The organism is Klebsiella oxytoca, assembly GCF_009707385.1.
Classification (GTDB): domain Bacteria; phylum Pseudomonadota; class Gammaproteobacteria; order Enterobacterales; family Enterobacteriaceae; genus Klebsiella; species Klebsiella oxytoca_C.
The window spans coordinates 920591-978261 of sequence record NZ_CP046115.1 but is presented as its reverse complement, the minus strand read 5'-3'; the positions used below and the strand labels follow the sequence as shown (position 1 = coordinate 978261).

Genomic DNA, 57671 nt, shown 5'->3' with positions numbered 1-57671 from the left:
TGTCCGTGCAGAAAAAGATGCGCTGGTAAACATCACGTCTGGCTCAAGCAATGACTCCGCAGGTCCAGCATTTTTGAATTATGCTAAAGAACAACAGACTCAAAAAAGTAATGAGTCAGCAAAACCCATTGAGGATAAGGATAAAAATAATAGTACAAAAACAACGAATAAAAAAAGCATACAAAAAACTAATGAAGCTTCACGTCAGGCTGCAATAATTTCTCAAAAAGATAAAACCATCCGCCAGCTTCGGCAGCAGCTTGAAGCGAAAGAAAGTAAGGCTAATACCGCTCCGGATAATCAAAAACAGTTGACTGATAAAATTCAGCAGCTTGAGAAACAGTTAGCGGAGGTAGTAGCCGAAAAACAAAAATTAATAAATAAAGAGCTATCTTCCACAGCAGAAATAAAAAAGAGCATAAAGCAGCTTAACAGCACGGAAAATAACGTGCTTCAGCAAGAGAAAAAACGGGTTGCGGCAGAATCGGCAAAACAAAAGCTGGAGCTTCAGTTAGCAGAAATTACGACTGAAAAACAATCTCTGATAAAAAAACTCGCCGCTGCGGAAACAGCAAAGCAAGATACGGCTTCTAAGCTCACAATCGCTGTGTCAGAGAAACAAACGCTCATGACGAAGCTCCAGGCTGAAGAGAAACAAAGACAAGCGCTCACAGAAAAATTAGCAATTTCTGCCCCGTATAAAAACAAGCTTGCCGCAGCGGAAAAATCGCAGCAGGAACTGACAACAAAGCTCGCCGCCGCTGACGCCGCACAGCGGGCGCTGAAAACGAAGCTGGATGCATCCGAAACAGCCCAAAAAGCGCTGGTAGCGAAACTCACCGCCTATGAAACTGAAAAACAAGATTTGACCGTTAAACTGACGGCTGCGGCGGAAGAAAAAAAGGCGCTCACGGCAAAACTTGATTCATTTACCGCCAGCAAACAGCAGTCGGCGCTTCAGGAGAGCGCTGTTCGCTTACAGGCAGAAAAAGACAAAGCCCTGCTGCAAGCCAACGCGAATGAGATTAACCAGCTAAAAACCAGGCTTGCTGATGCCGAGTCTAAATCAGGTAAAAAAGCGACGGCTCTCGATCTTGCAAAAGAGCCTCAACAGCAGGCTTATTCTATCGGCGTATCAATGGGTGAAGAGGCGCTAAAAGTCCTGTCCACCCGCAGCTCGCAGGGCGTGACAATCAGTAAAGATACCGTTCTGCAGGGGATCCTCGATGCTTTTGCAGGAAAAATCGCCCTCGATGAGAAAGTGCGCAATAAAGCCTTATTCGATGTCTCTAAAAAAGTCTTTAAGAATCTGAATAAGATAGAACAGCAAACGATTAGCGAAGGGAAGAAGTATCAACAAAATTTCGCGAAACAGAAAGGCGTGGTGTTTAAAGATGGTGTTTACAGTCGTATAGATTATGCCGGTGAAGGCAGGATCCTCGACACCGATACCGTAACCGTCACCATCAAGGAAACGCTTATCGACGGAACCGTCATTAACGACATGGAAGCCGAAGGCAAAGTCTGGACTCAGACCCTAAAATCCTATCCTCCCCTGTTTCTCGGGCCAATAAAACGCCTGGGGAATCATGGTTCTATTACCATAGTGATCCCGCCGGAGCTCGCCTATGGTAGCGAAGGGCGGCCTCCTAAAATTCCCCCCGGAGCGACCATGGTTTATTCAGTCAGAATCGTGGACGCCACTGCGGCAAAACCTCAGGATAAAAAACCCTGATCCTCACGCCTCCTGTAAAGGGGGCGTTTCGTCATTTTTCTTAATGGATTATGCTCCACGCTTCATTTGCTGAAATATCCACCGTGCATCATCTTCTATAGTTGGCTATGATGTTGCGCTCATTTTTAGTGGGTGTAACAGATGTTAACAAAGGAGGATCTGCCCGTGGCTGATAGCAATCTGTGGCATGAAACGCTGCACGACCATTTTGGTCAGTATTTCAGCGTTGATAACGTTCTGTATCACGAGAAAACCGATCATCAGGACCTGATCATTTTCGAAAACGCCGCCTTCGGTCGCGTGATGGCGCTGGACGGCGTGGTGCAAACCACCGAACGCGATGAGTTTATCTACCATGAAATGATGACCCATGTTCCTTTGATGGCCCATGGCCAGGCGAAACATGTGTTAATTATCGGCGGCGGCGACGGCGCCATGCTGCGCGAAGTCTCTCGTCATCGCAACGTGGAAACCATTACCATGGTTGAAATTGACGCCGGCGTGGTTTCATTCTGTCGCCAGTATCTCCCTAATCATAACGCGGGAGCCTACGACGATCCGCGCTTTACGCTGGTTATTGATGACGGTGTTAATTTCGTTAACCAGACAACGCAAACGTTTGATGTCATTATCTCCGATTGCACCGATCCTATCGGGCCTGGCGAGAGCCTGTTCACATCCGCCTTTTATGAAGGCTGCAAACGTTGCCTTAACCCCGGCGGAATCTTCGTCGCTCAGAACGGCGTCTGCTTCCTGCAGCAGGATGAAGCTATTGATAGCCATCGTAAGCTCAGCCATTACTTTCGCGATGTGAGCTTTTATCAGGCCGCGATTCCAACCTATTACGGCGGCATAATGACCTTTGCCTGGGCCACCGATAACGAAGCCCTGCGCCACCTTTCCAGTGAAATTATTCAGGCCCGTTTTCATAAGGCAAACCTGACGTGCCGTTATTACAATCCGGCAATCCACGCGGCGGCATTTGCTTTACCACAATATTTACTGGATGCGCTATCCACCGTTAAGTAAGGGGGTGATCTAAATTGAAAAAATTGAAGCTGCACGGCTTTAACAATCTGACTAAAAGCCTGAGTTTTTGCATTTATGATATTTGCTATGCAAAAACGGCAGAGGAACGCGATGGCTACATCGCCTATATTGACGAACTCTACAATGCCAACCGCCTGACCGAAATTCTGTCAGAAACCTGTTCCATTATTGGCGCCAATATTCTCAACATCGCGCGCCAGGATTATGAACCGCAGGGTGCCAGCGTGACGATCCTGGTCAGCGAAGAGCCTATCGACCCGCAGCTTATCGACCAGACAGAACATCCGGGCCCGCTGCCAGAAACCGTTGTGGCGCATCTCGATAAAAGCCATATATGCGTTCACACCTATCCAGAAAGCCATCCAGAAGGTGGGCTGTGCACCTTCCGCGCCGATATTGAAGTCTCAACTTGTGGCGTAATCTCCCCTCTGAAGGCGCTTAATTACCTGATTCACCAGCTGGAATCCGATATCGTCACTATTGATTATCGCGTGCGCGGTTTTACCCGCGATGTGAACGGTATGAAGCACTTCATCGATCATGAAATCAACTCCATTCAGAATTTCATGTCAGAGGATATGAAATCGCTTTATGACATGGTGGACGTTAATGTCTATCAGGAGAATATTTTCCATACCAAAATGATGCTGAAGGAATTCGACCTTAAGCACTATATGTTTCACACCAGGCCGGAAGATTTAACGGAAGAAGAGCGCAGGGTGATCACCGACCTGCTCTGGAAAGAGATGCGCGAAATCTACTACGGACGTAATATCCCGAGCGTATAACAACGTCGCGGATGGCGGTATCCTTAAAGTTCGGGCTGTACCAGCGTAAGGGCAATGGATTGCGCTTTCAGTTCAGCCTGAACGGGAAGGGGCAAACTCACATCGGTAATAATGTCGGTGAAACGGCTTAACGGAGCGACGTTGAACAACGAGTGGGCACCATATTTGCTGCTGTCCGCCAGTAAGATCTTGCGCTGGGCGTTGGCAATAATCTCCTGTTTCAGCCCCGCCTTTTCTTCCGTCGGCGTCGTCACGCCCTTTTCCACGCTCCAGCTGTTACAGCTCATGAAAGCGATATCAGGATAGACGCTACGTAGCATCTTACGGCCAAACTCGCCGATACATGACTGACTGCTGTCATCAATGCGGCCACCAACTATAGTCACTTCTATCTGGCGGAACTCGGATAAAAACAGAGCGATATGCAGATCGACTGTGATCACCCTGAGCGGAAGATGGGTCAGGCATTTTGCCAATTCCAGCATAGTGGTACCGGCATCCAACACCACCGCGTCGCCCGCCTGCACCATCGAGGCGGCAAAACGTGCAATCGCCCGCTTTTCCGCAGGCGATCGTAACTGCTTTTCATTGGTTGTAGGCTGAGAAGGCTCAAAGCGCCGCAGAGCAACACCGCCGTGGCTGCGGCTGATCACGCCCTGCTCATCCAGCTTGATCAGATCGCGTCGTATCGTCGCCGGTGATGCTTCTACCGCATCCACCAGCTGTTCCACGGTCACCAGCGTATGATTTTTCAAATACGCCACAATCTTATCCAGACGGTGTTGTCCTTTCATAACAGGAAATTACGCCAGTTGCATTGCCAGTTTAATCGATACGGCCATGCTCTCAGATTTTGCTTTTCCCGTCCAGGCTATATCAAACGCGGTCCCGTGATCGGCAGAAGTGCGAATAAACGGCAAACCAGCGGTAATATTCACCCCATCGTAGAAGCCGAGCAGTTTGAGCGGAATATGCCCCTGATCGTGGTACATCGCTACCACTATGTCATATTGCCCCTCATACGCCTGTAAAAACACGGTATCCGGCGGACAGGGCCCGTAAACATCGATTCCCTTCGCTTTCATATTTTCTATAGCTGGCGACACTATGCGTATTTCTTCATCACCAAACAGACCGTTTTCGCCCGCATGGGGATTGACCCCGGCAACGGCAATGCGCGGCTCGGCGAAACCGACGCGTTTCAGGAAGCGATCCGCGATGCCGATAACCGTCTCCACGCGTTGACCATTAAGAGTATCAAGGAACTTGCGCAACGCAATGTGGGTCGAGACATGAATGACCTTCAGCTTGTCGGTGTACAGCACCATGGCGTAATCGCGGCTTTCTGTCAGCGTCGCCAGCAGTTCGGTATGACCTGGGTAATTATGTCCGGCCAGATGAAGCGCTTCTTTATTCAGCGGTGCGGTCGCGATGGCGTGCACGTCGCCTTTCATCGCCAGCTCAGTCGCCCGCTTCACGCAGCGGTAGGCCAGATCGCCCGCCTGGGCCTGCACTTTACCCGGCTCCAGCGCCTCCGGCTGGGCCAACGGCTCGTCAATGACATGAATCACGCCGGGCGCAAATCGCGCCTCTGCGACCTCGGTAATCGCGCGAAAAGTCACGCCTTCCGCCAGCCCTTTATCCTGCAGACGTTTCAGTGTTTGCAGACACCCTATCACCACCAGCGGCGCGCCATTCAGCTCGTCTTCACAAAGCGCCTTAACAATGATTTCCGGACCAATGCCCGCCGGGTCGCCCATCGTAATCGCAATTGTTTTAGTTACCACGGTACATCTCCTCAATAAAATAAAGCGCATCACAAAGGGTGCTGTCTGAACCGAATCCGCCAGCTTTAGTGATAACCGGCAGATCGTCGATTTCACTGTTTACGAACGTTCCACAGGGAATACAGGGCGCCACCTCACTCTGAATGCGATAGCCTTCCGCCCCGAGCGCGGCGGCGACCGCGGTGGCGATATCACCTCCGGTCAGGAACAGCCCGCCAATACGAGCCTGTTCGATAATGCGCAGAGTAATCACGCCAAGACGTTGGCTAAGCATTTCACCGAGCTGTTGACGGCTCACGCCTGCCTGAGCGCACAGGCTGTCGATCATCTGCCGATCGTCCGCGCTCCGACTGGTACGTAAAATGGTGTGCTGCTGCCGACTGAGCAGCGCACAGGCCTGTTCAACTGCCGCGGCCATTTCTTGTTCAGCCTGCGCCGATGCCAGCCGCGATGCATCAATATCCACGACGCTGGCGCGTGCCTGGCAGAGCGCTTTTTCAACCTGCCGCCGCGTGGCTTCGCTCATCGACCCAGCCACCACCAGTACCGGTAGCTCCTGCCTTTCCTGCATAAACGTTCTGACCGGTAGCGCATTCGCCAGCCCGGCTGCGCCAACCAACAGCGGCATCTCCTTTTGTTCACAGATAGCCTGTGCAATCAGCAGCAGATCGCGATCTTCCACTGCATCGGCTACCACCATGCATTCCCCCTCGGCTGAAAAAGCCGTCAACAGCGCGCTTAATTGCCCCCGACGCACGTCTTCGAGCGACACTTCATGTACCGGAACGTCGCTTTGCAGGGCGATCAACGCCGCAATGCGCGAGGAGATAATGGGGGTTTTCGGATCGCTGGCGAATTCGGTTTCCAGCAGCGGCGTACCGTTGACGAGGCATAATCCGTTGCGGGTGGTGCGCCCGGCCGCGGGGATAGCCGCCGCGATCACTGCCAGCCTTCGGTTTGTAGCACGCATTGCCGCCGTCACTTCAGCACCAACGTTACCGCGAAAAGTGGAGTCGATTTTCTTATAAACCAGCGGTAGCGCATCACCATCGCACCATGGCGCTAATGCCTGCGCTACCGCTTTTCCGGCCTTCTCTGCGGGCATAGCGCGGCTTTCTGTGTTGATCACCAGCACATCAGCGCGACGCGAAGGTTTTTGATCCGGCGTGAGCATCACTTCCGTGCGCGCCCCCTTCTTTGCCAGCTGCACGCCGGTATCGTTAGAACCCGTAAAGTCGTCGGCGATAACGATCATTTTCATGCTTTTTTCTCCTCAGCAATCTGACGCGCTTGCTTCTTAGCCACCCACGAGGTCAGAACAGGGGTCAAAATCGCGGTGGTGATCACCGACGCGGCAATCAGCGGCGCGGCCGCTGCGGCAACCTCTGCCAGAGAGGGATCGGCCTGGGCAATCGCCAGCGGCGTCGCCACGGCGTTTCCAGCGGTACTGGAGGCCGCCGCGCCAGCAATCCCGCTTCCGCCTACCAGACGATCGGCACGAATGTTAAAGAAACCGCCGATGAAGGTGGTCAGCACGCCGAGCAGAATACCCGCCAGACCGCCCTGCAGTAGCATTTCAAGGTTGATCCCTGCGCCCAGCGCAAAAGCGAAGAACGGAATCAACAGCGGGCCGCCTTTGGTCAGGAAGTCGCGCATGTTAGGGTCGAGATTACCCAGGATCATTCCCACCACCAGCGGGACCAGTACTGCGACCAGCGCCATGATCGGAATGTTCGCCATCCCCGCAGCGCCCAGCGCGATCATCGTAAAGAATGGACCGTCATTCAGGGACAGGATGGAGATCGCTCCCACATCACGCTCGTTACCAAACTCCCCCACCAGCGCGGCGTAAAGCCCGCCATTCGAGTTACTCATCGCAGCGATGATCGCCAGGCCGCTTAAGCCGAAGATCCCTTCAGTACCGAAGAGTTGTTCTACGCCAAGGCCAATCGCGATGGCGATCAGGAGCTTGGTCAGCGTAATCGTACCGCCCTGCAGCAGCGCCTGGGGTGCTGCCTTAACGCTAATTCCCGCCCCCATGCAGAGCAGGAAGGCGCCAATCAGTGGCGCTGCGCCGTTTTTAAACAGCGCGGTGGTGAACCCGCCAATCTCAAGCGCTTGCGGGGCAAAGGTATTGATAATGGCGCCGATCACCAGTGGCACAACCATCATGCCGCCAGGTACACGTTCTATAGCCTTCTTGATGTTCATGGTCTTCCCGCCTGTTGTTATATTATGATTAAATAAAATCATAAAGATTATATTTAATCAAACAAACTTCACAAACGCGCCAGATCACAGTTTTAAAATGATTAATAAAAATCAAAAGAGGGATCGCAGGCGAAAAAAAAGCCGGACATCAATGCCCGGCCATGGAAATGATTAAAGTTGCTCAAGATTGACCGACAAATTTTCGATAGGCTTTCACTACCTGAAGAAAGTCTTCCACACCGCATAGCGAGAGGCTTTCTTCGTCATAGTAGCTCATCCCCTCTTCTATCTCATCGCCGGAAAAATCCAGCTGATTGGCGCGGATCATCACTTCTTCACCGTCCAGCCATAGCGTGTATTCATGGCCGACACGTTGCCAGGAACGTTCACTGCCTTTGACGGTGCGCGCGGCCTGCTCGACTTCATCCAGCAGGGCAAGGTTATCTTTAACCTCTTCGTTGAACCAGTGGCCGATCGCCTCATGATCCATCGACATTCGCACCTTTACCACTCCGGTAATATCGCGCAGAAATTCGTAATCCATAGTTTATTCCTCTGCAAGGGCAGTGCGTCACCGCTGCACTGTACCCATAACGTCATTATCGCAGCAGTAAAGGAGAAAAAAAGCGTAGCCGGCAGAGGGAATAGAAATAAAAATGCCCGGTGACGCAAAGTTCACCGGGCATTGAAGGGATTATGTACGACGCTAACCTATCGGCTTACACCGCAGTCTGGAAAATAACCCCGTCCGCCTTTTCGGTATACTGACCCAGCTGGTCGAAGTTCAGATAGCGGTAGGTATCCGCCGCTGTCTTATCCACCTGCGCAACATAGGTCTGATACTCTTCCGGCGTTGGCAATTTACCGATAAGCGCCGCAACTGCCGCCAGCTCCGCAGAGGCCAGGTAAACGTTAGCACCGGTGCCTAAACGGTTCGGGAAGTTACGGGTTGAGGTCGAAACCACCGTCGCACCGTCGGCAACGCGCGCCTGGTTACCCATACACAGGGAACAGCCAGGAATTTCGATGCGCGCACCGCTCTTACCGAACACGCTGTAGTAGCCTTCTTCAGTCAGCTGCGCCGCATCCATACGGGTTGGCGGCGCCACCCACAGACGAGTCGGCAGCTGGCCTTTATGATTGTCCAGAAGCTTACCCGCCGCGCGGAAGTGACCGATATTGGTCATGCAGGAACCGATAAACACCTCATCGATCTTCTCACCCTGCACGTCGGACAGCAGGCGAGCATCGTCAGGATCGTTCGGAGCACAGAGAATTGGCTCTTTAATATCGGCCAGATCGATCTCGATCACCGCTGCATACTCTGCATCCGCATCGCCTTCCAGCAGCTGCGGATCCGCCAGCCATTTTTCCATGCCCTGGATACGACGTTCCAGCGTACGGCGATCGCCGTAGCCTTCAGCGATCATCCACTTCAGCAGGACAATGTTGGAGGTCAGGTATTCAACAATCGGCTCTTTGTTCAGCTTGATGGTACAGCCGGCAGCCGAACGCTCGGCAGAAGCATCGGTAAGCTCAAACGCCTGCTCGACCTTCAGATCCGGCAGACCTTCAATCTCCAGAATACGACCGGAGAAGATGTTTTTCTTACCTTTCTTCTCAACGGTCAACAGACCCTGTTTGATGGCATACAGCGGAATCGCATGAACCAGATCGCGCAGAGTAATGCCCGGCTGCATTTTGCCTTTGAAACGCACAAGCACTGATTCCGGCATATCCAGCGGCATAACGCCGGTTGCTGCGGCAAACGCTACCAGACCAGAACCCGCCGGGAAAGAGATACCGATCGGGAAACGCGTGTGCGAGTCACCGCCGGTCCCTACGGTATCCGGCAGCAGCATACGGTTCAACCATGAGTGAATAACGCCGTCACCCGGACGCAGCGATACACCGCCACGGTTCATGATAAAGTCCGGCAGCGTATGGTGGGTGGTAACATCAACCGGCTTCGGATAAGCGGCGGTGTGGCAGAAGGACTGCATCACCAGGTCGGAAGAGAAGCCCAGGCACGCCAGGTCTTTCAACTCATCGCGGGTCATTGGACCGGTCGTGTCCTGAGAGCCCACGGACGTCATCTTCGGTTCGCAGTACGCGCCTGGGCGAATCCCGGCTACGCCGCATGCGCGACCTACCATTTTCTGCGCCAGAGAGAAGCCGCGATTGCTTTCCGCCACATCTTTTGCCTGACGGAACACGTCGCTGTGCGGCAGACCCAGCGCTTCACGCGCTTTGGTCGTCAGGCCGCGGCCGATAATCAGCGGAATACGGCCACCGGCGCGCACTTCGTCGATCAGCACATCGGTTTTCAGTTCGAAGGTCGCCAGCAGTTCGTTGGTTTCGTGGTTACGCACTTCGCCTTTGAACGGATAAACGTCAATCACGTCACCCATATTGAGGTTGTTTACATCAACCTCAATCGGCAGCGCGCCCGCATCTTCCATGGTGTTGAAGAAGATCGGTGCAATTTTGCCGCCGAGAACCAGGCCACCGCCGCGTTTGTTCGGCACGTGCGGAATATCGTCGCCCATAAACCACAGTACCGAGTTGGTGGCGGATTTACGCGAAGAACCGGTACCAACAACGTCGCCAACGTATGCCAGCGGGAAGCCTTTTTGCTGCAGGGCTTCAATTTGCTTAATCGGGCCAACGGCGCCAGGCTGATCCGGATCGATACCTTCACGAGCGTTTTTCAGCATCGCCAGAGCGTGCAGCGGAATATCCGGGCGGGACCAGGCATCAGGTGCCGGAGACAGATCGTCGGTGTTGGTTTCACCGGTCACTTTAAACACGGTGACGGTGATTTTGTCAGCCAGCTGAGGACGGCTCAGGAACCACTCAGCGTCAGCCCAGGACTGCATCACCTGTTTGGCATATTCATTGCCCGCTTTGGCTTTCTCTTCTACATCATAGAAGTTGTCGAACATCAGCAGGGTATGAGACAGCGCTTTCGCGGCGATCGGTGCCAGCTTTGCATTGTCCAGCGCGTCAATCAGAGGATGGATGTTGTATCCGCCCTGCATGGTTCCCAGCAGTTCGATAGCTTTTTCAGGGGTAACCAGTGGGGAGGTCGCTTCGCCTTTGGCGATCGCGGCAAGGAATCCGGCTTTAACATAGGCGGCTTCGTCGACGCCCGGCGGTACGCGGTTAATTAACAGGTCTAACAGGAATTCTTCTTCACCCGCAGGCGGGTTTTTCAGCAGTTCTACCAGCGCGGCCATTTGGGTTGCATCTAAGGGCTTTGCAACAATCCCCTCGGCGGCACGCTCAGCTACGTGCTTACGGTATTCTTCTAGCACGACGGTTCTCCTCGCTCTCATTGTAAAATGCGGTAGGCGATTCTCTTCACGCTCCTGTGAGACAGCAGTTTGTAGGGTAAATGCCCGATACCGCGTCGGCAGCATAGCAGGATTTTGGCGGGGTGTTAATCTGTTTACAAAAAAGCAACATTAAAAATTAGCTGAATCGTTAAGGGCAGAATATTGCAGGTTTTCTGGCCGTTTAGCGGTATATAAAATTAATTCTGTTACATCTTGCTGGCCCAAATCCCAACATTAATCAAAAACCCAAATTCGCTCTCTTTATACTTTGCCAATCCCCCATTTTTCGATAAAACGCTGTCGAAATGGGCCAATCTCTGTGCCGGGAGTTATTATGACGCTGCCTTTGAAACCCCACGTGCTCGCACTGCTTTGCAGCGTCGGGTTATTAGCTGCCTCAGGTACGCTGTATGTTAAAAGCCGGGAACCACAAACCGCTGTCGAGCCCCCTACCGTTGCGCAGGCCGCCCCGGCATCCATCGCCGTTCAGCCAGTCCCGGCGTCCTATTCTCACGCGCAGATTGACCAATGGGTCGCGCCGGTTGCGCTTTACCCGGACAATCTATTGTCGCAGGTGCTGATGGCCTCCACCTACCCGAGCAACGTCATCCAGGCGGTGCAGTGGTCACAGGACCATCCCACCATGAAAGGGGACGCTGCGGTACAGGCGGTAGCAAATCAGCCCTGGGATCCCAGCGTGAAATCGCTGGTCGCCTTCCCTCCGCTGCTCGCCTTAATGGGTGAAAATCCCCCATGGGTGGAAAATCTGGGTGATGCGTTTCTTGCGCAGCCGCAGGACGTGATGGACTCGGTGCAGCGCCTGCGCGCCATCGCCCAGCAAACCGGAACGCTAAAATCCACGCCGCAGCAGAAAGTCATTACGTCCAGGCACTCTGCGGCCTCTGCGCAGCCAACTGCCACCGTTTCCGCTAACAGCAGTACCGATGCCTCCCGCTCTTCCGCCCAGGTGATTCGCATCGAATCCACCGATCCGAACGTTGTCTATGTACCAGCCTACAATCCCACGGTGGTTTACGGCTCCTGGCCCAATACCGCCTATCCACCGGTCTACTTACCACCACCTCCCGGTGAGCAGTTTGCCGATAGCTTTGTAAAAGGTTTTGGTTTTAGCCTCGGTGTCGCCACCACCTACGCCTTATTCAGCAATATCGACTGGGATGACAATGACCATCATGATGATCATCACGGCGACTACGTGCACAATGGCGATAACATCAATATCAACGTCAATAATTTTAACCATCTCACCGGGCAGAACCTGCCGGGAAATTATGCCAGCTGGCACCATAACCCAGCCTGGCGCGGTAATATTGCCTATCCGAATGACAACGTTACCCAGCGTTTCCATCAGACCAGTGTACCCGGCGGGCTTAGCGCAACTCAGCATCAGCCTGCCGATCGCAACGCCCAGCGTCAGGCGGCGATGACCCAGCTCCAGCGACGAACCGGACATTCTCCGGATGCCCAGTCACAACAGCTACACCAGGTGGCTCAGCGCAATAATTCTCGCGGCTACGACACAACACCATCGCTTAAAAACGGCGCCGCACGACCACCGCTCCTGGAAACGGGAAACAATCAGCGTTCAGTACCAGAGCACCCGCAACGCCGCGAGGCTTTTCAGACCACAGCGCCCGAACAACGTCAGCCGAAGCTGGTTGGCCTGCAGGCCAATACCCTGAGCGGAAACGATATTCACTCTACCTCATGGCTGTCTCAACGGGAACGCGGCCTGCAGAGCGCGCGTCTATCCGGTGTAAGCAGCGAGCCCGGAGAACATCTTTCCGAACGTCGTGAACTGCGCCGGGAGAAGCTCCCGACCCGTTAGGGCCTGGCCTTTAGCCCACTATCAGGATGGTGATAGTCAGAGAGTGACCTGAACCATCAGCTTTCTGACCAACCAGACTGATAAGGTTTGAAGGAAAATGTCCGGGGCGCGATTACGCCGCCGGACCGCCGGGATAAATTAGCCCTGGTGGGGCATCAAAGAGGGGTCGCCCGCGAAAGCCGGTTTAGTGCTGCTCAGCGCCGCTTCGTCAGCGCTGATGCTACCGGAGTTCGCCGCCCATACGCCTTCGCGAGTCTTCGTGATCTGCTGATGCTGCATATTCAAATCCTGCCCCATCGCCGCAATATGAGCGCTTTCGGTACCGCCGCTGTTATCAGCCCAGGGGATAACGGCATCCGCCGCGCAGGCCATACCAGAAACCAAAGTGGCCGCCAGCAGCGCCGTCGTTAAAAATCTTTTCATTGCATACCTCACACATAGTTAACTTGCTATAAGTTTATAGGGTTACTATTTTCAAGGTATTAATGAGTTATGCAGTTTTATTAACAGCGACACAGTTCTAAACATCAGACATAAAAAAAGCGGCTCAGTGAGCCGCTTTTTCATTTTGCCTGAAAGAAAAACTTACTTTTTCTTCGCTTTCGCGTTCGGCAGGTCGGTAATGCTACCTTCGAAGACTTCTGCCGCCAGGCCAACGGACTCGTGCAGAGTCGGGTGAGCGTGGATGGTCAGCGCAATATCTTCTGCGTCACAGCCCATTTCGATCGCCAGACCGATTTCACCCAGCAGCTCGCCGCCGTTGGTGCCGACAATCGCTCCGCCGATAACGCGGTGGGATTCTTTGTCGAAAATCAGTTTGGTCATACCGTCAGCGCAGTCGGAAGCGATAGCACGGCCAGAAGCAGCCCACGGGAAGGTGGCGGTTTCATAGCTGATGCCTTTCTCTTTCGCTTCTTTTTCAGTCAGACCAACCCATGCAACTTCTGGTTCGGTATAAGCGATGGACGGAATCACTTTCGGGTCAAAGTAGTGCTTCATGCCGGCAATAACTTCGGCGGCAACGTGACCTTCATGCACGCCTTTATGCGCCAGCATTGGCTGACCGACGATATCGCCGATAGCAAAGATGTGCGGTACGTTAGTACGCAGCTGTTTGTCAACGCGGATGAAGCCACGCTCGTCAACTTCAACGCCTGCTTTACCGGCATCAAGGTTTTTACCGTTCGGCACGCGGCCGATAGCCACCAGAACGGCATCGTAGCGCTGCGCTTCAGCCGGCGCTTTTTTGCCTTCCATGGAAACGTAGATACCGTCTTCTTTCGCTTCAACGGCGGTAACTTTAGTTTCCAGCATCAGGTTGAATTTCTTGCTGATGCGCTTAGTGAAGACTTTTACGACGTCTTTATCAGCCGCCGGGATCACCTGGTCGAACATCTCAACCACGTCAATCTCTGAACCCAGCGCATGGTATACGGTACCCATTTCCAGACCGATGATACCGCCACCCATAACCAGAAGGCGTTTTGGTACGGTTTTCAGCTCCAGCGCATCGGTGGAGTCCCATACGCGCGGATCTTCATGCGGAATGAACGGCAGTTCGATCGGACGGGAACCCGCCGCGATGATAGCGTTGTCGAAGTTGATCACGGTTTTGCCGTTTTCGCCTTCAACTTCAAGGGTGTTAGCGCCGGTAAATTTACCCAGACCATTAACAACCTTCACCTTACGCCCTTTGGCCATGCCAGCCAGACCGCCGGTCAGCTGAGTGATGACTTTTTCTTTCCAGGTGCGAATCTTGTCAATGTCGGTTTTCGGCTCACCGAAAACGATGCCGTGTTCGGCCAGCGCTTTCGCTTCTTCGATAACTTTCGCTACGTGCAGCAGTGCTTTAGAAGGGATACAGCCGACGTTCAGGCAAACACCGCCCAGAGTGCTGTAACGTTCTACGATGACGGTTTCCAGACCTAAATCAGCGCAACGGAAGGCAGCAGAATAACCTGCGGGACCAGCCCCAAGTACCACGACCTGAGTTTTGATTTCAGTACTCATCATGACCTCTGTAATTTGTATCCGGCGGGTCTGACGCTATTGTTTTTACGCCCATGTCCACCGGGACGTTCTATCCGCCTGCATTTTACAAAATTGTTAACAATTTTGAAACAACAAACGGCAAACGATTTTGTCCTTTATTGCTGGTAACGTCAAAACGGATAAGAGATTACCAGAAAAAAGCCGGCCGTCAGGCCGGCTTTTCGCTTACATCACCAGGCGGCGAATATCGCTCAGCATGTTGTTGATGATGGTGATAAAGCGCGCACCATCAGCACCGTCGATCACGCGGTGGTCGAAGGACAGAGAGATCGGCATCATCAGACGCGGAACAAACTCTTTACCATTCCACACCGGCTCCATCGCAGACTTGGACACCCCGAGGATAGCCACTTCCGGCGCGTTAACAATCGGCGCGAAGTGGGTGGTACCCAGGCCGCCGATGCTGGAGATAGTGAAGCAACCGCCCTGCATTTCGCCAGCGGTCAGCTTACCATCACGCGCTTTCTTAGAAATCACGGTCAGTTCACGAGACAGCTCGGTTACGCTCTTCTTGTTCACATCTTTAAAGACCGGAACCACCAGGCCATTCGGGGTATCAACCGCTACGCCGATGTTGATGTATTTCTTCAGCGTCAGACGCTGACCATCTTCAGACAGCGAGCTGTTGAAGCGCGGCATCTGCTCAAGCGCAGCGGCAACGGCTTTCATGATGAAGACAACCGGGGTGAACTTCACGTCCAGCTTACGCTTCTCAGCTTCGGCGTTCTGCTGTTTACGGAACGCTTCCAGATCGGTGATATCGGTTTTGTCGAAGTGGGTAACGTGCGGGATCATCACCCAGTTACGGCTCAGGTTAGCACCAGAGATTTTCTGAATGCGGCCCAGTTCAACTTCTTCCACTTCACCAAACTTGCTGAAGTCCACTTTCGGCCACGGCAGCATGCCCGGGATACCGCCACCGGTTGCCGCAGGCGCAGCTTCAGCGCGTTTCACCGCGTCTTTCACGTAAGCCTGAACGTCTTCGCGCAGGATACGGCCTTTACGCCCCGTACCTTTCACTTTCGCCAGGTTGACGCCGAATTCGCGCGCCAGGCGACGAATCAGCGGAGTCGCGTGAACGTAAGCGTCGTTTTCAGCAAACTCAGATTTGCCTTCTGCTTTCGCAGCAGGAGCCGCGGCAGGTTTAGCAGCCTGAGCCGGTGCTGCAGCAGGAGCCGGAGCAGCGGCGGCCGGGGCCGCAGCAGGCGCAGCGCCTTCCACTTCGAAGACCATAATCAGAGAGCCGGTGGAAACTTTGTCACCGGTGTTGATTTTGATCTCTTTCACGGTACCCGCGAACGGCGCCGGCACTTCCATTGAAGCTTTATCGCCTTCAACGGTAATCAGTGACTGTTCAGCGGCAATTTTATCGCCCACTTTCACCATCACTTCAGTAACTTCAACTTCATCACCACCGATATCCGGGACGTGAACTTCTTTAGATCCCGAAGCGGCCGGTGCAGCAGCAGCCGGAGCGGCTTCCGCTTTTGCCGGAGCCGCTGCAGGCGCAGCGCCCGCCACTTCGAAGATCATGATCAGGGAACCAGTGGACACTTTGTCGCCGGTGTTGATTTTGATCTCTTTCACGGTGCCCGCGAACGGCGCCGGCACTTCCATAGAAGCTTTATCGCCTTCTACGGTGATCAGCGACTGCTCAGCGGCGATGGTGTCGCCCACTTTAACCATGATCTCAGTGACTTCAACTTCGTCACCGCCGATATCCGGTACGTGAACTTCTTTCACGCTCGCGGCTGCCGGTGCAGCAGCGGCCGGAGCGGCTTCTTTCTTCTCTTCCTGCGCAGGTGCAGCGGCTGCTGCACCATCGGCGGAATCGAAAATCATGATCAGTTTACCGGTCTCGGTTTTGTCGCCGACGGAGACCTTGATCTCTTTAACGATGCCAGCCTGCGGAGACGGAACTTCCATAGAGGCTTTGTCGCCCTCTACGGTGATCAGCGACTGTTCAGCTTCAACCTTGTCGCCCACTTTGACCAGAATCTCGGTGATTTCAACTTCATCAGCCCCGATGTCCGGTACTTTGATTTCGATAGCCATTATTCTTTTACCTCTTACGCCAGACGCGGGTTAACTTTATCTGCATCGATATTGAATTTAGTGATGGCTTCCGCAACCACTTTCTTATCGATTTCGCCACGTTTAGCCAGTTCGCCGAGCGCTGCTACCACTACATAGGAAGCGTCAACTTCGAAGTGGTGACGCAGGTTTTCACGGCTGTCAGAGCGACCGAAGCCGTCGGTACCCAGTACGCGGTAATCATCAGCCGGTACGTAAGTACGAACCTGCTCAGCGAACAGTTTCATATAGTCAGTAGATGCTACTGCCGGAGCGTCGTTCATCACCTGAGCAATGTACGGAACGCGCGGAGTTTCCAGCGGGTGCAGCATGTTCCAGCGTTCACAATCCTGGCCATCGCGCGCCAGTTCAGTGAAGGAGGTGACGCTGTAAACGTCAGAACCTACGCCGTAGTCTTTAGCCAGGATCTGTGCCGCTTCACGAACGTGACGCAGGATAGAACCGGAGCCCAGCAGCTGAACTTTACCTTTGCTACCTTCAACGGTTTCGAGTTTGTAGATACCTTTACGGATACCTTCCTCGGCGCCTGCTGGCATTGCCGGCATGTGGTAGTTTTCGTTCAGGGTGGTGATGTAGTAGTAAACGTTCTCTTGTTTCTCACCATACATACGCTCCAGACCATCATGCATGATGACCGCAACTTCGTACGCGTAAGACGGATCGTAAGAGATACAGTTCGGGATAGTCAGAGACTGAATATGGCTGTGGCCATCTTCGTGCTGCAGACCTTCACCGTTCAGCGTCGTACGGCCGGAAGTACCACCGATCAGGAAGCCACGAGCCTGCTGGTCGCCTGCCTGCCAGCACAGGTCGCCGATACGCTGGAACCCGAACATGGAGTAGTAGATGTAGAACGGGATCATCGGCAGATTGTTGGTGCTGTAGGAGGTCGCAGCAGCCAGCCAGGATGCGCCTGCGCCCAGCTCGTTGATACCTTCCTGCAGAATCTGACCTTTCTCGTCTTCTTTGTAGTAAGCAACCTGCTCACGGTCCTGCGGAGTGTACTGCTGGCCGTTCGGGCTGTAGATACCGATCTGACGGAACAGACCTTCCATACCAAAGGTACGCGCTTCATCGGCAATAATAGGCACGAGGCGGTCTTTGATGGATTTGTTCTTCAGCATCACGTTCAGGGCACGAACGAACGCGATAGTGGTAGAGATCTCTTTATTCTGCTCTTCCAGCAGCGGGCCGAAATCTTCCAGCGTCGGCAGCTCAAGCTTCTCGGTGAAGTTCGGCTGACGGCTCGGCAGATAGCCGTGCAGTTTCTGACGCTGAGCGTGCAGATAGGTATGCTCTTCGGAACCTTCCGGGAAGGTTACGTACGGCAGTTTTTCAATATCAGCGTCGGCAACCGGCACGTTGAAACGATCGCGGACGTAACGAACGCCGTCCATGTTCATTTTCTTAACCTGGTGGGCGATGTTCTTACCTTCGGCGGTGTCACCCATGCCGTAACCTTTAATGGTATGGGCGAGGATTACGGTAGCTTTGCCTTTAGTTTCCTGCGCTTTTTTCAGTGCAGCGTAAACTTTCTTCGGATCGTGACCGCCGCGGTTCAGGGCCCAGATCTGCTCGTCAGTCCAGTCGGCAACCAGCGCTGCGGTCTCCGGATATTTACCGAAGAAGTGCTCACGCACGTAAGCGCCGTCTTTGGATTTGAAGGTCTGGTAGTCGCCATCAACGGTTTCTTCCATCAGCTGGATCAGCTTACCGCTGGTATCTTTACGCAGCAGCTCATCCCAACGACCGCCCCAGATAACCTTGATAACATTCCAGCCAGCACCGCCGAAGATGCCTTCCAGTTCGTTAATGATTTTGCCGTTACCAGTAACCGGGCCGTCAAGACGCTGCAGGTTACAGTTGATAACGAAGACCAGGTTGTCGAGCTTCTCACGGGTAGCGATGGTGATCGCGCCTTTGGATTCCGGCTCGTCCATCTCGCCGTCGCCGAGGAAAGCGTAAACGGTTTGTTTAGAGGTGTCTTTCAGGCCACGGTGTTCCAGATACTTCAGGAATTTAGCCTGATAAATCGCCCCGATTGGGCCCAGACCCATAGAGACGGTCGGGAACTGCCAGAATTCCGGCATCAGTTTCGGGTGCGGATAAGAGGACAGACCTTTACCGTGAACTTCCTGACGGAAGTTGTTCATCTGCTCTTCAGTCAGACGACCTTCCAGGAAAGCACGCGCATAGACGCCCGGAGAGATGTGACCCTGGAAGTAAACCAGGTCGCCGCCATCCTGCTCGTTGCGTGCGCGGAAGAAGTGGTTGAAACACACTTCGTAAAAGGTTGCAGAAGACTGGAAGGAAGCCATGTGGCCGCCCAGTTCGAGATCTTTTTTCGATGCGCGCAGAACGGTCATGATGGCGTTCCAGCGGATCGCAGAACGGATACGACGTTCCAGATCCAGATTACCCGGGTATTCCGGCTCATCTTCAACGGCAATAGTGTTTACGTAACCGCCGGTCGATGCGCCAGCAGCCACTTTCACCCCGCCTTTGCGGGCTTCAGAAAGGAGTTGGTCAATAAGATACTGAGCACGCTCAACACCTTCTTCACGGATGACCGATTCGATCGCCTGTAGCCAGTCGCGAGTTTCGATCGGATCCACGTCATTTGGTAAACGTTCTGACATGGGGGGTATTCCTTATCTATCTAATCGTTGATTAATCTGGAACCTGTCCCATTGCGCTCTTTGTTCTTCATACTTCTGGCTGTCTCTTCGTTGGCTACGCTTCCTCACCCCAGTCACATAGTTCACTATGCTCCCGGAGATTCGCGCGCTTGCCGCCGCGATACACCCAAAATTATTTTGAACAACTAAAAGTGCAATAAGACAGGTTCTGCGTTTAGTTGCCGCGCTCTAAAAATGGCGCTTAAGAACCGGAGTTCTCATCCTTTCGTTGCTGTAGACGACGCAATGAGCGTTCCCGACGGCTCTGCTCACGGCTACGATCCAGCAAAATTTCCTCAATGAACGCCAGGTGACGATGCGAGGCTTCACGCGCCTGCTCCGGCTGCCCGGCGATTATCGCCTCGAAAATTCGAGTACGATGATTGCTGACCTGCGGGAGCATCTCCCGACGGGCATACAACAATTCAAAATTTTGGCGAACGTTCTGGGCCAGCATCGGCTCCATACAGCGTAGTAGATGAAGCAGCACCACATTGTGCGCCGCTTCGGTGACGGCTATTTGATACTGAACGACGGCATCAGATTCGGCATCAAGGTCGCCGGACTGCTGAGCCCGTTCAATAGCCTGATGCAGTTCGCGAATGCGCTCGCGATCTTCATCGTTGCTGCGCAGCGCTGCGTAATAAGCCGCAATACCTTCAAGCGCGTGACGGGTTTCCAGCAGATCAAATTGGGATTCAGGGTGGTCGGACAGTAGCTCTACCAGCGGGTCGCTGAAGCTCTGCCACAGGCGGCTTTGTACAAAAGTTCCTCCCCCCTGGCGACGAAGCAACAACCCCTTAGCTTCGAGGCGTTGAATAGCCTCACGCAGCGAGGGACGGGAAACGTCGAACTGTTTTGCCAGTTCACGTTCAGGCGGAAGTTTTTCACCGGGGCGCAACGTCCCCTCAAGAATCAAAAACTCCAGCTGCTGCTCTATCACATCGGATAATTTTGGTTGGCGGATCTTGCTGTAGGCCATATTCCCTGTCTCTGCCATTAGCCCGGAGTCAATTGGTCTTACCAATTCATAGTTCGTATCGCTAAAGTAACAAAGTATTCACCTTCTGTCCATACAGGTTTTGATTGAAATCATTAAAGCAGGCACGTTTTAACAACCTTACAGAAATAACATTTCATAAATGTAACTTTGCACAAATGTTGTGTTTACCAATAAAGAGGTAGCGTTAACTTAATCGAAACGAAAAAATACGCTATTTGAACCGATTCAACTCGGTAATGTGCGAATATAAATTCAACAAATATGAATAAATGACAGGAAAAAGGTCGGTCGCAATTATTGAGACAGGATTTACAAATGGTTTCTTTTTGTTCGCTTCGTCATCATCCCTTCATAAAGCAGGTGCATTCATTGCCGCTTATCACTATTCTCCATGATGCGAAAGGCCTTTTCATGAATTACCACCCTGCCTTGCGTAAAGAAATTAGTACACAAACGGAATTTGATAAGTACACAAACACAACAATATGTGCGTTGCATCACCAGGGGCAGAACGGACCGCAGGCTCACTGAAATTTCGCTGACTATGCTATCAGGCAGGGACGGACAGCGAAGAAGTCACCCGAAGGATGACGCGTACAAACATAATAAACATAACCACACACGAGGTTTCATGATGGAAGGTCAACAGCATGGCGATCGGCTAAAGCGCGGCCTGAAAAACCGCCATATTCAGCTTATTGCCCTGGGAGGTGCTATCGGTACCGGGTTATTCCTGGGTAGCGCATCCGTCATCCAGAATGCTGGTCCCGGTATTATTCTGGGCTACGCGATTGCCGGTTTCATCGCTTTCCTGATCATGCGTCAGCTGGGCGAGATGGTCGTTGAAGAGCCGGTGGCTGGTTCATTTAGCCACTTCGCTTACAAATACTGGGGCGGCTTTGCGGGTTTCGCTTCCGGCTGGAACTACTGGGTTCTTTACGTGCTGGTAGCCATGGCCGAACTGACCGCCGTCGGAAAATACGTGCAGTTCTGGTGGCCGGAAATCCCTACCTGGGTTTCGGCGGCGGTGTTCTTTATCGCTATCAACGCTATCAACCTGACTAACGTTAAAGTGTTCGGCGAGATGGAGTTCTGGTTCGCCATCATCAAAGTTGTCGCCGTAGTGGCGATGATCCTGTTCGGCGGCTGGCTGCTGTTCAGCGGCAACGGCGGCCCGCAGGCCACGGTGCGCAACCTGTGGGAGCAAGGCGGATTCTTACCGCACGGCTTCAGCGGGCTGGTGATGATGATGGCGATTATTATGTTCTCGTTTGGCGGCCTGGAGCTGGTGGGCATCACCGCGGCCGAAGCGGACAATCCGGAGCAAAGCATCCCGAAAGCGACCAACCAGGTTATCTACCGGATCCTGATTTTCTATGTGGGTTCGCTGGCCGTTCTGCTCTCTCTGCTGCCGTGGAGCCGCGTGACCGCCGATACCAGCCCGTTCGTCCTGATTTTCCATGAGCTGGGCGATACCTTTGTCGCTAATGCCCTGAACATTGTGGTTCTGACCGCAGCGCTTTCCGTTTATAACAGCTGCGTTTACTGCAACAGCCGTATGCTGTTCGGTCTGGCTCAGCAGGGGAATGCGCCAAAAGCGCTGATGAGCGTTGATAAACGCGGCGTGCCGGTCAATACCATTCTGGTATCAGCGGTCGTGACCGCCCTGTGCGTACTGATCAACTACCTCGCACCAGAATCCGCATTTGGCCTGCTGATGGCACTGGTGGTTTCTGCTCTGGTGATCAACTGGGCAATGATTAGCCTGGCGCATATCAAATTCCGTCGCGCTAAGCAGCAGCAGGGCGTAGTCACCCGCTTCCCGGCGCTGTTTTATCCGCTAGGTAACTGGCTGTGCCTGCTGTTTATGGCCGGAGTACTGGTTATTATGCTGATGACCCCGGGGATGGCAATTTCCGTCTATCTGATCCCGGTATGGATTGCCGTTCTCGGCGTCGGTTATCTGTTTAAGCAAAAAACCGCCAGCGCCGTTAAAGCATAATCATACATCTCCTGAATCTGTGCCCGCCCACCGCCGGCGGGCACAGCGCATTGTTACCTGCTTCACACTTTCCCCGCGACAACCGATTTATCCATATCGTTGCCCCTATCCTGCAACGCATTTATCCATTACCCGGCCAATAATCTTCCCATACCGCAACGGGAGATCGCCGCTATGAATGGCAATAAGCTTTCAGTGAAAGAAAAAATAGGCTACGGAATGGGGGATGCCGGATGTAATATTATCTTTGGCGCCATCATGTTGTTTGTTAACTATTTTTATACGGATATTTTTGGTCTGGCACCGGCGCTGGTTGGCGTCTTGCTGCTGTCAGTACGCGTAATCGATGCCGTTACCGACCCAATCATGGGTGCGATGGCCGACCGTACCCGCAGTAAATATGGCCGCTTCCGCCCCTGGCTACTGTGGATTGCTTTTCCCTACGCGCTGTTCAGCGTCCTGATGTTTACCACCCCGGAGTGGACGTACAATAGCAAGGTTATCTATGCTTTCGTCACCTACTTTCTGCTCTCATTGACCTATACCGCGATCAACATTCCCTACTGCTCATTGGGTAGCGTGATCACCAACGACCCGCAGGAACGCGTGGCCTGTCAATCTTATCGCTTCGTATTGGTTGGCATCGCTACCCTGTTGCTCTCCCTGACGCTGCTGCCGATGGCGGACTGGTTCGGCGGTGAAGACAAAGCCAAAGGCTACCAGATGGCGATGACCGTGCTGGCGATTATCGGTATGTGCATGTTCCTGTTTTGCTTCGCCACCGTTCGTGAACGCGTAAAACCCGCTGTCCAGACCAACGACGAGCTGAAAAAAGATCTAAAAGACGTGTGGAAAAACGACCAGTGGGTGCGCATCCTGCTGCTCACCCTATGCAACGTCTGCCCTGGTTTTATTCGCATGGCCGCCACCATGTACTACGTTACCTGGGTCATGCAGCAAAGTACCCACTTTGCGACGCTGTTTATCAGCCTTGGAGTAGTCGGGATGATGATCGGCAGTATGCTGGCTAAAGTCCTGACCGACCGCTGGTGCAAACTGCAGGTCTTTTTCTGGACTAATATCGTCCTGGCTATTTTCTCCTGCGCCTTCTACTTTTTCGACCCGCACGCCACGATGATGATTATGGCGCTCTACTTCCTGCTGAACATTCTGCACCAGATCCCGTCGCCGCTGCACTGGTCGTTGATGGCCGATGTTGACGACTACGGTGAATGGAAAACCGGCAAACGCATCACCGGCATCAGCTTCTCCGGCAACCTGTTCTTTCTGAAAGTTGGTCTGGCCATCGCCGGGGCGATGGTTGGCTTTCTGCTCTCCTGGTACGGTTACGATGCCGGCGCAAAGCAGCAAAGCGCTTCCGCGATTAACGGTATCGTATTGTTGTTCAGCGTTATCCCCGGCATCGGCTACCTGATTACCGCTGGCGTGGTGCGGATGCTGAAGGTAAATCGCGAATTTATGCGACAAATTCAGTCCGACCTCGAAAAACGTCGGGTTAACTACAGCGAGCTCAATGACTATCAGGAACTGAAAACCGGCGAACATGTAAGGAAAGCATAATGAACAACTGGCCGAACCCGTTTATTGAACAACGCGCAGACCCGTATATTCTGCGCCATCAGGAATGCTACTACTTTATTGCCTCGGTGCCGGAGTATGACCGTCTGGAAATCCGCCGCTCCGCAACCCTTGAAGGCTTGCGCGATGCGCAGCCGGTGGTGGTCTGGCGTAAACCGGACCGCGGCCCGATGAGCCTGCTCATCTGGGCTCCCGAGCTGCATGAAATTAACGGCAAATGGTATATCTATTTTGCCGCCAGCCACACGCACGATCTGGATGCGCTGGGCATGTTTCAGCACCGCATGTTCGCCCTGGAATGCACGGACGACGACCCGTTAACCGGCGAATGGCAGGAAAAAGGCCAGATTAAAACGCCGTTTGACACCTTCGCGCTTGATGCCACAACCTTTCACCATCAGGGCAAACAATGGTACCTGTGGGCGCAAAAAGACCCGGATATTAAGGGTAATACCAACCTCTATCTGGCTGAGCTGGAAAACCCGTGGACGCTAAAAGGCAAGCCGGTGATGTTGAGTAAACCCGAGTTCGACTGGGAGTGCCGCGGTTTCCTGGTGAATGAAGGCCCGGCGGTGCTTTTCCACGACAACAAGCTGTTCGTCAGCTATTCCGCCAGCGCCACCGATGAAAACTACTGTATGGGTTTACTGTGGATAGACGCTAACGCCGACCCGCTCCGCCCGGAAAACTGGCATAAAGCCCCGCAGCCGGTATTCCGTACCAGTTACGAAAATCGCCAATATGGGCCTGGACATAATAGTTTTACGCAAACGCCGGAGGGAGAAGATGTTCTCGTGTACCACGCGCGCAACTACACCGAAATCGAAGGCGATCCGCTGTACGACCCAAATCGCCATACGCGCCTGAAGCTGATTCGCTGGCAAGAAAACGGGATGCCTGACTTTGGCATCCCGGAAGCAGATACGTATTAAGAACCCGGCCTGCCCGCCTGCGGGCAGGCGATTAAATCAGCGTCCCGTAAATCGTCAGCAACGCCATAATCACGACCACCACCAGCGAAGTCTTCTTCGCCATTGAGACCGCCGCCTTCGGCGTAGCGACTTTATCGACGTGCGGCTCACGCGCCAGCGAATACTGCGCCAGCCGCGTCAGCACCTGATACTGTGAAGAGTGGCGGTCACCCAGCGACGCAAACCAGGCCGGTAACGCTTTTTCTCCATGCCCAACCAGCGCGTAGACCACGCCAACCAGGCGAACCGGAACCCAGTCGACCACGTGCAAAATACCGTCAATACCCGACTGTAAACGGTGGCGCGGCGTCTGATAACGCGCCAGCCACGTTTGCCATGCCCGCAAAGTACAGTAGGCAATCAGAGTTAACGGCCCCCACGGACCGCCGACAACGAACCAGAACAGCGGAGCAAGATAGTAGCGGTAGTTAATCCATAACAGCGCGTTTTGCAGCTCGCTCAGATATTCACGCTGGTCGCAGCCGGGCGGCACGCCGTGGATCAGGGTGAGCTCACTGGCCATCGCATCGCTGGCACGGCTGTCATCACGCGCCGCTGCCTTAAGGTAGGCATGATAGTGTAAACGGACTTTACCTGCGCCGATGCACAGCAGGCCAAGCAGGATCCAGAAAACCAGCAGAGGAACGTTAAACAGCAGCCCTTGCAGCAGTCGCTGAAAAATAAAAACCACCGCCGCCGCCGCGGCCGACATCAATATGGTGGTCAAAAAAGAGTAATGCTTTACCCGCCGGAACAGCACCTCCAGCCGGTGATCGAGCTGCCAGTGCTCGCCCAGCTTAAACAAACGCTCGGCAATAAGAACTAACAACGTAGTAAACAACGTCATGGCATCTCCTTATTCTGACGACGAGGTCAACAAACTGCGAAATTTGTCCCAGTCAAAAGCCGGGCCGGGATCCGTTTTACGCACTGGCGCAATATCGCTGTGACCGGTGATACTGTCGGCAATCGCCGGATAAAACGAGATAAGCTCACGGGTAACCGCGACCAGCTGCTGATACTGCGCGTCGGTATAGGCCAGTTCGTCGGTCCCTTCCAGCTCAATGCCTATCGAAAAATCATTACAGCACTCACGCCCGTGATAGTTTGAAACGCCAGCGTGCCACGCTCGTTTATCAAATGGCACATACTGCACCACTTCACCATCGCGGCGAATCAGACAATGTGCCGAAACGCGAAGATGAGCAATCCCGGCAAAGAAAGGATGGGCATCAGGATCGAGCGTACCGCTGAACAGGGCATCAATCCACGGCCCGCCAAATTCGCCGGGCGGCAGGCTGATATTATGCACCACCAGCAAAGAGGGGGTTTCATTATCCGGGCGGCTGTCCTGGTGCGGCGAAGGAACCCGACGCGCCTCTTCCAGCCATCCCCCGTTCAACTGCATGTTGAGTCTCCTTTTGCTAACGCCTGCGTGGCTAAAGAATGCCAGCAGCCCTCATCATACCTACAGGAAAAGCGTATCCAGAACTAATCCTTAGCCGCCTGTGGGATGAAGTGAATGTGGTACAGAAACGTTGTTCAGGTTAGCATGTTTCCCACTTCTGAATCTTATCTATCTGGAGCTTTATCATGACGCCTCGTCGTTACAATCCCGACCACCGCCGTGATGCGCTGCTGGAGCGTATTAATACTGATATAACCGATGCCGTCGCCCAATCCCTGCGGGAAGACTTAGGCGGTAAAGTGGATGCAAATAACGACATCAGCGCCCAATTATTGCCGCAAGAGGCGCACTCGCATGCGGTGGTGATCACCCGTGAAGATGGCGTATTTTGCGGTAAACGCTGGGTAGAAGAGGTTTTTATTCAGCTTGCAGGCGATGACGTCAGCTTCACATGGCATGTTGAGGATGGCGACGCGGTAAAAGCAAATCAGCCGCTGTTCGAGCTGGAAGGCCCCTCGCGCATTCTGCTCACCGGCGAGCGCACCGCGCTCAATTTCGTGCAGACGCTATCCGGGGTGGCAAGCGAAGTCCGTCGCTATGTTGACCTGCTGGCGGGGACCAAAACCCAGCTGCTTGATACGCGCAAAACGCTGCCGGGCCTGCGCACGGCGCTAAAGTATGCGGTTCTTTGCGGCGGCGGCGCGAACCATCGCCTGGGTCTCTCTGATGCCTTTCTGATTAAAGAGAACCACATTATCGCTTCCGGCTCGGTACGCCAGGCGGTAGAAAAAGCCTTCTGGCTGCACCCGGATGTACCGGTAGAAGTCGAAGTCGAAACCCTTGAAGAGCTGAGCGAAGCGCTGAAAGCCGGTGCTGACATTATTATGCTCGACAACTTCACCACCGACCAGATGCGCGAAGCGGTCAAGCTCACCAATGGCCAGGCGGCGCTGGAAGTCTCCGGCAACGTCACCTTTGATACTATTCGTGAATTTGCCGAAACCGGCGTCGACTACATCTCCGTTGGCGCGTTGACCAAACACGTCCGCGCTCTCGACCTTTCTATGCGTTTTCGCTAATCCCCTTGCCCCGGCCTGAAGTACATACCGGGGCAGCTTTTGCGAGCCGACTCGCACGCCAATAATTTCTCGCTGCAACCCGCAAAAAAAGCCTGGAAGCCTGCTTCCTTAGGCGCGATCTGCTGCTCGTATCGCTGAATAAACCCCGGCAAAGTGCTCCCGAAGACAACAAGGAGCAACTTATGGACAAACAACGTGGTTTTACTTTAATCGAACTGATGGTAGTCATCGGAATCATTGCCATACTCAGCGCAATCGGCATTCCGGCTTATCAAAACTACCTGCGAAAAGCGGCGCTTACCGACATGCTGCAAACCTTCGTCCCCTTCCGTACCGCTATTGAACTTTGCGCGCTCGAGCACGGCGGCCTGCCAACCTGCGATGGCGGCAGCAACGGGATCCCATCCCCCGCCACCTCCCGCTATGTTTCAGCAATGACCGTAACCGCTGGCGTTGTCACGCTCACCGGGCAGGAAAGCCTCAATGGTTTAAGCGTCACCATGACGCCGACCTGGGATAACGCTAACGGCATCACTGGCTGGCAGCGCGTCTGCAGCATTACCGGTGATAGCGCACTTAAGCAGGCCTGTGAAGATGTGTTCCGATTTAATTGAGGGTGATGCAATGAACACTGAACAATTGCTCCCCCTTTGCCAGCGCCATCAGGCATTACTGCTCAGCAGCGATGAACATACCATCGCGATTGCCGTAGTTGATTCACCAGCACCAGAACTCATGGAGGCGCTACGTTTCGCCACTCAGAAAAGAATTGATATCGAATGCTGGAGCCAGGACCAGATGGACAAGCGGCTACAGACGCCGGGCGTATCAATGCTTCCTCCCCCGGGTGAAGCTTCGGCCAGCATCGTTGAACAGGTTAATCATCTACTGGAACAGGCCCTGCGCCAGCGCGCATCGGATATTCATCTTGAGCCCGGTGATAATCATTTCAGAATTCGCCTGCGGGTAGATGGCGTACTTCATTCTCTTGCGCCGCTTGCCCTGGAACTCGCGGCGCCAATTACCGCCCGGCTAAAAGTACTCGGTAATCTGGATATTGCCGAACACCGGATCCCGCAGGACGGTCAGTTTACCCTCACGCTCTCAGGGCGCCCGATCTCTTTTCGCATCGCCACGCTTCCCTGCCGTGGCGGAGAAAAAATTGTTCTGCGTTTATTGCACCAGGTCGAACAGGCGTTAGACCTGGAAGCTCTGGGCCTGTCATCTCAGCAGCTTGCCGTTTTCCGCTCGGCGCTCAATCAACCTCAGGGCCTGCTGCTGGTTACCGGTCCAACGGGAAGCGGAAAAACCGTCACTTTATATAGCGCGCTGCAGGCGCGAAATCGCGACGAGGTCAATATTTGCAGCGTAGAAGATCCGCTGGAGATCCCTATTGTGGGGATGAATCAAACGCAGATTAACCCTCGGGCTGGCTTAACCTTCCACAGCGTACTGCGCGCCCTGCTACGTCAGGATCCTGATATCGTAATGGTTGGAGAGATTCGCGACGCAGAAACCGCGGAAATTGCGATCAAAGCAGCGCAAACCGGACATCTGGTACTTTCAACGCTGCATACCAATTCGACCAGTGAAACCCTGGTTCGCCTGCAGCAGATGGGCGTCGCACGCTGGATGATCTCCTCTGCGCTTTCGCTGGTCGTTGCCCAGCGTCTGGTACGTAAACTGTGCCCGCACTGCCGCCGGGAAACCGGTAGCTCGACGGATGTTCCACACAGCCTGTGGCCGCGAGCGCTTCCTCGCTGGCAGGCCCCTGGCTGTCAGCGCTGCTATCACGGCTATTACGGTCGTTTAGCCCTATTTGAACTGCTGCCAGTTAATACCGCGCTACGTCAGGCTATCACCCAGGGTCTCAGCGCCGCAGAAGTCGAATCGTTAGCGCGAGAGTCCGGCATGATGACCCTGTTTGAAAGCGGCTGCCTGGCCGTGGAGCGGGGAATGACCAGCCTGGAAGAAGTGGTTCGCGTTTTGGGGATCCCGCATGGCGACTAAGCGGCTCTGGCGCTGGCAAGGTATTGATATTCAGGGTCTCCCCTGCCAGGGAATGCTGTGGCAGGATAACCGCGCTGGGGCATTACAGATGCTGCAGCGGGAACGAATCATCCCGCTTACGCTACGCCGCCTTAGCGTACAAAATACCCTGTGGCATCCGCGCCACAGCGGTGAAATCATCCGCCAGCTCGCCGCCCTTCTGCAGGCGGGCCTCCCTCTGGCTGAAGGACTGGAACTGCTGGCACAGCAGCAAACCAGTCCACAATGGCAGGCGTTGCTGCAAGCGCTGGCAAAGGATCTGGCACAAGGTATTTCTCTTTCAGATGCCCTGCAAAAGTGGCCGGAAGTATTCCCTCCACTGTATCTGGCAATGATCCGCACCGGTGAACTTACCGGTAAGCTGGAATTTTGCTGCGCTCAGCTGGCCCACCAGCAGCGAGAACAGCAGCGCCTTACTGAGAAAGTGAAAAAAGCGCTGCGCTATCCGGTGATTATCCTCTCTCTGGCGCTGCTGGTGGTTATGGGGATGCTGTGCTTCGTCTTACCGGAGTTCGCCGCAATTTATCAAACGTTCAACACCCCGTTGCCCTGGCTGACTCGTGCGGTTATGGGCACGGGGATAGGGTTCACTCGCTATTGGCCATGGCTTGCAGTTCTGGCTGTTTTACCGGTAATAATCAATCGGCTAATTTGCCAGAGGCCGAGCTGGCTGCTGCAACGACAAAAGCTGCTCCACGTCCTGCCGGTGTTTGGCAAGCTGCTGTGCGGCCAGCGGCTTAGCCAGATTTTTACCGTCCTTGCCTTAACGCAAAGCGCCGGCATAAGTTTCCTGCAAGGACTGCAAAGCGTGGAGGAAACCGTGAGCTGTCCGCTGTGGCGTCAAAGGCTGCAGCAGGTTTGCCTGCGAATTACCCAGGGGGAGCCTATCTGGCAAGCGCTGACTCATAGCGGCGGATTTACCCCGCTCTGCCTGCAGCTGATTCGTACCGGTGAAGCCTCGGGTTCGCTGGATACCATGCTGGAAAATCTGGCTCGTCACCATAGTGAGCAGACGCATCAGCAGGCAGATAATCTGGCGACCTTACTGGAGCCGATGATGTTAGCTATAACTGGAACCATTGTCGGCGTGCTGGTGGTGGCGATGTATTTACCCATTTTTCATCTGGGCGACGCCATAAGCGGGATGGGAGGATAAAGCTGGCGCAAACGCGCCAGCGGGCTGCATTACAGGCTGTTGAACACGCGGTTCTCTTGTTCCTGCACGCGAATAAAAGTCGTACGTTTAGTTAATTCTTTCAGGCGTGAAGCGCCAACGTAGGTACATGCAGAACGCAGGCCGCCAAGGATATCGCGTGCGGTATTTTCAACCGGACCGCGCAAAGGCAGCTTAACGGTTTTACCTTCAGCCGCACGATACTGGGCTACACCACCAACGTGACGGGTCATCGCCGACTCGGAGCTCATACCGTAGAACAGCATGAATTTTTCGCCATTCTCTTCAACTACAGTACCACCGCTCTCTTCGTGACCGGCCAGCATACCGCCAAGCATAACGAAATCAGCGCCGCCGCCAAATGCTTTAGCCACATCGCCCGGCATGGTGCAACCGCCGTCGCTGATAATCTGCCCGCCCAGGCCGTGCGCCGCATCGGCACATTCAATAACCGCCGAAAGCTGCGGATAGCCAACGCCGGTTTTTACACGCGTAGTACACACAGAGCCCGGACCGATACCAACCTTCACAATATCGGCACCAGACAGAACCAGCTCTTCGCACATTTCACCGGTAACAACATTACCCGCAATAATAGTTTTCTGCGGCCAGGCTTCGCGAGCTTTCGCCACGAACTGCACAAAATGTTCGGAATAACCATTCGCCACATCAATGCACACAAAGCTTAGCTGCGGGTTCTGGCTCAGAATTTGTTTCGTTTTTTCAAAATCCGCATCGGAGGTGCCAGTCGAGACCATCACATGCTGCAGTACGTCCGCAGAGACGCTCTGAACAAACGCCTGCCACTGCTCAACGCTGTAGTGTTTATGTACCGCGGTCAGAACGCCAAAAGAAGCCAGCACTTTAGCCATGGCAAACGTGCCGACGGTATCCATGTTAGCTGCAATAATCGGTACACCGGACCAGGTCTGGCCTGAATGTTTGAAAGTGAATTCACGTTCCAGCTGTACATCAGAACGGCTTTTGAGGGTAGAGCGTTTCGGGCGGATAAGAACGTCTTTAAAACCAAGCTTCAAATCTTCTTCAATACGCATGTGCGAATTCCTGGGGTTAATGGCATTAGTGTGAGAGCACAACTCCAGTGACGTTATCATACGCACGAATCATGGCCGCGCAAGACTGCGATTTTCACTTTTTTTACGCTACAATCGTATAAATTTACCTGGTGAATACTCAAAAATGACCTTGTCATGTTCAATCGCCAGCGTATGGTTTTTAACCACTTGATTTACATGCCTAAAAAGCATCAGAATGCGTAGCGGCGGCGGTTTATCGGTCTGACAGAACATTGATAAACAGTAGCCTCAGCGTAGTAGCAGTGCCGTGAATAACGGCTCTTTTATTGAAATGTGCATGTAGTCAGTTTCAGGATTGAGGTGTATGGCATACACGGTAGCGTTAACAGGCGGCATCGGCAGTGGTAAAAGTACCGTAGCCGACGCATTTGCACAGCTCGGGGTTAACGTTATTGATGCTGATATTATTGCGCGCCAGGTGGTGGAGCCCGGCACTCCTGCGCTGGGCGCAATTGCCGAACGTTTCGGTCCGCAGATGCTCAATAAAGACGGCACCCTGAACCGCCGGGCTTTGCGTGAGCATATTTTTGCTCATGCGGAGGATAAGAGCTGGCTGAACGCGCTGCTGCATCCACAAATTCAGCAGGAAACCCGTCGTCAGATTCAGCTTGCCACCTCATCTTATATTCTCTGGGTTGTCCCACTACTGGTCGAAAATAATCTGTCGGCTAAAGCCGACCGCGTACTGGTTATCGATGTGCCGAAAGAGACGCAGATCGAGCGTACCATGCTTCGCGATCGCGTCAGCCGGCAACATGCGGAACATATTCTTGCCGCTCAGGCAACGCGCGAGCAGCGCCTTGCCGTTGCGGATGATGTTATTGAAAATATGGGTTCACCTGATGCAATCGCTTCAGATGTCGCCCGCCTGCATGCAAAGTATCAACTGTTGGCATCGCAGGCCGCCTCACAGGAAAAACCGTAATGCATACCCCTGTTCTATTTGAACATCCGCTAAATGAAAAAATGCGCACCTGGCTGCGGATTGAGTTTTTGCTACAGCAGCTGTCGGTACATCCTGCGATTACCAGCCATGCGGATGCGCTGCATTTTTTCCGCAATGTTGGCGATCTCCTGGATGTTTTAGAGCGCGGTGAAGTGCGAACCGACCTGATGAAAGAGTTGGATCGCCAGCAGCGCAAGCTGCAGTCCTGGGCGGAAGTCCCTGGGGTCGATCAGGATCGAATCAACGAATTACGTCAGCGGCTAAAACAGTCAGGCAGTACATTGATGTCCGCCCCGCGGATCGGTCAGTACCTGCGCGAGGATCGTTTAATCGCGCTGGTTCGCCAGCGCTTAAGCATCCCCGGCGGCTGCTGCAGCTTCGATCTCCCGACGCTGCACATCTGGCTGCATATGCCACAGGAATATCGCGATGAACAGGTCGCTAAGTGGCTGGCCAGCCTTGAGCCATTAACGCAATCGCTGGTGCTGATCCTCGATCTCATCCGCAATTCGGCCCCCTTCCGCAAACAAACCAGCCTGAACGGCTTTTATCAGGATAACGGCGAGGATGCCGATCTGCTGCGCCTGCGCCTGAGTCTCGCCAGTCAGCTCTATCCACAAATATCAGGCCATAAGAGCCGCTTTGCCATCCGCTTTATGCCGCTGGACAGCGAGCATGGTATCGTGCCGGAGCGTTTTGATTTTGAACTGGCCTGCTGTTAAGGAACAAATATGTCAGAAGAGATAACCGTCAATTGCCCAACCTGCGGCAAAATCGTGGTCTGGAATGAACAGAGTCCGTATCGCCCGTTCTGCTCCAAGCGCTGTCAGCTTATTGATTTAGGCGAATGGGCGGCAGAAGAGAAGCGCATCCCGAGCAGCAGCGATCTGTCTGATAGCGATGGCTGGAGCGAAGAGAAAGAGTAAAATCGGGCAAGCCCCAGCATTTTTGCCGGATGGTGGCTTTGCCCGGTCCGGCCTATTGGCCCCGCGCTAATTTTGTAATCACGGGCTCATTTGCCGGGGGAAAATCTTCCGCAACTAGCGCTCTCTGTGCAATCCAGCGGCCTGGCTGCCCCTCTTTTCCCCACGGCTCGCCATCCCAGCTTTCCACCAGCCAGAACCAGAGGGTGATATGGCGGTCGGGAAACTGGTACTCCAGCTTATCAAACAGGCTGGAAGCCTTTACCGTAATGCCGACCTCCTCCTGCAATTCGCGCACTAATGCCTGCTCGGATGACTCACCCTCTTCAATTTTTCCGCCTGGAAATTCAAGCTTATTTGCCATATGCGCGTCGGCTGAGCGCTGGGTGATGAAAATTTCGCCCTGCGCATTACGGATAATGCCCACCGAAATTTGGAGCTTTTTCATTATGCTTCTTCCATAAAAAAGGCGCAGATATCTGCGCCCTTGTGTTCAACGTTCCAGAGCTTAGCTCAGACGACCGTGGCACTGCTTATATTTTTTACCAGAACCACACGGGCAAGGATCGTTGCGCCCTACTTTACGCTCACCGGTTTGTTCCGCCAGCGCGGCGGCCGCAGCGGTATCATCATCCTGGTGGCTCAGCTGTTGCATCTGCGCCAGACGCTCAGCTTCTTCACGACGCTGCTGCTCCATCGCTTCAACCTCTTCCGGCATCCGCACCTGAACCTTGCTCAGCGTACTGATCACTTCGTATTTCAGTGATTCCAGCATTGAAGCGAACATGGAGAAGGATTCACGCTTATATTCCTGCTTCGGATCTTTCTGCGCATAACCACGCAGGTGGATACCCTGACGCAGATAATCCATTGCTGCCAGGTGCTCTTTCCACAGGGAGTCCAGCGTTTGCAGCATGACGCCTTTTTCAAAGTGACGCATCATCTCAGCGCCAACCACTTCTTCTTTACGCTGATAGGTTTCAATAGCGCTCTGCAGAATACGCTCGCGCAGAGTTTCTTCATGCAGCTCCGGCTCTTTATCCAGCCACTCTTTGAGCGGCAGATCGAGATCAAAGTCATTTTTCAGACGTTCCTGCAGACCTTCGACATCCCACATTTCTTCCAGCGACTGCGGAGGAATATGCGCATCAATGGTGGCTTTAAACACGTCTTCACGAATGCTATTAATCGTCTCGCTAACGTCAGTCACGTCGAGCAGCTCATTACGCTGGGTGTAAATAGCGCGGCGCTGGTCGTTGGCCACGTCATCATATTCCAGCAGCTGCTTACGGATATCGAAGTTGCGGCTCTCGACTTTACGCTGCGCGTTGGCAATCGCTTTGGTTACCCACGGATGCTCGATAGCCTCGCCCGGTTTCATACCCAGTTTACGCATCATGCCGGACACGCGGTCAGACGCGAAGATACGCATCAGGGCATCTTCCATCGACAGGTAGAAACGGGAAGAACCCGCATCCCCCTGACGACCGGAACGGCCGCGCAGCTGGTTATCAATACGGCGAGATTCATGACGCTCGGTACCGATAATATGCAGACCGCCCGCAGCCAGCACCGCATCGTGACGAACCTGCCAGTCGGCTTTGATCTGAGCAATCTGTTCCGGAGTCGGATCTTCCAGCTGGGCGACTTCAGCCTGCCAGCTACCGCCGAGCATAATGTCGGTACCGCGACCGGCCATGTTGGTCGCAATGGTCACCGCTGACGGATAGCCCGCCTGCGCGACGATATCCGCTTCGCTGGCGTGGAATTTCGCGTTCAGCACGTTGTGCTTGATGCCTGCTTTTGTCAATTCATTAGAGACCACTTCTGATTTTTCGATAGAAATGGTACCCACCAGAACCGGCTGGCCCGCAGCGGTACGCTGTTTGATATCTTCGATAATAGCCTGAATTTTTTCCGCTTCGGTCATGTAAACCAGGTCCGCCATATCCTTACGAATCATTGGGCGGTTGGTCGGAACCACAACGGTATCCAGTTTGTAGATCGAGCTAAATTCAAACGCTTCGGTATCTGCGGTACCGGTCATCCCTGCCAGCTTCTCGTACAGACGGAAGTAGTTCTGGAAGGTAATTGAAGCCAGCGTCTGGTTCTCGTTCTGAATATCAACGCCTTCTTTTGCTTCAACGGCCTGGTGCAGGCCGTCAGACCAGCGACGCCCCTGCATCGTACGGCCGGTATGTTCGTCAACGATGATAACTTCGCCATCTTTAACGATATAATCAACATCGCGAGTGAACAGCGCGTGCGCGCGCAGCGCGGCGGTCACGTGGTGCATCAGCATGATATTGGTCGGTGAGTACAGCGACTCGCCTTCGTCCATAATACCTTCATTCACCAGCAGCTCTTCAATCAGCACCAGGCCGCGTTCGGTCAGGTTTACCTGGCGCGCTTTCTCATCAACGGAGAAGTGTCCCTCGCCGGTAAAGGTCTCGGAGTCTTCTTTTTCCTGACGAATCAGATGCGGAATGATTTTGTTCACTTTCTTATACATTTCCGAACTGTCTTCAGCCGGGCCGGAAATGATAAGCGGAGTACGGGCTTCATCGATCAGAATGGAGTCGACCTCATCCACCAGCGCGTAGTGCAGTTTGCGCTGTACGCGCTCTTCAGGGCTGAACGCCATGTTATCGCGCAGATAGTCAAAGCCGTATTCGTTGTTGGTACCGTAAGTGATGTCGGCGGCGTAGGCTTCCCGCTTGGCCGGCGCAGGCAGGCCAGACATGTTAATCCCAACGGACATACCGAGGAATTCAAACAGTGGGCGGTTGTTCTCAGCATCACGTTGCGCCAGGTAGTCGTTGACGGTAACCACGTGAACACCTTTGCCGGTCAACGCATTAAGATAGGCTGGCAGGGTTGCGGTCAGGGTTTTACCTTCACCGGTACGCATCTCCGCAATACAGCGATCGTTAAGAACCATGCCGCCCAACAGCTGAACGTCAAAGTGACGCATGCCGAAGACGCGTTTACTGGCTTCACGCACGACAGCGAAGGCTTCAGGGATCAGGCTCTCCAGGCTTTCACCTTTTTCCAGACGCGCGCGGAATTCAACGGTTTTCGCTTTCAGCTCATCATCAGACAGCTTTTCCATGGCTGGTTCCATGGCATTGATAACGTTGACGGCTTTGCGCATACGACGCAGCGTACGGTCGTTACGGCTACCGAATACTTTTGTTAATAATTTGATTAGCATAATAAAATCTCAAACGCCCCGCGATGCGGAGTCACAAAAAAATAGAATATTCCGTTTCTGGTTTAGCTGAGGCGTTGAGGCCCGGCGCGTATGCCCGTTACCTGGCTAATCCAGGTACAGATGCGAAACGCACTATCGGGAAAGGTGGGGTTGTATGCCGCCAGGTGAACAATGGTTAGCGGTTTACTCTCCTGCGTTAAGAGCGCGCTAAGCGTGTCGAGGAGAGCCAGGTGCTGCGCCTGGAGCGGTGAAGACTCTTCCGCTACCGGCAGCGCCTGCGGCGCCATCGCAAAGGACAGGTGGCGAATAACGGTACGAATGGCGTGCTGGTGCCAGTAATCAACGGTAAAATTTGGCCGACGACTGGAGGATTCCAGCAGCGCGAGCTGCGAAAAATTAACTTTAGCAGGATTATGGTTGCTGGATGACGTCTTTGCAGGCGATGCGGCCTCATGTTCATGACCGTTGCTAAGCGCGGGCAGGCCGAGGCTAGCCGCGACCATCCCCAACAGGAGATGCGGCCAAAAATACCGTCTGCCAAACTGTCGCCAGCGCGTCAGCAATCCACTCACTTACGTTACCTTTTGTTGATAGCAACCCTGAGAAATATTTTGCGTCCAAATACTAACATTAATACGTCGCCGCGGCAGCAGGAATGAAGGCTTACGCAGGTTAAAAACGTTTAAAAAAGGAACGAACGCGCAATAAATGAAGATGAAAAATAAAAGCAGCATGATGCGGAAGTGAAAAAAGAAAACGACTGGTTCCCTGGCCGGAGAGAGTACCAGGTTACCAGTCGAATTTACTGTCTGGTCTGACTTATGCCAGAACCAGAGTCGGCGCGCGGAACGCCAGCGGCATTTCTGCGTCGTCCTCGAAGGTCACATACTCCCAGGCTTCCTGTTTTGCCAGAACAGCCTGCAGCAGTTTGTTATTCAACGCGTGACCAGATTTGTACGCCGTAAACGCACCGATAATATTGTGACCACACATAAAGAGGTCGCCAATCGCATCAAGCATTTTATGACGGACAAACTCATCTTCAAAACGCAGACCGTCTTCGTTCAGTACGCGATAATCGTCAACAACGATGGCACAATCGAAGCTGCCGCCCAGGCACAGGCCACGGGACTGCAGATATTCGATATCACGCATGAAACCGAAGGTACGCGCACGGCTAATCTGGCGCATAAATGCATCAGCCGAGAAGTTCATCGCATAGCGCTGGCTGCTGGAATCAATTGCCGGATGGTTAAAATCAATGGTGAAGTCCAGTGAAAAACCATTATACGGATTGAATTCAGCCCATTTATCGCCATCTTCGACGCGAACGGTCTCTTTGATACGCACAAATTTCTTAGCGCTGTTCAGTTCATCGATGCCGGCATCCAGCAACAGATAAACGAACGGAGCCGCACTGCCGTCCATAATTGGGACTTCCGGCGCATCGACTTCAATAATAATGTTGTCGATACCTAAGCCAGCCAGGGCGGCATTGAGGTGTTCAACCGTCGATATCCGCACGTCATGCTCGTTGACCAGGCAAGTACAGAGCATGGTATCACGCACAGATTTGGCATCAGCCGGAAAATCAACCGGTGGATTCAAGTCGGTGCGACGATAGATGACCCCGGTATTTGCCGGCGCAGGGCGTAACGTCAGGGTGACTTTCTTGCCGGTATGCAAACCGACGCCAGTCGCCTGAACGATACGTTTAAGAGTCCTTTGTTTGATCATCGTATAATCTCGCCAAGTTACCTATCCAACCGAAGTGTACTATACATTCGGCAGGCCAGTTTAGCACAAAGAGCGCAGATGCCCAACTTCCAGCCAATTCTTAATCGGCTTGCTTACGCAGGAAGGCAGGAATGTCCAGATAATCCGGCTCTTTCGCTGCTTGCGGCGTATTGTCGTTGACCACTTTCGCGGCCGGCTTCTGCTCTTGAGTTAATGGAGACATACCGTGCTGCTGGTAACGATCCATTACCGGTTGCTGAACCTGTTTGTTAGTGACCAGGGTAATTTCCGGACGTTTGTCCATACCGATACCGGTGGCAACAACGGTTACGCGCAGCTCGTCGTTCATATCCGGATCCAGAGAAGTACCGATAACCACGGTCGCGTTATCCGAAGCAAATGCGCGGATAGTATTACCTACGGTTTCGAACTCATCGAGACGCAGATCGAAGCCTGCAGTAATGTTGACCAGTACGCCGCGCGCGCCGGACAGATCGATATCTTCCAGCAGCGGAGAAGAGATCGCCATTTCAGCAGCTTCTTCCGCACGGTCTTCACCGCTCGCCACGCCGGAGCCCATCATCGCATAGCCCATTTCAGACATGACGGTACGCACATCCGCAAAGTCGACGTTCATCAGGCCAGGACGAGTAATCAGTTCAGCGATACCCTGCACCGCGCCTTTTAGCACGTCGTTTGCTGCGCCAAAAGCGTCAAGCAGCGAAATACCGCGGCCCAGAACTTTCAGCAGTTTGTCATTCGGGATAGTGATCAGCGAGTCCACATGCTTGGACAGCTCGGTGATACCCTGCTCAGCGAATGCCATACGCTTCTTGCCTTCAAAATTGAAAGGCTTGGTAACGACGGCAACCGTCAGGATACCTAAATCTTTTGCGACTTCTGCAACCACTGGCGCAGCACCGGTTCCGGTACCGCCGCCCATGCCTGCTGCGATAAACACCATATCGGCGCCATCAAGGGCGGCACGCAGTGCTTCACGGTCTTCATCCGCCGCGTTACGGCCGACTTCCGGGTTAGCGCCAGCACCCAGCCCCTTGGTAATACCGCTACCAATCTGGATAGTCTGGCCAACAGCCGTTTTGCGCAGCGCCTGCGCATCGGTGTTCACCGCAAAAAATTCAACACCCTCAATGCGCTCGCGCACCATGTGTTCAACGGCGTTACCGCCGCCGCCACCGACGCCGATGACTTTAATCACCGCGTCGTTGGTCAGTTCCATAGGTTCAAACATAATTTCTCTCTCCGTTTTTACACTTCATCCTTCAAGCCGCCTCTTTGTTGGCTGTCTTCGTTCACTCCCCTCACTTACTTGAGTAAGCTCAGGGTAATTCACTCAGTTGCCGCCGCGATGCAACCCGAAGGATTCTGTGTATGTGCCTGTCGCCTGAGAACGCTAATTTTCTGCGTTCTCTTAAAAAATTAAAACTCTTTTCGCAACCAACTGTTGAGTCGTTTGATCCACGACCCGACCGTTACGCGTTTTTCCACTTCTGCTTCACCACTGAGATGAGATTCCTTCCCGTAGTGCAGCAGCCCAACCGCCGTCGAGTAATACGGCTCCTGGGCATAATCCGTTAATCCGGTAATGTTCAACGGCGCGCCAATCCTCACCTGCGTATGAAATACGCGTTGCGCACAGGCGGCAAGCCCTTCAATTTGCGCCGCGCCGCCGGTTAATACAATCCCTGCCGCAAGATGGTGCTTCACACCTTGCTGGCGGAGCTGCTCCTGCAGTTGCAGGATCTCTTCATTAACGAGATTGAGCAATTCGGTATAACGCGGCTCAATAACCTCTGCCAGCGTCTGACGCTGCAGGCTGCGGGGCGGACGACCGCCCACGCTCGGGACTTCGACGTTTTCGTCTTTACCAACGATGGAGCCCAGCGCACAGCCGTGACGCACTTTTATGGCTTCCGCGTCGCTTGGCGGTGTACCGAAAGCGTATGCGATATCGCTGGTCACCACATTGCCCGCATACGGGATCACTTTGGTATGACGCAGCGCCCCGCCGGTATATACCGCAATATCCATTGTACCACCGCCGATATCCACAACGCAGACGCCCAGTTCACGTTCGTCTTCAGTTAATACGGAATAGCTGGCGGCTAAACCGGCGAAAATGAGCTGGTCGACTTTAAGACCGCAACGCTCCACCGCTTTGACAATATTTTTCGCCATATCGTTATGGCAGGTAATTAAATGCACTTTCGCCTGCATGCGGACGCCAGACAGACCCACAGGGTTTTTAATCCCTTCCTGGTAGTCAATGGCGTACTCTTGCGGGATAACGTGCAGTACGCGATGTTCGTCGCGCACGCGAACCGATTTCGCGGTATGAACCACGTTTTCTACATCATCCTGCGTCACTTCTTCTTCTGAAATCGGCACCATGCCAATTTCATTTTGACAGCTGATATGTTTACCCGAAAGCGCCAGATAAACTGATGAAATCTGGCAGTCAGCCATCAGTTCGGCCTGGTCAATGGCGCGCTGGACGCATTTCACCACGGATTCCAGGTCGTTCACTCCGCCTTTATCCATACCACGCGATGGGCAACTGCCCACGCCAATGATATTAATCATACCGTCGGGCAGAACTTCCCCTACTAAAGCGGCAACCTTAGCGGTGCCGATCTCCAGTCCAACTACCAGTTTTCTGTCCGTCGCCTTGATCATTGTTGTTCTGCCTGTGCCTGATTCTGTTGTTGATTAGTATCCTCTACGGGAACCGGTACCCAACCGACTGCCGCTCCCGAGTCATAACGCAAATCAACGTAGCTTATCCGTTTGCCGTCGGTCTGCGCCTGCTGCTGAAGAACCGGATAAAGTTCCATAAAGCGCTGAAGCCGTTTCATGGTGTCACCCCGGCCAAGGTTGAGCTTAATATCGTTATTAAGCGTCAACTGCCAGGAGCGACGCGCGGTCATGGCCGCCACTTTCAACGTGAATTTATCCCTGGCCAGCACCTGACCCATGTCGCGGTATCCCTGGAGAACTTCATTCTCACTGCCTTCCGGACCGTATAACATTGGTAAATTCTGTTTACTGGTGCGATCTGACGGCACGCTGAAAGAATTTCCTTCCATGTCGACCATATGCTGATCATTCCAGCGCGCAATCGGCACATATTCAACCAGATGAATCTTCAATTCGTCCGGCCACTGCTTTCTGACGCTCGCCTGCTTAATCCACGGCAGACGTTCAATCTGGCTTTGAATAATATTAACGTCCTGAGTCATGAAGGTGCCTGGTGATCCTAATGCCAGTATCGCCTGACGGATATCATCGTTGCGCGTGTAGTGCCGCTCACCGGTGACGACCATCTTTGACAGCGGTAAACGCTGTGCATCTTCCATCCAGCCCAGAACCATCCATCCGCTGACCAGCACGGTACAGAGCACCGCCAGCAGGAAGAAAATTCCTGCCAGACGAGAGCCATTACTTCGACGCGAAGAAGATTCTTCTTCCTCTTCGTGGTTCCGCGTATTCAGCGCAGCCTGCGACATATCACCCCGCCAGGTCCAGAATTCGTACAACAAGCTGTGAGAAGCTCATCCCGGCCTGACGCGCCGCCATGGGCACCAGGCTATGGCTGGTCATGCCAGGAGATGTGTTTGCTTCCAGCAAATAAAACTGGCCATCGCTGTCCAGCATGACATCAATTCGTCCCCACCCATCACAGCCAAGACTCTCCCAGGCTTTTTGTACCAAAGCCTGGATTTCTGACTCGCGCGCGGGATCTTCAAAACCTGGGCAGAAATATTGCGTTTCATCAGAGAGATACTTTGCTTCATAATCATAGAAGGTTCCAGCCGCCTGGATACGTATTGACGGTAAAATTTCTTCTCCAACGATAGCAACGGTAAATTCCGGCCCACTGAGCCATTTTTCCAGCAAAACTTCGTCATCATGCTGAAAAGCCAGCGCCAGCGCATTTTGTAATGCACAACTTTCGCTGACGATCGACATGCCGACGCTTGAGCCTTCGCGGCTGGGTTTAACCACCAGCGGCAGACCGAGAAGCGAAATCTGCTGTTGGACTTCAGTCGTAAGCCCGGCGTTAAACTGTTTGCGGGTTAACGCCACCCACGGCGCAACGGGTAACCCCGCGCCCTGCCACAGCAATTTGCTCCGCAGCTTATCCATTGAAATAGCCGAGGCCATTACGCCGCTGCCGGTATAAGGTAGTTGGATCAGCTCCAGCAGCCCTTGCAGGGTACCATCTTCGCCGCCGCGTCCGTGCAACGCAATAAACGCTTTCTGAAAACCCATATTTTTCAATTGGGTAATATCGGTATCGCGCGGGTCGACAGGCTGTGCATCTATGCCGGCTTCACGCAGACCGGCAAGCACCGCCGAACCTGAATTGAGAGAGACTTCACGTTCAGCGGAAGTTCCGCCTAAGAGGACCGCGATTTTATCAGCCATGGCGCTCCTCCTGCGTATTTTGCGGTTGCAATTTGATTTCAGCCAGGTGACGGGCAATTTTACCGATATTTCCAGCCCCCTGAACCAGAATCAGATCGTTGCCGGTCAATACCGACGCCAGCATGTCCGCCGCCTGCGCGGGATCAGAAACCAGGATCGGGTCAACTTTGCCGCGCCCGCGAATCGTCCGACACAGCGAGCGGCTATCGGCGCCCGGTATGGCAGCTTCACCAGCGGAGTAAACATCCAGCATCAGCAGTGCGTCAACCTGGGTCAGAACGTTGGCGAAATCATCGTACAGATCGCGCGTACGCGTAAAACGGTGTGGCTGAAACAGCATAACCAGATTTTTATCCGGCCAGCCCGCCCGCGCGGCTTTGATAGTGGCATCCACTTCCGTCGGATGATGACCGTAGTCATCAATCAGCATCGCGGTCCCCTCTTTACCGTTCACTTCAGCCAACGGGTATTCACCAAGGAAATCAAAACGACGCCCGGTGCCCTGGAAGCTTTCCAGCGCACGCAGGATAGCTTCATCGGCAATGCCTTCTTCCGTCGCAACGGCCACCGCCGCCGCCGCGTTCAGCGCGTTGTGGCGGCCGGGCGCGTTTAGCGTCACCTGAATGACATCTTTATCCTGACGAACCAGGCGGAAATGGCCCTGAGCGCCGACCTGGCGATAATCTTCAACGCGAACGTCGGCGTCGTCGCTAAACCCGTAGGTCGTTATCTGGCGGCCAACGCGCGGCAGCAGCTCGCGAATAACCGGATCGTCTACGCACATTACCGCTCGCCCGTAGAAGGGCAGGTTGTGCAGGAAATTAATAAACGTCTGCTTCAGGTTTTCGAAGTCGCCATGATAGGTATCCATATGATCGGCTTCGATATTAGTTACGATAGCGACCATCGGCTGCAGATGCAGGAAAGAAGCGTCGCTTTCATCCGCTTCGGCAATCAGGTAACGGCTGTGACCGAGGCGGGCGTGCACGCCCGCAGCTTTCACCAGACCGCCGTTAACGAAGGTAGGATCAAGTCCAGCCTCAGCATAAATGCTCGATACCATCGCCGTGGTCGTCGTTTTACCGTGCGTACCGGCGATGGCGATGCCGTGGCGAAAACGCATCAGTTCCGCCAGCATCTCGGCGCGTCGAATAACCGGGATACGCGCTTCATGAGCGGCAACAATTTCCGGGTTCTCCGCGGAAATTGCGCTGGACACCACCACAACGCTCGCATCACGCACGTTCTCAGGGCGATGGTTGAAATAAATAGTGGCGCCAAGCTGGGTCAACTGCTGGGTCACCGGATTCGGCGCCAGGTCGGAGCCGCTAATCTGATAACCTTCGTTGGCCAGAACTTCGGCAATACCGCCCATGCCGGCACCGCCAATGCCAACAAAGTGAATGTGCCGGACGCGACGCATCTCGGGCACTATGGAACGCAGTTTTGCCAGATCTTGTGTATTCATTCTTTACGCCATCAACTTCTTTATTCGGACGGTGATAATCACCGCGATTAACGCGCCAGTGCTGCGGCGCTCACTTCTTCTGCTACTCGTTCGGTAGCATCCGGAATCGAGGCTCTGCGCGCTCGCTCCGCCATATCCAGCAGCGTTTCGCGATCCCAACCCGCCAGGGTTTGCGCGACGGCATCCACGGTAAACTGCGGCTGTTCGAGGATCTTCGCTGCTCCCGCCTTCTCTAACGGCAGGGCATTCCAGTACTGCTGACGATCTTTGTGCTGAAAAGGCACAAACAGCGCCGGTAAACCAGCGGCGGCGATTTCGCTCACCGTCAGCGCCCCGGAACGACACACGACAACATCGGCCCAGGCATAAGCCGCCGCCATGTCGTCAATAAACTCAGTGACTCTATGCTGCGGCTGCCCGGCATCGGTATAGGCCTGCTGGACGCTTTCCTGCCCACCTTTCCCGCTCTGATGCCAGATAGTGACAGCCGAGCCCAGCTTTGCCGCCACCTGCGGCATAGTCTGATTGAGCACGCGCGCGCCCTGCGAACCGCCGACAACCAAAATGCGAATTGGTCCCTTACGTCCGGCTAAGCGCTGCTGCGGCAGCGGCAGCGCCAGAACGTCATTCCGTACCGGGTTGCCCACAACATCAGCATGCGGGAAAGCCCCAGGAAACGCCTGCATTACCTTTTTGGCAATTTTCGCCAGCCATTTATTCGTCAGACCAGCAATACCGTTCTGTTCATGCAGGACGACCGGGATGCCAAGCGACCACGCGGCCAGACCGCCAGGCCCGGAAACATATCCGCCCATGCCCAGCACCACGTCCGGCTGAAAACGTTGCATAATCGCCCGCGCCTGGCGCCAGGCGTTGAAAATCCGCACCGGTGCCAGCAGTTGTGCTTTGAGGCCTTTACCACGCAGGCCGGAAATTTGAATAAAATCAATATCAATGCCGTTCTTAGGCACTAAATCCGCTTCCATTCGATCCGCGGTGCCCAGCCAGCGAACCTGCCAGCCCTGGTCCATTAAATGGTGCGCAACCGCCAGCCCCGGGAACACGTGTCCGCCGGTACCGCCCGCCATCACCATTAACCGCTTTTCCTGACCGCTCATCGAACACCCCGTGTAAACGCCTGGGCTTTTTCCAGACGCGTTTCATAATCAATTCGTAACAGCAACATGATAGCCGTCGACATAATCAGCAGGCTCGAGCCGCCGTAGCTGATCAGCGGCAGCGTCAGACCTTTAGTTGGCAGCATACCCGCCGCCGCACCGACGTTAACCAGAGCCTGAAAGCTGAACCAGATACCAATAGCGCAGGCCAAAAATCCGGAAAAACGATGGTCAATCTCCAGCGCTTTACGCCCGATGGACATGGCGCGAAAAGCGACGAAGAATACCATTAAAAGTGCGAGTACCACACCGATATAACCGAGCTCTTCACCGATAATGGCGAAGATGAAATCGGTGTGCGCCTCGGGCAAATATTCAAGCTTCTGGACTGAATTACCCAGACCCTGTCCCCACATTTCTCCGCGGCCAAAGGCCATAAGCGACTGAGTCAGCTGGTAGCCGCTACCGAAAGGATCTTCCCATGGGTTCCAGAAAGAGGTTACGCGGCGGATACGATACGGTTCGGCAAGAATCAGCAGCACGACAGCCGAAAGCCCCATCCCAATTATCGCGATGAACTGCCACAGCTTGGCTCCCGCGAGAAACAGCATGGCCAGAGTCGTAACAAACAGCACCACGACCGTTCCGAGGTCAGGCTGCGCCAGCAGCAAAATCGCCAGCACGAAAATCACGCCCATCGGCTTTAAGAAGCCACGCAGGTTATTACGTACTTCATCGCCTTTACGTACCAGGTAATTGGCGATATAGCAGAACAGCGACAGCTTGGTGAACTCCGCAGGCTGAATACGCAGCGGCCCCAGCGCAATCCAGCGCGACGCCCCGTTGACCGAGCTGCCGACCACCAGAACAATCAACAGCATGACGATAGAAGCGATCAGCATTGCGGTACTATGGCGCTGCCAGAACTCCATCGGCAGGCGCAGCGTCACCATTGCCAGCCCTAACGCCAGCAGAATGTACAGGCCATCGCGTTTGGCAAACAGAAACGGATCGTTAGCCAGGCGCTGTCCTACCGGCATTGATGCCGATGTCACCATAATGAAGCCGATAGCGGCCAGGCCAAAGGTCAGCCACAGCAGCATCCGGTCATACATCACCAGGCTATCGGTATCTTTTTGCCGCGAGCCCATCACCCAGCCTTTCAGCGCGGCAAACAGCCATGCGAAGATAAACATTCCCGGCAGACGCGGCAGTCTCAGCCGTGGCATTTTCAGGCGCGGGAGTGATAAACGCATTAGCCTAACTCCTTCGCCAGGCGAGCAAAGATATCGCCGCGTTGTTCAAAGTTTTTAAACTGATCGAGGCTGGCGCACGCCGGAGACAGCAGCACCATATCGCCCGCTTTTAGCTGTGGCGCTATCTGGCGCATCGCCTGTTCCATGGTTTCCGTTTGCACTGCGCTATCCGGACGAAGCGCCGCCAGCTGGGCGCCATCGCGGCCAAAGCAGTACAGACGAATGTTATCGCCGGTCAGGTAGCGACTGAGCGGGGTAAAATCAGCCGATTTCCCATCGCCGCCCAACAGGAGATACAGCGTTCCATCCAGGTGAAGTCCATTGAGCGCGGCTTCAGTGCTGCCGACGTTGGTAGCTTTAGAATCGTTGATCCAGCGCACGCCGTTGTGCTCCAGCACCTGCTGGAAACGATGCGCCAGGCCGGTAAATGTGGTCAGCGCTTTCAGGCTGCTGGCGCGCGGCAGGCCTGCGGCATCCGCCAGCGCCAGCGCCGCCAGGGCGTTACTGTAGTTGTGCTGGCCGCTAATCTTCATCTCTTTGACGTTGAGCACCTTCTCGCCTTTGACGCGCAGCCAGGTTTCCCCCTGCTGGCGGTTCAGGTGATAGTCGCCAACGTCCACGCCGAAGCTAATACAGCGATCGTCAGCGCCGCGTACCGGCATGGTCAGCGCATCGTCAGCATTAACAATGCAGGCCTGCGCATTCTCGTAAATCCGCAGTTTGGCGGCACGATACTGCTGCAGCCCCAGCGGATACCGGTCCATATGATCTTCGGTGACGTTAAGGATCGTCGCCGCTACCGCCTGCAGGCTGGAAGTCGTTTCCAGCTGGAAACTGGAAAGCTCCAGAACATAGAGTTCACGTTCAGGATCCAGCAGCATTAGCGCCGGCAGGCCAATATTGCCCCCAACGCCAACGTTCAGACCCGCCGTTTTCGCCATTTCACCCACCAGCGAAGTGACGGTGCTCTTACCGTTTGAACCGGTGATGGCAATAATCGGCGCCTGCGCCTCGCGGCAGAACAGTTCAATATCGCCAACAATTTCTACGCCAGCATCTGCTGCAGCGCTCAGGGAAGGATGCGCCAGCGCGATGCCCGGGCTGGCGATAATCAGATCCGCCGTTAACAGCCAGTCGTCATTAAGACCACCGACATAACGCTCAACGGCTTCCGGCAGCTTATCCAGTCCGGCAGGCGCAACGCGGGTATCCATCACCCGCGGCGTTACGCCGCGAGCCATGAAAAAGTCCACGCATGACAGGCCGGTCATGCCCAGCCCAATAATGACGACTTTTTTACCCTGATAATCTGCCATGATTAACGTACCTTCAGCGTCGCCAGGCCAATCAGCACCAGCATCAGCGAAATAATCCAGAAGCGCACGATAACGCGCGGTTCCGGCCAGCCTTTCAGTTCATAGTGATGGTGAATCGGCGCCATGCGGAAGATGCGCTGACCGCGCAGCTTAAATGAGCCAACCTGCAGAATCACCGACAGCGTTTCGACCACGAATACGCCGCCCATAATCACCAGCAGGAACTCCTGGCGCAGCAGCACGGCAATAATGCCCAGCGCGCCGCCGAGGGCCAGCGAGCCCACATCCCCCATAAAGACCTGCGCCGGATAGGTGTTAAACCACAGGAAGCCTAAACCCGCGCCAACAATCGCCGTACAGACGATCACCAGCTCACCGGCATGACGTAAATAAGGAATATGCAGATAGTTGGCGAAGTTCATGTTGCCGGTCGCCCACGCAACCAGCGCAAACCCGGCGGCAACGAATACGGTCGGCATAATCGCCAGCCCGTCAAGGCCGTCGGTGAGGTTGACCGCATTACCGGTACCAACGATGACAAAATAGGCCAGCAGGATATAGAACAGGCCCAGCTGTGGCATCACGTCTTTGAAGAACGGCACCACCAGCTGAGTTGCTGGAGTATCTTTACCCGCCATATACAGCGCAAAGGCAACACCCAGCGCAATCACCGACATCCAGAAGTACTTCCAGCGGGCAATCAGGCCTTTAGTGTCTTTACGTACCACTTTGCGGTAGTCATCAACAAAGCCGATGATGCCGTAGCCGACGAGAACCGTCAGTACGCACCAGACGTAAGGGTTGGATGGGTAGGCCCACAGCAGCACGGAGACAACAATGGCGGTCAGGATCATGATCCCGCCCATGGTTGGCGTACCGCGCTTGCTAAAGTGAGATTCCGGGCCGTCGTTGCGCACAACCTGGCCAAAAGAGAGTTTTTGCAGACGGGCGATCATACGCGGGCCCATCCACAGTGAGATGAACAACGCGGTCAGCAGGCTGACAATGGCGCGAAACGTCAGATAGGAAAAGACGTTAAAGCCTGAATAATATTTGACCAAATGCTCGGCCAGCCATACTAACATGTTCCGTTCTCCTGTAATGCGCGTACTACCACTTCCATGGCGGCACTACGTGAACCCTTCACTAAAATGGTCATAATTTTGTGTTCTGACATCAGCTCTTGCAGCCGTGTTACCAGCAGCGCTTTATCGTTAAAGTGTTCACCGACGCCGCTGGCGCCGCTGATATCTGAGCTCAGCGAGCCCACGCTCAGTACGCGATCGATTCCGGCGGCTTTTGCCGCTTCGCCTACCTGACGATGGCAAGCCTGGCTTTCTGCGCCCAGTTCGGCCATATCACCGACAACCAGCACCCGGTAGCCCGGCATCTCAGAAAGCACCTGTACCGCTGCGGTCATTGAGCCAACGTTGGCGTTATAGGAGTCATCCAGCAGAAGCTGGGTTTCATTTAGCGCAATCGGGAACTGCCTTCCCGGCACCGCCTTCAAATCTCTTAATCCGGCTTTAATTGCCTCAAGGGTCGCGCCAACCGCCATTGACAGCGCCGCTGCGGCCAGCGCGTTAGCGATGTTATGGCGCCCCGGGAGCGGTAGCAGGACATCAACGCTGCCCGCCGGGGTTTGCAGGGTAAATTCCGTACCGTGCGATGTCACATGCACGTTAGTCGCCGTAAAATCGCTATTAGCGGCATTCGGCGAAAAGCGCCACGTTTTACGCTCGCCAATCACCTTTTGCCAGTTCAGCCAGTCATTATTGTCGGCGTTCATAATGGCAATGCCGTTTGCTGGCAGACCGGTATAGATTTCACCCTTGGCTTTCGCCACGCCTTCCAGAGAGCCAAAGCCTTCCAGGTGGGCGGCGGCCAGGTTATTAACCAACGCCGCTTCGGGGCGCGTCAGGCTGACGGTCCAGGCGATTTCGCCCTGATGGTTGGCGCCTAATTCGATAACCGCATATTCATGCTCTTTCGTCAGACGCAGCAGCGTCATCGGCACGCCGATATCGTTGTTCAGGTTCCCTGCGGTATACAGCGTATTTCCGCACTGGCTTAAAATCGCCGCGGTCATCTCTTTGACCGAGGTTTTTCCGGAAGAGCCGGTCAGCGCGACGACTCGCGCCGGAACCTGCTGGCGCACCCAGGCGGCCAGTTCACCGAAGGCCAGGCGCGTATCTTTCACCACCACCTGCGGCAAATCGCACGCCAGCTGACGGCTGACCAACAGCGCGCCGGCACCGGCGGCTTTCGCCTGTTCTGCAAAGTCATGAGCATCAAAGCGCTCACCTTTTAGCGCCACAAACAGACAGCCTGTCGTGACCTTACGGGTATCAGACGTGACAGCGTCAATCGCCACATCGCTGCCGTGCAGCTGGCCGCGCGTAATGGCGGCAAGCTGGCTGAGAGTCAAGCGAATCATGCTACTGCCCCCAGCAGACGCGCCACGGTGAGGCGGTCAGAGTAATCAAGTCGGCGATTGCCGACGATTTGATAGTCCTCGTGGCCTTTACCCGCCACCAGCACCACATCGTTTTCTTGCGCCTGCATCACCGCGTTAGTCACCGCTTCCGCACGACCTTCCACCGCTCTGGCATGACCCGCGTCAAGCATACCGGCCAGGATGTCGTTAATAATCGCCCGCGGCTCTTCAGTGCGTGGGTTGTCATCGGTGACAACCACGATATCAGCAAACTCTTCGGCGATGGCCCCCATCAGCGGACGCTTACCTTTGTCGCGGTCACCGCCGCAGCCAAACACGCACCACAGTTTACCGCTGCAGTGCAGACGAGCCGCCTGCAGCGCTTTTTCCAGCGCGTCAGGCGTGTGGGCATAATCAACCACAACGGTTGGTTTACCCGGCGCACTGAACACTTCCATACGTCCGCAAACCGGCTGCAGGCGAGAGGCTGTTTTCAGCAGTTCGGCCAGCGGGTACCCCAGCGCCAGCAGAGTGGCTAACGCCAGCAGCAGATTGCTGACGTTGAACGCCCCCATCAGGCGGCTTTCGATTTCGCCGTTTCCCCAGCTGGAGGCAAACTGAACGGTTGCGCCGCTGTCGTGATAGTTCACGGCGGTGGCTTTCAGCCAGCGCCCCCGGCAGTTCGGGTTAATGTGGTCTTCCATCGATACGGCCACCGCATCCGGCAGCTTCGTCAGCCAGCGGCGTCCGACTTCATCATCAGCGTTGACGATGGCCTGACCGCAATGATGGGTTGAATAGAGTAACCATTTCGCCGCTTCGTAATGCTCCATATCACCATGATAATCAAGGTGATCGCGGCTCAGGTTAGTGAAGACCGACGCGGCAAACTGTAGGGCGGCTACGCGATGCTGCACCAGGCCGTGAGAAGAAACTTCCATTGCGGCGAAGGTCGCCTCCTGCCCTGCCAGGCCAGAGAGTACGTGTTGAACATCAACGGCTGAACCGGTGGTGTTTTCCGTGGGGATAACTTTATCCAGCAGACCATTACCCACGGTTCCCATAACCGCACTGGTTTCACCGAGCAGTTGCGCCCATTGCGCCAGCAGCTGAGTCGTGGTGGTCTTGCCGTTAGTTCCGGTTACGCCAACCAGACGCAGTTGTTCCGAAGGCTGGTGGTAAAAACGCCCGGCCAGCGCGGATAAGCGCTCGTTGAGTTGGCTCAGATAGATAACCGGCACGCCGTGCATTTCACGGATTTCACCGTCATGAGCCTCATCTTTGGCCTCAGCAATAATGGCAGCAACACCTTGCGCTATCGCCTGCGGGATATAACGACGCCCGTCCGCCTGATGACCTAAAACCGCGATAAAAAGATCACCAGAAGCAGCCACCCGGCTGTCCAGCGTCATTTCTCGCAGAATTCGCTCCGGCGCATTTGGCACCCACGGAGCGAGAAGGTCGCGCAAATTACGATCTGCCACCTGTTCCCTCGCCTTGATTAATCACTAATTCACTTTTTTCAGCCGTTGCCAGCGCATCCGGTTCAATGTTCATGGTACGCAGCACGCCGCCCATGATGGCACCGAAGACCGGAGCGGAAACGGCACCGCCGTAGTATTTACCTGCCTGCGGGTCGTTGATCACCACCACCAGCGCGAAGCGTGGATGGCTGGCGGGCGCAACGCCTGCGGTGTAAGCAATATATTTGTTGATGTAGCGGCCGTCTGGCCCTACTTTCTTCGCCGTACCGGTTTTAATGGCGATACGATAGCCTTTAATCGCCGCCTTCACGCCGCCGCCGCCCGGCAGCGCCACGCTTTCCATCATGTGAACAACGGTACGAACGAGCGATTCCGGGAAGACGCGCTCGCCCGGAACCGGTGGATCAACTTTGGTAATCGACAGCGGGCGATAAATGCCGTAGCTGCCGATCGTTGCGTAGACTCGCGCTAACTGTAACGGCGTTACCATTAGCCCATAGCCGAAAGAAAAGGTGGCCCTCTCTATGTCAGACCACCGTTGTTTTTGAGGATATAAGCCACTGCGTTCTCCGACCAACCCCAAATTGGTCGCTTTTCCGAGTCCAAAACGTGAGTAAGTATCTACTAACGCTGAGGACGGCATCGCTAACGCCAGCTTAGAAACACCGACGTTACTCGACTTCTGTAGTACCCCGGTCAGGGTCAATTCGCTATAGCGCGCCACGTCTTTGATTTCGTGGCCGTTAATTCGATAAGGGATGGTATTCAGCACGGTATTTTCGTTAACAATGCCGCGCTGAAGCGCCGTCATCACCACCATCGGTTTCACCGTTGACCCCGGCTCAAACACGTCGGTAATGGCGCGGTTACGCATGGTATCTTTGGAAGTACCTGCAAAATTGTTTGGGTTATAGGACGGGCTGTTAGCCATCGCCAGCACTTCGCCGGTACTCACATCAACCAGAACCGCAGTCCCTGACTCCGCTTTGTTAAAGGCCACGGCATTATTCAGCTCGCGATAAACCAGCGCCTGCAGGCGTTCGTCAATGCTCAGCGCCAGGTTATGCGCCGCCTGGCTATCGGTAGACGAGATATCTTCAATCACCCGACCATAGCGGTCTTTACGGACGATTCGCTCGCCGGGCTGGCCGGTGAGCCACTTATCGAAACTCTTCTCAACGCCCTCAATCCCCTGGCTATCCACGTTGGTGAAGCCAATGAGGTGAGCGGTTACTTCGCCCGACGGATAGTAACGGCGAGACTCTTCCCGCAGATGAATCCCCGGCAGCTTTAGTTTGCGGATGTAATCGGCCATATCCGGGTTAACCTGGCGAGCCAGATAGATAAAACGCATCCGTGGGTTGGTATTAATGCGCGATGCCAGCTGATCCAGCGGCATATTCAGCGCATCGGCCAGCGCCTTCCAGCGGTTATCCAGGGTCACGCCACCCGCTTCATGCAGCTCTTTTGGGTCAGCCCAGATGGCTTTTACCGGCACGCTTACCGCCAGCGGACGGCCGGAACGATCGGTTATCATTCCGCGCGCGGTAGAGACTTCCTGCACGCGCAGAGAGCGCATATCGCCCTGGCGAACCAGCATGTCCGGACTAATCACCTGTAGCCAGGCCACGCGGCCCAGCAGGAAGCCCAGCGCCAGCAAAATACAGCCGCACAGCAACGCAAAACGCCAACTGATAAAGTTGGCCTGTTCTTCCTGACGTTTTGCTTTTGGCGTTTTCGGCGCTGCTTTCATGCGTCGCAATAATCCTTATTTCTGTACAACGATATTTTCTTGTGATGGATCGACGTGCTGCATCTGCAGCTTCTCGGTCGCGATCCGCTCAACCCGACTGTGATCGCCGAGAGCATTCTCTTCAAGGATCAGGTTGCGCCATTCGATATCCAGCGCGTCGCGTTCCAGAACCAGCTGTTCACGCTGCGCGGTTAACAGACGAGTATGGTGCGCCGTTGTCACCACCGTAATCGCCGTGATAATGATGCAAATGAACAGGCAGAGTGGCAGCTTCCCAAACCGCAGGAGGTCGTCTCCGATCACGCCAGGCAAAGCATGGCGCTCGTTGCTTCCAATCGACCCTTTAACTTTGCTCAGGGCTTCTGTCACTCTGCCGATCATGCGTTCGTCCTCTCTGCAATACGCAGAACTGAACTACGGGCCCGAGGATTTTCAGCTACCTCTTTTTCGCCCGGCATCAACTTGCCTAGTGCTCTTAACTCACGGCCGCCCAGTTTTTTAAGCTGCTCTTCAGTCATCGGTAGCCCTGCCGGAACCTGCGGACCGCGGCTTTGTTCACGCATAAAGCGCTTCACAATACGGTCTTCCAGCGAGTGGAAACTAATGATTGAGAGCCGCCCGCCCGGGGCCAGCACGCTGAGCGAGCTTTTTAGCGCCTGCTCTATCTCCTCCAGTTCACTGTTCACCCAGATGCGCACCGCCTGGAAGGTACGGGTCGCGGGATGTTTGAATTTGTCCTTCACCGGGGTCGCCGCCGCGACAACCTCCGCCAGCTCTTTGGTTCGCGTCATCGGTTCGATGCGGTTACGTTCGACGATGGCGCGGGCAATGCGTTTACCAAAGCGCTCTTCGCCAAAGGTCTTAATTACCCATGCGATATCAGCCTCGTCGGCGGTTTGTAGCCACTCTGCGGCGGATTGGCCGCGGGTAGGATCCATGCGCATATCCAGCGGGCCATCGCGCATAAACGAAAAACCGCGTTCAGCGTCGTCCAGCTGCGGTGAAGAAACGCCAAGGTCGAGCAAAATACCGTCGATCTTGCCGGTAAGATTACGCTCGCCAACATAGTCAGCCAGCTGAGAAAAGGGACCATGAACGATGGAAAAGCGGGGATCATCGATAGTTTTCGCAACTTCGATAGCCTGGGGGTCGCGATCGATAGCCAACAGGCGTCCCTCCGCTCCCAGCCGGGAGAGAATCAGACGCGAGTGACCGCCGCGGCCAAAGGTACCATCAATGTAGATACCATTCGGACGAATGTTCAGGCCGTTAACGGCTTCATCCAGAAGAACCGTTGTGTGTTTAAAATTTTCCATCATTTTACAAAGACAAATCCTGCAGGCGCTCCGACAGTTCCCCGGAAGCGGACTGCTCAGCGTCGATATCTTCCTTGACCCGTTGATACCAGGTCGTTTCGTCCCACAGCTCAAACTTATTGAACTGCCCGACCAGCATCACTTCTTTTGTCAGCCCGGCATGTTGCCGCAGCACCGGGGCTATTAATAGCCGCCCGGCGCTATCCATCTGACATTCGCTGGCATGCCCCAAAAGCAAACGCTGTACGCGCCGCTCGCTGGGATTCATGCTCGATAAACGCGACAATTTTTGCTCGATGATTTCCCATTCAGGCAAGGGATAAAGCAGCAGGCACGGGTGATGGATGTCAATGGTGCACACCAATTGACCGGAAGCGTCTTCGATCAGCCCGTCGCGGTAGCGCGTCGGCACGGCCAAACGGCCTTTACTGTCGAGATTGACTAACGTTGCCCCACGGAACATGCCAGCCTCACCCCTTTTCGCCACTTTACCCCACAAATTCCCACAAGAAGGAGTTTACGGAGCGGAGGAAAAGCTTGTCAAGCCAGCACGGATGCCAACAGAGCTCAAAAACCCATTATTTACAGCCGATATTCGCCCTGAGGAAAAATCAACCAACAAACGAGGCAAATTAACGTTATGAATATCGGTAAGAAAACAACCAACAAACTTGTAACAGTTAAAAGCAGCAAAATATCTTCTAAGGGAAAATATAAAGTGTCAGTTTGCGACGCGAGCGGCATTTTAGGCCATTCTGATGACCGTTAACAGCATCAGTTTGCATTGGAGAGGCACTCTTACTGCGGGGTACAGCGCCGACGGCAGGTATAGTTATGAGGAAATGATTGTTAATTCAGCAAATCACCTGATGAATGTAACAAAATAATACAAATAAAATCGTCAATTCTTTTATAGACTAATAAAAACGCAAATTTAAGGTCGGAAAGAATAGAATTAAAAAAGATGTCAGAAAGATTAAGGATTTGTCTGAAAGATCTTTAGCCCTGAAATTTTTACGTCATTTATACAGATTATCGCCAGACCAGGATTCGGTCTGGCGAATTTCCTGCGAATAGTTCTGAAAATCTGCTCAGCGGCGGTTCAGACTGCCGCGGCGATAAAGATTGCGACGAATACGGCTTAAACCAGGTTTAGGCTTACGCGGTTCATCCAGACTCGCGAGTACGATCTCCAGCACGCGTTCCGCCACATCGCGGTGGCGCTGAGCAACGGCTAATACCGGGCACTGAAGGAAATCCAGCAGTTCGTTATCGCCAAAAGTCGCAATAGCCAGCTCAGAAGGCAGTTTGCCCTCCCGGCGCAGCGTCACGTCCATCACGCCCTGCAGCAACGGAAACGAGGTTGTGAACAGCGCCTGCGGCATTGGATGGGTTTCCAGCCACTTTTCAAACAGCTGCGCCGCGGCTTCACGCTCGTAGCTGTTGGCATAGAGGAAATGGACTTCTCGCGGATCGTCCTTCCACGCGGTCCGGAACCCCTGCTCACGCAGAAAACTGACCGAAAGCTCCGGCAAAGCCCCCAGGTAAAGCACCGTTTCAGCCGGGAATTTACGTAATTCCGCCCCGAGCATTTCGGCATCATCCTGATCGGCACCCACCACGCTGGTGAAATGTTCTCTGTCGAGCGCGCGGTCAAGGGCGACAATCGGGAAAGGGTCGTTGGCCCAACGTTGATAGAACGGATGCTCAGGAGGTAATGAGGTTGAAACAATAATCGCATCGACCTGACGCTGCAGCAGATGCTCAATACAGCGCATTTCGTTATCCGGCTGATCTTCGGAGCAGGCGATCAAGAGCTGATAGCCACGCTGGCGCGCCTGGCGCTCCAGGTAATTAGCGATACGCGTATAGCTGGTGTTTTCCAGGTCAGGAATAACCAGACCAATAGAACGCGTACGTCCTGCACGCAAGCCCGCAGCAACCGCGTTCGGGTGATAGTTATGCTCACGAACAACCGCCATCACCTTTTCAACAGTTTTATCGCTAACGCGATATTGCTTCGCTTTACCATTAATCACATAGCTAGCGGTCGTTCGCGAGACACCGGCCAGCCGGGCGATTTCATCCAGTTTCACAATTGCCCCTTGGGTAATAAGTACAGAACATAACCATTCTTCAGGTATGGATTCGTTTTTATAACATCTAAGCGCAGAAAAGTAAGCGCAGCAACCGCTTTAGTCTACACTTCCCACCGATTTCGCAAAAAAATAGCCCGGCAGGTGGTGTCGGGCTATTTTTACGTCAATTTCAGCAGCTCAGCGCATGATTT

Annotated in this window: 49 protein-coding genes (2 of these 49 running past the window's edge); 14 read left to right on the top strand and 35 right to left on the bottom strand. The window is 54.1% G+C overall.

Translation table 11 applies throughout. From position 1 onward, the window contains the following. The 3 genes from GJ746_RS04565 to speD all read left to right on the top strand — a co-directional run. Positions 1 to 1735, top strand: partial view of an FKBP-type peptidyl-prolyl cis-trans isomerase N-terminal domain-containing protein gene (locus GJ746_RS04565; protein WP_154679127.1) — the 3' portion only. It extends 80 nt beyond the left edge of the window; 1735 of the gene's 1815 nt are visible here — the last part of the coding sequence; the start codon falls outside the window, past its left edge; its stop codon occupies positions 1733 to 1735. A gap of 165 nt (positions 1736 to 1900) precedes the next feature. After that, positions 1901 to 2764, top strand: a complete 864-nt coding sequence (gene speE / locus GJ746_RS04560) for a polyamine aminopropyltransferase (protein ID WP_154679126.1) — start codon at positions 1901 to 1903, stop codon at positions 2762 to 2764. Positions 2765 to 2778: 14 nt separating this feature from the next. Beyond that, positions 2779 to 3573: an adenosylmethionine decarboxylase gene (gene speD, locus GJ746_RS04555; RefSeq protein ID WP_154679125.1), complete on the top strand. Its 795-nt coding sequence runs from the start codon at positions 2779 to 2781 to the stop codon at positions 3571 to 3573. A 23-nt stretch (positions 3574 to 3596) separates the two neighbouring features. Here the strand turns inward: speD and GJ746_RS04550 are convergent, their stop codons facing one another. The 6 genes from GJ746_RS04550 to acnB all read right to left on the bottom strand — a co-directional run bounded on the left by GJ746_RS04550 (position 3597) and on the right by acnB (position 10888). Continuing rightward, positions 3597 to 4367 (bottom strand): DeoR/GlpR family DNA-binding transcription regulator, encoded by a 771-nt coding sequence (locus GJ746_RS04550; protein ID WP_154679124.1) that lies wholly within the window; start codon positions 4365 to 4367, stop codon positions 3597 to 3599. A gap of 9 nt (positions 4368 to 4376) precedes the next feature. Then, positions 4377 to 5360 carry a D-threonate 4-phosphate dehydrogenase gene (locus GJ746_RS04545; protein WP_154679123.1) on the bottom strand — a complete coding sequence of 328 codons (984 nt, stop codon included), beginning with the start codon at positions 5358 to 5360 and terminating at the stop codon, positions 4377 to 4379. Beyond that, positions 5350 to 6621, bottom strand: a complete 1272-nt coding sequence (gene dtnK, locus GJ746_RS04540; protein WP_154679122.1) for a D-threonate kinase — start codon at positions 6619 to 6621, stop codon at positions 5350 to 5352. The genes GJ746_RS04545 and dtnK overlap by 11 nt, the downstream gene beginning before the upstream one ends. After that, on the bottom strand, positions 6618 to 7571 hold the full coding sequence (locus tag GJ746_RS04535) for a 2-keto-3-deoxygluconate permease 1 (protein ID WP_154679121.1): 954 nt from the start codon (positions 7569 to 7571) through the stop codon (positions 6618 to 6620). Before GJ746_RS04535 ends, dtnK begins: the two co-directional genes overlap by 4 nt. 181 nt (positions 7572 to 7752) lie before the next feature. Then, positions 7753 to 8115 (bottom strand): protein YacL, encoded by a 363-nt coding sequence (yacL, locus tag GJ746_RS04530; protein WP_154679120.1) that lies wholly within the window; start codon positions 8113 to 8115, stop codon positions 7753 to 7755. A gap of 175 nt (positions 8116 to 8290) precedes the next feature. After that, positions 8291 to 10888: a bifunctional aconitate hydratase 2/2-methylisocitrate dehydratase gene (acnB, locus tag GJ746_RS04525; RefSeq protein ID WP_154679119.1), complete on the bottom strand. Its 2598-nt coding sequence runs from the start codon at positions 10886 to 10888 to the stop codon at positions 8291 to 8293. A 355-nt stretch (positions 10889 to 11243) separates the two neighbouring features. Here acnB and GJ746_RS04520 point away from each other — a divergent pair, with 355 nt between their 5' ends. Further along, positions 11244 to 12758: a DUF3300 domain-containing protein gene (locus tag GJ746_RS04520; RefSeq protein ID WP_154679118.1), complete on the top strand. Its 1515-nt coding sequence runs from the start codon at positions 11244 to 11246 to the stop codon at positions 12756 to 12758. Between the two features lie 138 nt (positions 12759 to 12896). Here GJ746_RS04520 and GJ746_RS04515 read toward each other — a convergent pair whose 3' ends face one another. The 5 genes from GJ746_RS04515 to pdhR form a co-directional block, all read right to left on the bottom strand. Continuing rightward, positions 12897 to 13181 (bottom strand): hypothetical protein, encoded by a 285-nt coding sequence (locus GJ746_RS04515; protein ID WP_154679117.1) that lies wholly within the window; start codon positions 13179 to 13181, stop codon positions 12897 to 12899. A gap of 162 nt (positions 13182 to 13343) precedes the next feature. Further along, entirely contained in the window at positions 13344 to 14768 is a 1425-nt protein-coding gene (lpdA, locus tag GJ746_RS04510; protein ID WP_004098637.1) for a dihydrolipoyl dehydrogenase, read from the bottom strand. 207 nt (positions 14769 to 14975) lie between these two features. Further along, positions 14976 to 16865, bottom strand: coding sequence for a pyruvate dehydrogenase complex dihydrolipoyllysine-residue acetyltransferase (gene aceF, locus GJ746_RS04505; protein ID WP_154679116.1), 1890 nt, complete (start codon positions 16863 to 16865; stop codon positions 14976 to 14978). A gap of 14 nt (positions 16866 to 16879) precedes the next feature. Continuing rightward, positions 16880 to 19543, bottom strand: a complete 2664-nt coding sequence (gene aceE, locus GJ746_RS04500) for a pyruvate dehydrogenase (acetyl-transferring), homodimeric type (RefSeq protein ID WP_154679115.1) — start codon at positions 19541 to 19543, stop codon at positions 16880 to 16882. A 241-nt stretch (positions 19544 to 19784) separates the two neighbouring features. Beyond that, on the bottom strand, positions 19785 to 20564 hold the full coding sequence (pdhR, locus tag GJ746_RS04495) for a pyruvate dehydrogenase complex transcriptional repressor PdhR (protein ID WP_154679114.1): 780 nt from the start codon (positions 20562 to 20564) through the stop codon (positions 19785 to 19787). Positions 20565 to 21216: 652 nt separating this feature from the next. Between pdhR and aroP the strand changes: the two genes are divergently transcribed. From aroP to GJ746_RS04480, 3 genes are all read left to right on the top strand, one after another. After that, positions 21217 to 22587, top strand: coding sequence for an aromatic amino acid transporter AroP (gene aroP / locus GJ746_RS04490; RefSeq protein WP_195908798.1), 1371 nt, complete (start codon positions 21217 to 21219; stop codon positions 22585 to 22587). 174 nt (positions 22588 to 22761) lie between these two features. Further along, the gene (locus GJ746_RS04485; RefSeq protein WP_154679113.1) at positions 22762 to 24168 is read left to right on the top strand and encodes a glycoside-pentoside-hexuronide (GPH):cation symporter; all 1407 of its coding nucleotides are present in this window, start codon (positions 22762 to 22764) and stop codon (positions 24166 to 24168) included. Next, a complete protein-coding gene (locus GJ746_RS04480) occupies positions 24168 to 25118 on the top strand; it encodes a family 43 glycosylhydrolase (RefSeq protein ID WP_154679112.1) in 951 nt (316 codons plus the stop codon). The genes GJ746_RS04485 and GJ746_RS04480 overlap by 1 nt, the downstream gene beginning before the upstream one ends. Before the next feature lie 31 nt (positions 25119 to 25149). On the opposite strand, the gene ampE is transcribed toward GJ746_RS04480, so the two are convergent. After that, a complete protein-coding gene (gene ampE, locus GJ746_RS04475; RefSeq protein ID WP_154679111.1) occupies positions 25150 to 26004 on the bottom strand; it encodes a beta-lactamase regulator AmpE in 855 nt (284 codons plus the stop codon). A 9-nt stretch (positions 26005 to 26013) separates the two neighbouring features. Next, positions 26014 to 26565 (bottom strand): 1,6-anhydro-N-acetylmuramyl-L-alanine amidase AmpD, encoded by a 552-nt coding sequence (gene ampD / locus GJ746_RS04470; protein ID WP_154679110.1) that lies wholly within the window; start codon positions 26563 to 26565, stop codon positions 26014 to 26016. A gap of 185 nt (positions 26566 to 26750) precedes the next feature. On the opposite strand from ampD, the gene nadC reads away from it, so the two are divergent. The 4 genes from nadC to hofC all read left to right on the top strand — a co-directional run bounded on the left by nadC (position 26751) and on the right by hofC (position 30849). Then, positions 26751 to 27644 (top strand): carboxylating nicotinate-nucleotide diphosphorylase, encoded by an 894-nt coding sequence (nadC, locus tag GJ746_RS04465; RefSeq protein ID WP_154679109.1) that lies wholly within the window; start codon positions 26751 to 26753, stop codon positions 27642 to 27644. A 182-nt stretch (positions 27645 to 27826) separates the two neighbouring features. Then, the gene (gene ppdD, locus GJ746_RS04460) at positions 27827 to 28258 is read left to right on the top strand and encodes a prepilin peptidase-dependent pilin (protein ID WP_154679108.1); all 432 of its coding nucleotides are present in this window, start codon (positions 27827 to 27829) and stop codon (positions 28256 to 28258) included. A 10-nt stretch (positions 28259 to 28268) separates the two neighbouring features. Next, positions 28269 to 29654: a type II secretion system protein GspE gene (gspE, locus tag GJ746_RS04455; RefSeq protein WP_154679107.1), complete on the top strand. Its 1386-nt coding sequence runs from the start codon at positions 28269 to 28271 to the stop codon at positions 29652 to 29654. After that, complete coding sequence (gene hofC / locus GJ746_RS04450; RefSeq protein ID WP_154679106.1) at positions 29644 to 30849, top strand: protein transport protein HofC; 1206 nt, start codon at positions 29644 to 29646, stop codon at positions 30847 to 30849. The genes gspE and hofC overlap by 11 nt, the downstream gene beginning before the upstream one ends. A 29-nt stretch (positions 30850 to 30878) precedes the next feature. Here hofC and GJ746_RS04445 read toward each other — a convergent pair whose 3' ends face one another. Next, positions 30879 to 31922, bottom strand: a complete 1044-nt coding sequence (locus GJ746_RS04445) for a GMP reductase (RefSeq protein ID WP_154679105.1) — start codon at positions 31920 to 31922, stop codon at positions 30879 to 30881. Between the two features lie 346 nt (positions 31923 to 32268). On the opposite strand from GJ746_RS04445, the gene coaE reads away from it, so the two are divergent. From coaE to yacG, 3 genes are read left to right on the top strand one after another with little or no spacing between them, the layout of a single operon-like run. Beyond that, on the top strand, positions 32269 to 32889 hold the full coding sequence (gene coaE / locus GJ746_RS04440) for a dephospho-CoA kinase (RefSeq protein WP_154679104.1): 621 nt from the start codon (positions 32269 to 32271) through the stop codon (positions 32887 to 32889). Then, positions 32889 to 33632, top strand: a complete 744-nt coding sequence (gene zapD, locus GJ746_RS04435; protein WP_154679103.1) for a cell division protein ZapD — start codon at positions 32889 to 32891, stop codon at positions 33630 to 33632. The genes coaE and zapD overlap by 1 nt, the downstream gene beginning before the upstream one ends. Positions 33633 to 33641: 9 nt before the next feature. After that, a complete protein-coding gene (gene yacG, locus GJ746_RS04430) occupies positions 33642 to 33836 on the top strand; it encodes a DNA gyrase inhibitor YacG (protein WP_004128970.1) in 195 nt (64 codons plus the stop codon). A 52-nt stretch (positions 33837 to 33888) separates the two neighbouring features. Here yacG and mutT read toward each other — a convergent pair whose 3' ends face one another. The 21 genes from mutT to ilvN all read right to left on the bottom strand — a co-directional run. Further along, the gene (gene mutT / locus GJ746_RS04425) at positions 33889 to 34281 is read right to left on the bottom strand and encodes an 8-oxo-dGTP diphosphatase MutT (protein WP_154679102.1); all 393 of its coding nucleotides are present in this window, start codon (positions 34279 to 34281) and stop codon (positions 33889 to 33891) included. A gap of 60 nt (positions 34282 to 34341) precedes the next feature. Next, the gene (secA, locus tag GJ746_RS04420) at positions 34342 to 37047 is read right to left on the bottom strand and encodes a preprotein translocase subunit SecA (RefSeq protein WP_154679101.1); all 2706 of its coding nucleotides are present in this window, start codon (positions 37045 to 37047) and stop codon (positions 34342 to 34344) included. Positions 37048 to 37109: 62 nt separating this feature from the next. Then, positions 37110 to 37619 carry a secA translation cis-regulator SecM gene (gene secM / locus GJ746_RS04415; protein WP_195908797.1) on the bottom strand — a complete coding sequence of 170 codons (510 nt, stop codon included), beginning with the start codon at positions 37617 to 37619 and terminating at the stop codon, positions 37110 to 37112. A gap of 247 nt (positions 37620 to 37866) precedes the next feature. After that, the gene (gene lpxC, locus GJ746_RS04410) at positions 37867 to 38784 is read right to left on the bottom strand and encodes a UDP-3-O-acyl-N-acetylglucosamine deacetylase (protein ID WP_154679100.1); all 918 of its coding nucleotides are present in this window, start codon (positions 38782 to 38784) and stop codon (positions 37867 to 37869) included. Between the two features lie 100 nt (positions 38785 to 38884). After that, positions 38885 to 40036: a cell division protein FtsZ gene (ftsZ, locus tag GJ746_RS04405; protein WP_004098597.1), complete on the bottom strand. Its 1152-nt coding sequence runs from the start codon at positions 40034 to 40036 to the stop codon at positions 38885 to 38887. Positions 40037 to 40224: 188 nt separating this feature from the next. Next, a complete protein-coding gene (gene ftsA, locus GJ746_RS04400) occupies positions 40225 to 41481 on the bottom strand; it encodes a cell division protein FtsA (protein ID WP_004098594.1) in 1257 nt (418 codons plus the stop codon). After that, entirely contained in the window at positions 41478 to 42311 is an 834-nt protein-coding gene (gene ftsQ / locus GJ746_RS04395; protein ID WP_154679099.1) for a cell division protein FtsQ, read from the bottom strand. The genes ftsA and ftsQ overlap by 4 nt, the downstream gene beginning before the upstream one ends. A gap of 1 nt (position 42312) precedes the next feature. After that, entirely contained in the window at positions 42313 to 43233 is a 921-nt protein-coding gene (locus GJ746_RS04390) for a D-alanine--D-alanine ligase (RefSeq protein WP_154679098.1), read from the bottom strand. Further along, complete coding sequence (murC, locus tag GJ746_RS04385; RefSeq protein ID WP_154679097.1) at positions 43226 to 44701, bottom strand: UDP-N-acetylmuramate--L-alanine ligase; 1476 nt, start codon at positions 44699 to 44701, stop codon at positions 43226 to 43228. Before murC ends, GJ746_RS04390 begins: the two co-directional genes overlap by 8 nt. 47 nt (positions 44702 to 44748) lie before the next feature. Further along, positions 44749 to 45819, bottom strand: coding sequence for an undecaprenyldiphospho-muramoylpentapeptide beta-N-acetylglucosaminyltransferase (gene murG / locus GJ746_RS04380; protein WP_154679096.1), 1071 nt, complete (start codon positions 45817 to 45819; stop codon positions 44749 to 44751). Further along, the gene (gene ftsW, locus GJ746_RS04375) at positions 45816 to 47075 is read right to left on the bottom strand and encodes a cell division protein FtsW (protein ID WP_004098587.1); all 1260 of its coding nucleotides are present in this window, start codon (positions 47073 to 47075) and stop codon (positions 45816 to 45818) included. The genes murG and ftsW overlap by 4 nt, the downstream gene beginning before the upstream one ends. Beyond that, a complete protein-coding gene (gene murD, locus GJ746_RS04370) occupies positions 47075 to 48391 on the bottom strand; it encodes a UDP-N-acetylmuramoyl-L-alanine--D-glutamate ligase (RefSeq protein WP_154679095.1) in 1317 nt (438 codons plus the stop codon). The genes ftsW and murD overlap by 1 nt, the downstream gene beginning before the upstream one ends. A 2-nt stretch (positions 48392 to 48393) precedes the next feature. After that, complete coding sequence (gene mraY / locus GJ746_RS04365; protein WP_139536960.1) at positions 48394 to 49476, bottom strand: phospho-N-acetylmuramoyl-pentapeptide-transferase; 1083 nt, start codon at positions 49474 to 49476, stop codon at positions 48394 to 48396. After that, on the bottom strand, positions 49470 to 50828 hold the full coding sequence (gene murF, locus GJ746_RS04360) for a UDP-N-acetylmuramoyl-tripeptide--D-alanyl-D-alanine ligase (RefSeq protein WP_154679094.1): 1359 nt from the start codon (positions 50826 to 50828) through the stop codon (positions 49470 to 49472). The genes mraY and murF overlap by 7 nt, the downstream gene beginning before the upstream one ends. Next, positions 50825 to 52312 carry a UDP-N-acetylmuramoyl-L-alanyl-D-glutamate--2,6-diaminopimelate ligase gene (murE, locus tag GJ746_RS04355; protein ID WP_154679093.1) on the bottom strand — a complete coding sequence of 496 codons (1488 nt, stop codon included), beginning with the start codon at positions 52310 to 52312 and terminating at the stop codon, positions 50825 to 50827. The genes murF and murE overlap by 4 nt, the downstream gene beginning before the upstream one ends. After that, on the bottom strand, positions 52299 to 54065 hold the full coding sequence (locus GJ746_RS04350; protein ID WP_154679092.1) for a peptidoglycan glycosyltransferase FtsI: 1767 nt from the start codon (positions 54063 to 54065) through the stop codon (positions 52299 to 52301). Before GJ746_RS04350 ends, murE begins: the two co-directional genes overlap by 14 nt. A 15-nt stretch (positions 54066 to 54080) precedes the next feature. Continuing rightward, positions 54081 to 54446, bottom strand: a complete 366-nt coding sequence (ftsL, locus tag GJ746_RS04345) for a cell division protein FtsL (RefSeq protein WP_002888550.1) — start codon at positions 54444 to 54446, stop codon at positions 54081 to 54083. After that, a complete protein-coding gene (gene rsmH, locus GJ746_RS04340; protein ID WP_154679091.1) occupies positions 54443 to 55384 on the bottom strand; it encodes a 16S rRNA (cytosine(1402)-N(4))-methyltransferase RsmH in 942 nt (313 codons plus the stop codon). The genes ftsL and rsmH overlap by 4 nt, the downstream gene beginning before the upstream one ends. A 1-nt stretch (position 55385) precedes the next feature. Then, the gene (gene mraZ / locus GJ746_RS04335) at positions 55386 to 55844 is read right to left on the bottom strand and encodes a division/cell wall cluster transcriptional repressor MraZ (protein WP_154679090.1); all 459 of its coding nucleotides are present in this window, start codon (positions 55842 to 55844) and stop codon (positions 55386 to 55388) included. Positions 55845 to 56472: 628 nt separating this feature from the next. Continuing rightward, positions 56473 to 57477 carry a catabolite repressor/activator gene (cra, locus tag GJ746_RS04330; protein ID WP_004098577.1) on the bottom strand — a complete coding sequence of 335 codons (1005 nt, stop codon included), beginning with the start codon at positions 57475 to 57477 and terminating at the stop codon, positions 56473 to 56475. 180 nt (positions 57478 to 57657) lie between these two features. Continuing rightward, a protein-coding gene (ilvN, locus tag GJ746_RS04325; protein WP_154679089.1) for an acetolactate synthase small subunit crosses the window boundary here: on the bottom strand, positions 57658 to 57671 show its final stretch. It continues 478 nt past the right edge of the window; 14 of the gene's 492 nt are visible here — the last part of the coding sequence; its start codon lies beyond the right edge, outside the window; the stop codon is at positions 57658 to 57660.

Coding starts and splice junctions, on each gene's coding strand:
- GJ746_RS04550 (WP_154679124.1), bottom strand. CDS start 4,367: ATGAAAGGACAACACCGTCTGGATAAGATTGTGGCGTATTTGAAAAAT.
- dtnK (WP_154679122.1), bottom strand. CDS start 6,621: ATGAAAATGATCGTTATCGCCGACGACTTTACGGGTTCTAACGATACC.
- GJ746_RS04535 (WP_154679121.1), bottom strand. CDS start 7,571: ATGAACATCAAGAAGGCTATAGAACGTGTACCTGGCGGCATGATGGTT.
- yacL (WP_154679120.1), bottom strand. CDS start 8,115: ATGGATTACGAATTTCTGCGCGATATTACCGGAGTGGTAAAGGTGCGA.
- GJ746_RS04520 (WP_154679118.1), top strand. CDS start 11,244: ATGACGCTGCCTTTGAAACCCCACGTGCTCGCACTGCTTTGCAGCGTC.
- GJ746_RS04515 (WP_154679117.1), bottom strand. CDS start 13,181: ATGAAAAGATTTTTAACGACGGCGCTGCTGGCGGCCACTTTGGTTTCT.
- lpdA (WP_004098637.1), bottom strand. CDS start 14,768: ATGAGTACTGAAATCAAAACTCAGGTCGTGGTACTTGGGGCTGGTCCC.
- aceF (WP_154679116.1), bottom strand. CDS start 16,865: ATGGCTATCGAAATCAAAGTACCGGACATCGGGGCTGATGAAGTTGAA.
- aceE (WP_154679115.1), bottom strand. CDS start 19,543: ATGTCAGAACGTTTACCAAATGACGTGGATCCGATCGAAACTCGCGAC.
- pdhR (WP_154679114.1), bottom strand. CDS start 20,564: ATGGCCTACAGCAAGATCCGCCAACCAAAATTATCCGATGTGATAGAG.
- aroP (WP_195908798.1), top strand. CDS start 21,217: ATGATGGAAGGTCAACAGCATGGCGATCGGCTAAAGCGCGGCCTGAAA.
- GJ746_RS04485 (WP_154679113.1), top strand. CDS start 22,762: ATGAATGGCAATAAGCTTTCAGTGAAAGAAAAAATAGGCTACGGAATG.
- GJ746_RS04480 (WP_154679112.1), top strand. CDS start 24,168: ATGAACAACTGGCCGAACCCGTTTATTGAACAACGCGCAGACCCGTAT.
- ampE (WP_154679111.1), bottom strand. CDS start 26,004: ATGACGTTGTTTACTACGTTGTTAGTTCTTATTGCCGAGCGTTTGTTT.
- ampD (WP_154679110.1), bottom strand. CDS start 26,565: ATGCAGTTGAACGGGGGATGGCTGGAAGAGGCGCGTCGGGTTCCTTCG.
- nadC (WP_154679109.1), top strand. CDS start 26,751: ATGACGCCTCGTCGTTACAATCCCGACCACCGCCGTGATGCGCTGCTG.
- ppdD (WP_154679108.1), top strand. CDS start 27,827: ATGGACAAACAACGTGGTTTTACTTTAATCGAACTGATGGTAGTCATC.
- gspE (WP_154679107.1), top strand. CDS start 28,269: ATGAACACTGAACAATTGCTCCCCCTTTGCCAGCGCCATCAGGCATTA.
- hofC (WP_154679106.1), top strand. CDS start 29,644: ATGGCGACTAAGCGGCTCTGGCGCTGGCAAGGTATTGATATTCAGGGT.
- GJ746_RS04445 (WP_154679105.1), bottom strand. CDS start 31,922: ATGCGTATTGAAGAAGATTTGAAGCTTGGTTTTAAAGACGTTCTTATC.
- coaE (WP_154679104.1), top strand. CDS start 32,269: ATGGCATACACGGTAGCGTTAACAGGCGGCATCGGCAGTGGTAAAAGT.
- zapD (WP_154679103.1), top strand. CDS start 32,889: ATGCATACCCCTGTTCTATTTGAACATCCGCTAAATGAAAAAATGCGC.
- yacG (WP_004128970.1), top strand. CDS start 33,642: ATGTCAGAAGAGATAACCGTCAATTGCCCAACCTGCGGCAAAATCGTG.
- mutT (WP_154679102.1), bottom strand. CDS start 34,281: ATGAAAAAGCTCCAAATTTCGGTGGGCATTATCCGTAATGCGCAGGGC.
- secA (WP_154679101.1), bottom strand. CDS start 37,047: ATGCTAATCAAATTATTAACAAAAGTATTCGGTAGCCGTAACGACCGT.
- lpxC (WP_154679100.1), bottom strand. CDS start 38,784: ATGATCAAACAAAGGACTCTTAAACGTATCGTTCAGGCGACTGGCGTC.
- ftsZ (WP_004098597.1), bottom strand. CDS start 40,036: ATGTTTGAACCTATGGAACTGACCAACGACGCGGTGATTAAAGTCATC.
- ftsA (WP_004098594.1), bottom strand. CDS start 41,481: ATGATCAAGGCGACGGACAGAAAACTGGTAGTTGGACTGGAGATCGGC.
- ftsQ (WP_154679099.1), bottom strand. CDS start 42,311: ATGTCGCAGGCTGCGCTGAATACGCGGAACCACGAAGAGGAAGAAGAA.
- GJ746_RS04390 (WP_154679098.1), bottom strand. CDS start 43,233: ATGGCTGATAAAATCGCGGTCCTCTTAGGCGGAACTTCCGCTGAACGT.
- murC (WP_154679097.1), bottom strand. CDS start 44,701: ATGAATACACAAGATCTGGCAAAACTGCGTTCCATAGTGCCCGAGATG.
- murG (WP_154679096.1), bottom strand. CDS start 45,819: ATGAGCGGTCAGGAAAAGCGGTTAATGGTGATGGCGGGCGGTACCGGC.
- ftsW (WP_004098587.1), bottom strand. CDS start 47,075: ATGCGTTTATCACTCCCGCGCCTGAAAATGCCACGGCTGAGACTGCCG.
- murD (WP_154679095.1), bottom strand. CDS start 48,391: ATGGCAGATTATCAGGGTAAAAAAGTCGTCATTATTGGGCTGGGCATG.
- mraY (WP_139536960.1), bottom strand. CDS start 49,476: ATGTTAGTATGGCTGGCCGAGCATTTGGTCAAATATTATTCAGGCTTT.
- murF (WP_154679094.1), bottom strand. CDS start 50,828: ATGATTCGCTTGACTCTCAGCCAGCTTGCCGCCATTACGCGCGGCCAG.
- GJ746_RS04350 (WP_154679092.1), bottom strand. CDS start 54,065: ATGAAAGCAGCGCCGAAAACGCCAAAAGCAAAACGTCAGGAAGAACAG.
- ftsL (WP_002888550.1), bottom strand. CDS start 54,446: ATGATCGGCAGAGTGACAGAAGCCCTGAGCAAAGTTAAAGGGTCGATT.
- rsmH (WP_154679091.1), bottom strand. CDS start 55,384: ATGATGGAAAATTTTAAACACACAACGGTTCTTCTGGATGAAGCCGTT.
- mraZ (WP_154679090.1), bottom strand. CDS start 55,844: ATGTTCCGTGGGGCAACGTTAGTCAATCTCGACAGTAAAGGCCGTTTG.